Annotated in this window: 51 protein-coding genes, 1 tRNA gene and 1 rRNA gene (1 of these 53 running past the window's edge); 51 read left to right on the forward strand and 2 right to left on the reverse strand. The window is 48.0% G+C overall.

Features of this window, described 5'->3' with window-relative positions; translation table 11 throughout:
- Positions 1-199 precede the first annotated feature (199 nt).
- The 26 genes from OQJ98_00930 (at position 200) to OQJ98_01055 (ending at position 29270) form a co-directional block, all read left to right on the forward strand.
- Positions 200-415, forward strand: a complete 216-nt coding sequence (locus tag OQJ98_00930) for a DUF397 domain-containing protein (GenBank protein MCW9054530.1) — start codon at positions 200-202, stop codon at positions 413-415.
- A 213-nt stretch (positions 416-628) separates the two neighbouring features.
- Positions 629-1954: a protein translocase subunit SecD gene (gene secD / locus OQJ98_00935; GenBank protein ID MCW9054531.1), complete on the forward strand. Its 1326-nt coding sequence runs from the start codon at positions 629-631 to the stop codon at positions 1952-1954.
- 30 nt (positions 1955-1984) lie between these two features.
- Positions 1985-2887: a protein translocase subunit SecF gene (secF, locus tag OQJ98_00940; GenBank protein ID MCW9054532.1), complete on the forward strand. Its 903-nt coding sequence runs from the start codon at positions 1985-1987 to the stop codon at positions 2885-2887.
- A 412-nt stretch (positions 2888-3299) separates the two neighbouring features.
- Positions 3300-4759: ribosomal RNA gene (locus tag OQJ98_00945) — 16S ribosomal RNA — on the forward strand.
- 282 nt (positions 4760-5041) lie between these two features.
- Entirely contained in the window at positions 5042-5242 is a 201-nt protein-coding gene (locus OQJ98_00950; protein MCW9054533.1) for a hypothetical protein, read from the forward strand.
- 485 nt (positions 5243-5727) lie between these two features.
- A tRNA-Ile gene (locus tag OQJ98_00955) sits at positions 5728-5801 on the forward strand.
- A 736-nt stretch (positions 5802-6537) separates the two neighbouring features.
- Positions 6538-7212: a 16S rRNA (cytidine(1402)-2'-O)-methyltransferase gene (gene rsmI / locus OQJ98_00960; GenBank protein MCW9054534.1), complete on the forward strand. Its 675-nt coding sequence runs from the start codon at positions 6538-6540 to the stop codon at positions 7210-7212.
- A gap of 48 nt (positions 7213-7260) precedes the next feature.
- Positions 7261-7542: a tetraspanin family protein gene (locus OQJ98_00965; protein ID MCW9054535.1), complete on the forward strand. Its 282-nt coding sequence runs from the start codon at positions 7261-7263 to the stop codon at positions 7540-7542.
- Entirely contained in the window at positions 7511-8827 is a 1317-nt protein-coding gene (locus OQJ98_00970) for a putative glycoside hydrolase (GenBank protein ID MCW9054536.1), read from the forward strand. The genes OQJ98_00965 and OQJ98_00970 overlap by 32 nt, the downstream gene beginning before the upstream one ends.
- A 263-nt stretch (positions 8828-9090) precedes the next feature.
- Positions 9091-11004: a type IV secretion system DNA-binding domain-containing protein gene (locus OQJ98_00975; protein ID MCW9054537.1), complete on the forward strand. Its 1914-nt coding sequence runs from the start codon at positions 9091-9093 to the stop codon at positions 11002-11004.
- 38 nt (positions 11005-11042) lie between these two features.
- Positions 11043-12431: a lamin tail domain-containing protein gene (locus tag OQJ98_00980; GenBank protein MCW9054538.1), complete on the forward strand. Its 1389-nt coding sequence runs from the start codon at positions 11043-11045 to the stop codon at positions 12429-12431.
- 30 nt (positions 12432-12461) lie between these two features.
- Positions 12462-13757: a glycosyltransferase gene (locus tag OQJ98_00985; protein ID MCW9054539.1), complete on the forward strand. Its 1296-nt coding sequence runs from the start codon at positions 12462-12464 to the stop codon at positions 13755-13757.
- Between the two features lies 1 nt (position 13758).
- On the forward strand, positions 13759-14904 hold the full coding sequence (locus OQJ98_00990; protein MCW9054540.1) for a glycosyltransferase family 4 protein: 1146 nt from the start codon (positions 13759-13761) through the stop codon (positions 14902-14904).
- Positions 14888-15808: a glycosyltransferase gene (locus OQJ98_00995; GenBank protein MCW9054541.1), complete on the forward strand. Its 921-nt coding sequence runs from the start codon at positions 14888-14890 to the stop codon at positions 15806-15808. The genes OQJ98_00990 and OQJ98_00995 overlap by 17 nt, the downstream gene beginning before the upstream one ends.
- Positions 15808-16845, forward strand: a complete 1038-nt coding sequence (locus OQJ98_01000; GenBank protein ID MCW9054542.1) for a glycosyltransferase family 4 protein — start codon at positions 15808-15810, stop codon at positions 16843-16845. Before OQJ98_00995 ends, OQJ98_01000 begins: the two co-directional genes overlap by 1 nt.
- Before the next feature lie 74 nt (positions 16846-16919).
- Positions 16920-17960, forward strand: a complete 1041-nt coding sequence (locus OQJ98_01005) for a glycosyltransferase family 4 protein (protein MCW9054543.1) — start codon at positions 16920-16922, stop codon at positions 17958-17960.
- A gap of 3 nt (positions 17961-17963) precedes the next feature.
- Entirely contained in the window at positions 17964-19793 is a 1830-nt protein-coding gene (gene asnB, locus OQJ98_01010; GenBank protein MCW9054544.1) for an asparagine synthase (glutamine-hydrolyzing), read from the forward strand.
- The gene (locus tag OQJ98_01015) at positions 19790-20743 is read left to right on the forward strand and encodes an FkbM family methyltransferase (protein ID MCW9054545.1); all 954 of its coding nucleotides are present in this window, start codon (positions 19790-19792) and stop codon (positions 20741-20743) included. Before asnB ends, OQJ98_01015 begins: the two co-directional genes overlap by 4 nt.
- A gap of 4 nt (positions 20744-20747) precedes the next feature.
- A complete protein-coding gene (locus tag OQJ98_01020) occupies positions 20748-21851 on the forward strand; it encodes a glycosyltransferase (GenBank protein MCW9054546.1) in 1104 nt (367 codons plus the stop codon).
- Between the two features lie 3 nt (positions 21852-21854).
- Positions 21855-22541, forward strand: a complete 687-nt coding sequence (locus OQJ98_01025) for a class I SAM-dependent methyltransferase (GenBank protein MCW9054547.1) — start codon at positions 21855-21857, stop codon at positions 22539-22541.
- The gene (locus OQJ98_01030) at positions 22538-23686 is read left to right on the forward strand and encodes a glycosyltransferase family 9 protein (protein ID MCW9054548.1); all 1149 of its coding nucleotides are present in this window, start codon (positions 22538-22540) and stop codon (positions 23684-23686) included. Before OQJ98_01025 ends, OQJ98_01030 begins: the two co-directional genes overlap by 4 nt.
- The gene (locus OQJ98_01035) at positions 23667-24836 is read left to right on the forward strand and encodes a polysaccharide pyruvyl transferase family protein (GenBank protein MCW9054549.1); all 1170 of its coding nucleotides are present in this window, start codon (positions 23667-23669) and stop codon (positions 24834-24836) included. Before OQJ98_01030 ends, OQJ98_01035 begins: the two co-directional genes overlap by 20 nt.
- Positions 24837-24839: 3 nt before the next feature.
- Entirely contained in the window at positions 24840-25586 is a 747-nt protein-coding gene (locus tag OQJ98_01040; protein ID MCW9054550.1) for a polysaccharide deacetylase family protein, read from the forward strand.
- Positions 25587-25632: 46 nt separating this feature from the next.
- Positions 25633-26232 (forward strand): class I SAM-dependent methyltransferase, encoded by a 600-nt coding sequence (locus OQJ98_01045; GenBank protein MCW9054551.1) that lies wholly within the window; start codon positions 25633-25635, stop codon positions 26230-26232.
- A complete protein-coding gene (locus tag OQJ98_01050; protein ID MCW9054552.1) occupies positions 26229-27482 on the forward strand; it encodes a glycosyltransferase family 4 protein in 1254 nt (417 codons plus the stop codon). Before OQJ98_01045 ends, OQJ98_01050 begins: the two co-directional genes overlap by 4 nt.
- Positions 27483-28049: 567 nt before the next feature.
- The gene (locus tag OQJ98_01055) at positions 28050-29270 is read left to right on the forward strand and encodes a hypothetical protein (GenBank protein MCW9054553.1); all 1221 of its coding nucleotides are present in this window, start codon (positions 28050-28052) and stop codon (positions 29268-29270) included.
- Here the strand turns inward: OQJ98_01055 and OQJ98_01060 are convergent.
- Positions 29267-30532, reverse strand: a complete 1266-nt coding sequence (locus OQJ98_01060) for an oligosaccharide flippase family protein (protein MCW9054554.1) — start codon at positions 30530-30532, stop codon at positions 29267-29269. The genes OQJ98_01055 and OQJ98_01060 overlap by 4 nt on opposite strands.
- A gap of 69 nt (positions 30533-30601) precedes the next feature.
- On the opposite strand from OQJ98_01060, the gene OQJ98_01065 reads away from it, so the two are divergent.
- The 23 genes from OQJ98_01065 to cfa all read left to right on the forward strand — a co-directional run bounded on the left by OQJ98_01065 (position 30602) and on the right by cfa (position 55376).
- Complete coding sequence (locus OQJ98_01065) at positions 30602-32788, forward strand: O-antigen ligase family protein (protein ID MCW9054555.1); 2187 nt, start codon at positions 30602-30604, stop codon at positions 32786-32788.
- A 607-nt stretch (positions 32789-33395) separates the two neighbouring features.
- Entirely contained in the window at positions 33396-33638 is a 243-nt protein-coding gene (locus OQJ98_01070) for a hypothetical protein (protein ID MCW9054556.1), read from the forward strand.
- An 87-nt stretch (positions 33639-33725) separates the two neighbouring features.
- Positions 33726-36212, forward strand: coding sequence for a preprotein translocase subunit SecA (gene secA, locus OQJ98_01075; protein MCW9054557.1), 2487 nt, complete (start codon positions 33726-33728; stop codon positions 36210-36212).
- Entirely contained in the window at positions 36202-36420 is a 219-nt protein-coding gene (locus OQJ98_01080; GenBank protein MCW9054558.1) for a DUF1653 domain-containing protein, read from the forward strand. Before secA ends, OQJ98_01080 begins: the two co-directional genes overlap by 11 nt.
- A 67-nt stretch (positions 36421-36487) precedes the next feature.
- Positions 36488-36823 (forward strand): phage holin family protein, encoded by a 336-nt coding sequence (locus OQJ98_01085; protein MCW9054559.1) that lies wholly within the window; start codon positions 36488-36490, stop codon positions 36821-36823.
- A gap of 67 nt (positions 36824-36890) precedes the next feature.
- Positions 36891-37865, forward strand: a complete 975-nt coding sequence (obgE, locus tag OQJ98_01090; GenBank protein MCW9054560.1) for a GTPase ObgE — start codon at positions 36891-36893, stop codon at positions 37863-37865.
- 145 nt (positions 37866-38010) lie between these two features.
- Complete coding sequence (gene gatB, locus OQJ98_01095) at positions 38011-39426, forward strand: Asp-tRNA(Asn)/Glu-tRNA(Gln) amidotransferase subunit GatB (protein MCW9054561.1); 1416 nt, start codon at positions 38011-38013, stop codon at positions 39424-39426.
- A gap of 92 nt (positions 39427-39518) precedes the next feature.
- Complete coding sequence (locus OQJ98_01100; protein MCW9054562.1) at positions 39519-40568, forward strand: helix-turn-helix domain-containing protein; 1050 nt, start codon at positions 39519-39521, stop codon at positions 40566-40568.
- A 306-nt stretch (positions 40569-40874) separates the two neighbouring features.
- Positions 40875-44507: a hypothetical protein gene (locus tag OQJ98_01105; protein MCW9054563.1), complete on the forward strand. Its 3633-nt coding sequence runs from the start codon at positions 40875-40877 to the stop codon at positions 44505-44507.
- A gap of 5 nt (positions 44508-44512) precedes the next feature.
- Entirely contained in the window at positions 44513-45310 is a 798-nt protein-coding gene (locus tag OQJ98_01110; GenBank protein MCW9054564.1) for a twin-arginine translocase subunit TatC, read from the forward strand.
- Positions 45311-45377: 67 nt separating this feature from the next.
- Entirely contained in the window at positions 45378-45650 is a 273-nt protein-coding gene (locus tag OQJ98_01115) for a twin-arginine translocase TatA/TatE family subunit (protein ID MCW9054565.1), read from the forward strand.
- Between the two features lie 33 nt (positions 45651-45683).
- A complete protein-coding gene (locus OQJ98_01120) occupies positions 45684-45944 on the forward strand; it encodes a hypothetical protein (GenBank protein MCW9054566.1) in 261 nt (86 codons plus the stop codon).
- A gap of 73 nt (positions 45945-46017) precedes the next feature.
- On the forward strand, positions 46018-46362 hold the full coding sequence (locus tag OQJ98_01125) for a four helix bundle protein (protein MCW9054567.1): 345 nt from the start codon (positions 46018-46020) through the stop codon (positions 46360-46362).
- 67 nt (positions 46363-46429) lie between these two features.
- Positions 46430-46792 (forward strand): hypothetical protein, encoded by a 363-nt coding sequence (locus OQJ98_01130; protein ID MCW9054568.1) that lies wholly within the window; start codon positions 46430-46432, stop codon positions 46790-46792.
- A 51-nt stretch (positions 46793-46843) separates the two neighbouring features.
- Complete coding sequence (locus OQJ98_01135; protein MCW9054569.1) at positions 46844-47698, forward strand: hypothetical protein; 855 nt, start codon at positions 46844-46846, stop codon at positions 47696-47698.
- Positions 47699-47700: 2 nt separating this feature from the next.
- Entirely contained in the window at positions 47701-48576 is an 876-nt protein-coding gene (locus OQJ98_01140; GenBank protein ID MCW9054570.1) for a sulfotransferase domain-containing protein, read from the forward strand.
- A gap of 174 nt (positions 48577-48750) precedes the next feature.
- Positions 48751-50169, forward strand: coding sequence for a DUF5011 domain-containing protein (locus OQJ98_01145; protein ID MCW9054571.1), 1419 nt, complete (start codon positions 48751-48753; stop codon positions 50167-50169).
- A 51-nt stretch (positions 50170-50220) separates the two neighbouring features.
- Positions 50221-51249, forward strand: coding sequence for a type I glyceraldehyde-3-phosphate dehydrogenase (gap, locus tag OQJ98_01150; GenBank protein ID MCW9054572.1), 1029 nt, complete (start codon positions 50221-50223; stop codon positions 51247-51249).
- Between the two features lie 12 nt (positions 51250-51261).
- The gene (locus OQJ98_01155; GenBank protein MCW9054573.1) at positions 51262-51705 is read left to right on the forward strand and encodes an RpiB/LacA/LacB family sugar-phosphate isomerase; all 444 of its coding nucleotides are present in this window, start codon (positions 51262-51264) and stop codon (positions 51703-51705) included.
- The gene (locus OQJ98_01160; GenBank protein MCW9054574.1) at positions 51702-52385 is read left to right on the forward strand and encodes a hypothetical protein; all 684 of its coding nucleotides are present in this window, start codon (positions 51702-51704) and stop codon (positions 52383-52385) included. The genes OQJ98_01155 and OQJ98_01160 overlap by 4 nt, the downstream gene beginning before the upstream one ends.
- Positions 52386-52394: 9 nt before the next feature.
- Positions 52395-53255: a transketolase gene (locus OQJ98_01165; protein MCW9054575.1), complete on the forward strand. Its 861-nt coding sequence runs from the start codon at positions 52395-52397 to the stop codon at positions 53253-53255.
- A gap of 6 nt (positions 53256-53261) precedes the next feature.
- A complete protein-coding gene (locus tag OQJ98_01170) occupies positions 53262-54257 on the forward strand; it encodes a transketolase family protein (GenBank protein MCW9054576.1) in 996 nt (331 codons plus the stop codon).
- Positions 54258-54266: 9 nt separating this feature from the next.
- Positions 54267-55376: a cyclopropane fatty acyl phospholipid synthase gene (cfa, locus tag OQJ98_01175; GenBank protein MCW9054577.1), complete on the forward strand. Its 1110-nt coding sequence runs from the start codon at positions 54267-54269 to the stop codon at positions 55374-55376.
- 76 nt (positions 55377-55452) lie between these two features.
- On the opposite strand, the gene OQJ98_01180 is transcribed toward cfa, so the two are convergent.
- On the reverse strand, positions 55453-56454 hold the full coding sequence (locus tag OQJ98_01180) for a carbohydrate kinase family protein (protein ID MCW9054578.1): 1002 nt from the start codon (positions 56452-56454) through the stop codon (positions 55453-55455).
- 51 nt (positions 56455-56505) lie between these two features.
- Between OQJ98_01180 and OQJ98_01185 the strand changes: the two genes are divergently transcribed.
- Together OQJ98_01185 and OQJ98_01190 are read left to right on the forward strand one after the other, a co-directional pair.
- The gene (locus OQJ98_01185; GenBank protein MCW9054579.1) at positions 56506-57369 is read left to right on the forward strand and encodes a class II fructose-bisphosphate aldolase; all 864 of its coding nucleotides are present in this window, start codon (positions 56506-56508) and stop codon (positions 57367-57369) included.
- A gap of 277 nt (positions 57370-57646) precedes the next feature.
- On the forward strand, positions 57647-57671 hold the 5' portion of the coding sequence (locus OQJ98_01190; protein MCW9054580.1) for a helix-turn-helix domain-containing protein. 377 nt of this gene lie beyond the right edge of the window; the window shows 25 of its 402 coding nt (coding positions 1-25); it begins with the start codon at positions 57647-57649; its stop codon lies beyond the right edge, outside the window.

Below are 57671 nucleotides of genomic sequence, written 5' to 3' on the forward strand. Positions count from 1 at the left end.
ATCGTATGCCGTCATTTGAGGCGTTCACCTCAACTAAAGGAAGATATGAATCTGTTGTCCCTGAGTTAGATCGGCGGTAATACCTAGATTTAATTTTTAATAAAAAATTATAACGCCACACTTGACAATGCTTGTTAGTAATGCAACTATCAAAATATAGTCACTATAACGTGACCACAATAGAGCAAAGGAGCTGAAGATGACCACACATTTTAAGGATGAGGATTTTCGTACTCCTCAAAATGTCGGCATGTGTGACCCTCACGGCATGTTGGTTTGCGTCTCAGTTGCAATCGGTGACGATAGCGTTGCTGTTCGTGACACAAAAGACCCTAAAAGTGGTACGCAAGAATATAGCCATGAAGAATGGCGGCGCTTCATAGAAGCTGTGAAGCAAGGACAATTTGATGTATAAGGCATGCTCACCTTACACCAATGAGCGAAGCTGAATAAGCTTCGCTCATTTTTTATCATACTAAAAGACGCTACGAAGAATACTTCACCTATAATGTCGATTCTCGTGACGCATTCTATCACACCGCAGGTCGCTATGAGACACAAGTGCCAGAAGAGTCGCGGCGGTAGCGAGCGTTTGCATTCTTTCTGAAACTCCCTATACTACTCTGATATGTGGAAGGCACGACTCATCGCCCTCATACTCTTTATCTGCGGACTTGGCGTCGGTTTTTTTGTCTATTCATCTGAGACCTCAGTATCACGATTCCCATTCAAGCTCGGACTTGACCTTGCGGGCGGCACGCATCTTGTCTATAGCGTTGATACGACCGAGGTCGCCCCTGGAGAAGTTGCTGACTCAATGAGCGCACTTCGGGACGTGGTCGAGCGCAGAGTAAACCTCTTTGGGGTTGCAGAGCCAATCGTGCAGACTGAAAAGAGTGGTGTGTTCTCCGGAGTTGAAGAAGAGCGGCTCATTGTCGAGCTTCCCGGAGTGACGAACACCGAAGAGGCGATCGCGCTCATCGGCAAAACGCCGACACTTGAGTTCAAACTCCTCAAGACTGAACAAGGGGAGATATCCGAAGACGGCAGTTTGGATATTAATACTTCATACGAAGACCTCGGGCTGACTGGTCGTTACCTTAAACGTGCAGCGCTTGAGTTCGGGCAAGGAGGTGGCGGTCTCTCAAATGAACCGGTAGTGGTTGTTACCTTTAACGATGAGGGCAAGGATCTTTTTGCCAGCATCACTCGTGAGCATGTTGGTGAGATCGTCGGGATCTTCCTTGATGGACAATTGATGTCCTCTCCGGTTGTACGCGAGGAGATCCCCGACGGGACCGCGGTCATCTCGGGAAATTTCACGCCAGATGAGGCGCGCGAGCTGGTTAAGAATCTCAACTACGGTGCACTTCCGATGCCGATTGCACTTCAGAGTACACAGACCATCGGCGCGTCTCTTGGGAGTACTGCGCTTGAGCACGGTGTACTCGCCGGCATCCTCGGACTCCTCTTGGTCGCGGCATTTCTCATTGTGTGGTACCGGATCCCAGGTATTCTCGGGGTTATCTCACTCGGCATATATGTTGCGGTGATGCTCTCGCTCTTCAAACTCATTCCGATAACTCTGACTGCGGCAGGTGTTGCCGGATTCATTCTCTCGATTGGCATGGCGGTTGATGCTAACATCTTGATTTTTGAGCGCATGCGGGAGAGCCTCAAAGAAGGGAAAGAGTTTCATAGCGCGGTCAAAGAAGGTTTTGACCGGGCATGGCGCGCGATTCGGGACGGCAACATCTCAAGCATCATCACTGCGACCATCCTTTTCTGGTTTGGGACTTCGCTTGTACAGGGCTTCGCGCTCACTTTTGGTATCGGTGTTATGGTTTCAATGCTTACCGCAATCATGGTATCGCGTTCTTTCTTGAGTGCCCTTGGTAATTACTCGAATCGGCGGCTCACACGATTGTTCTTTGGTAGCGGCACTATGATGTAGCTTCACTTTCGATATCTAACACTCTAGAACATGCTTATTGTAAAATACAGAAAAATATTCTACGCACTCACCACGCTTTTGATTCTTGCCTCAATCGGGAGTATCGCTATCTTCGGACTCAATTTTGGTATTGATTTTACCGGCGGTACAATTGTTGAGTTCTCTTACGAGGGTGATGTGCCAACGAAGGAGCGGATTGACACACAGCTTGGAGGACTTGGTATGGGTGAGCACTCTCTCCGCGCTTCGGGAGAAAGTGGCTTTATTCTCCGCACCCCGGAACTTTCTGAAGAGGCGCGACAAGATATGATTGAAGCACTTGCGTTCGACGGGGAGTTTGAGGTGCTCCAAGAGCGAGTGAACACCATCGGGCCGGTGATTGGCAATGAGCTCAAGAACAAAGCACTTGTCGCAATTGTAATTGTTGTTTTCGCAATTATTCTGTTTGTCGCATTTGCATTCCGTAAGGTGTCCGAGCCAGTCTCGTCATGGAAGTATGGACTCATCGCGATTTTTGCCCTACTTCACGATATTCTTATTCCAGTTGGCGTGTTTGCCTTACTCGGGCACTACGTCGGCTCTGAGGTGAATGTTCTTTTTGTAACTGCGCTTCTCGCCATTCTTGGGTATTCGGTGAATGACACAATTGTGGTCTTCGATCGGGTGCGTGAGAATCTCAAGCAGAATCGCGACCTGCATCGCAAAGAAGATTTCGAGCTTACCGTGGGGAAGAGTTTGACGCAGACCTACACACGTTCAGTGAACACATCACTCACCACCGCATTCGCACTCCTCACCCTTTTCTTTATTGGCGCACCGGCCACGCAGGATTTTGCACTCGTGCTTCTTGTGGGCATCATCGCCGGTACCTACTCATCGATTGCGCTTGCGACACCACTCCTCGTTACTTGGGCAGGGAAGGAGGTAAAATAGTGTCTTCGTAACTCCGCTAAACCCGGCGGCTCGCACGCGAGCCGCCGGGTTTCTTTTGTCTTTTAGGACGCTTGACTCTCAAGGTCCCCTCCTATATACTTCTCTGGTGACTGCGCTGAGCAGTTTTTGTTTGCCCCGCACGGGTGCGGGGTTCGGCCACTGTACAAGGCGGCCGACTTTGAAAACTGAATACCGAGCGTGTCTTGGAGGCACGCTCACAATTGTGCGAACCTTTACGTGTAGTTTTTGACGACTACACGGTTCGTCTTGGACAAAGCTTCCACAGCTTTGTCCGAATAGTAAATCCAAAAAAATTAGGAAACCCCCTGCAACAAGCAGGGGACCAGAAAGAAAGAAAGTCTAGTACATTTTCTTTTGTTTCGTTCATCTTGGATCTGTCGTAAGGCAAATCATTAATTAGAGTTTGATCCTAGCTCAGGGTGAACGCTGGCGGCGTGGATAAGGCATGCAAGTCGAACGCATTTAGTTGCGTGGCAGACGAGGTAGTAACACGTAGGTACATACCCTCAAGTCGGGCATAACCCGGAGAAATCCGGAATAATTCCCGATAGTCTCTTCGGAGTAAAGTTTTTCGCTTGAGGAATGGCCTGCGGCGTATCAGCTTGTTGGTGAGGTAAAGGCTCACCAAGGCAACGACGCGTAGGGGAGGTGAGAGCCTGACCCCCACCGATGGAACTGAGACACGGTCCATACTCCTACGGGAGGCCGCAGTCGAGAATCTTCCGCAATGGGCGAAAGCCTGACGGAGCGACGCCGCGTGGTGGATGAAGCCCTTAGGGGCGTAAACACCTTTTCTGAGGGAGGAAGTTTATTGACGTTACCTCAGGAATAAGGGGCTCCTAAACTCGTGCCAGCAGGAGCGGTAATACGAGTGCCCCAAGCGTTACCCGGATTTACTGGGCGTAAAGGGTGTGTAGGTGGTTATGTTAGTCTTCTGTTAAAGCCTCGGGCTCAACCCGAGAGATGCGGAGGAAACGGCATAACTAGAGGAAGCGAGGGGTCTATGGAACTCATGGAGTAGGGGTGAAATCCGTTGATATCATGGGGAACACCGAAAGCGAAGGCAGTAGGCTGGCGCTTTCCTGACACTGAGACACGAAAGCCAGGGTAGCGAATGGGATTAGATACCCCAGTAGTCCTGGCCCTAAACGTTGTCTGTTGGTTTTTTGGAGTATCGACCCTCTGAGAGACGAAGCTAACGCGTTAAACAGACCGCCTGGGTAGTACGGCCGCAAGGCTAAAACTCAAAGGAATAGACGGGGGCTCGCACAAGCGGTGGATCATGTGGTTTAATTCGTAGCTAAGCGAAGAACCTTACCAAGACTTGAAACTGTGACGAAAGTCCTCAGAAACGAGGACCCTCTTCGGACGGCACAGCAGGTGATGCATGGCCGTCGTCAGTTCGTGATTTGAATTGTTCCCTTAAGTGGGGTAACGAACGCAACCCTCGTTGCCTGTTATATTTGTCAGGCGAGACTGCTCCCTCACGGGAGAGGAAGGTGAGGATGACGCCAGGTCAGCATGTCCCTTTGATGTCTTGGGCTACACACGTGATACAATGGGTGGTACAACAGGACGCGACGCCGAGAGGCTGAGCAAATCCTTAGAAAGCCATCCTCAGTTCGGATTGAGGTCTGCAACTCGACCTCATGAAGTTGGAATCGCTAGTAATCGCAGGTCAGCAACACTGTGGTGAATACGTTCTCGAGCCTTGTACTCACCGCCCGTCAACTCAAGGAAGCTGGGAGTACCCGACGTCCGTCTTTATGGCGGCCTAAGGTAAATTCAGTGACAGGGAGTAAGTCGTAACAAGGCACGGGTAGCGGAAGCTGTTCGTGGATCAATTCCAAATGGAACCGTCTCACTTTTTTATAAAGTGGACTTATACGGCCGATTTTCTATGCCTCGTACGAGCGTAGAAAGAGCAATAGTGGTGTACTCCGATCACCCACTCGTTTCCCAGGATGTGCGTTACCTGGAGATGAACGAAACAAAAGAGAGTGTGCTATTTGATACGAAAAACGCCCCACATACATGTGGGGCGTTTTTCTGCATGTCTTAGTGATATTGACAAATACGTATATTATGCTATTATTTCTGCAGATTTAGAGATAAGCAGAGAGAGGGTATCTCATGCAAAATACACAAAACGATCTTTTCTTCACCGAAACCAGGATGCTCCGAATTCGTTGGTGGTTGCCAGTCGCACTTGCCGCATATCTTGCGATATGCACATTTTACTCGACATTGGCTTTCTGGTCCCTCACAATGGGGGATACCAACATCGAATACTGGGCGCCACTTCATTGGCCACTCAAGCTCGTCTTTGGATGACGCAGTGAGCAACAAAAAACCGATTCCTATGGGAGTCGGTTTTCTTTTTGTAATAAAAACGCGCGGAGAATCCTCCGCGCGTTGGTGAGTCAGCTTACTTGCCGTTTTTGAGACCTGCGTCGTCGAGCATTTCGATCGGCTGTTTTCTTCGCCGCGTGCGCTGGTCGCAGCACGCGGACCGGTTTTGGGTTTGTGCCTGGAGAGCGAGAGGGTCCAGCATCCTGCCGGATACTCGCACCTTGAGGGTCTTTTTTGAAGCCGTCACACAAGATCGTTCTCCTTGAAGATAGTCTCTTTGGGGTGATTCTTCCTTTTCAAATATAACAGACCATGTGGAGCTACTCAAGCGTTGAGGTTTAGGTCATATTCTGGTAATATGGTTCGTACTTTGCGGGTGTAGCTCAGGTGGTTAGAGTGGAGAAACAATGCATAGGCACTGTTTCTCCTGATAACGACGAGGTCTGCCCAAAGATACTTTCCAGAGTGCGGGTGTAGCTCAGGTGGTTAGAGCGCATCACTGATAATGATGAGGTCCCAAGTTCGAGTCTTGGCATCCGCACTCTGGAAAGTATCTGATACAAGTTCGAGTCTTGGCATCCGCACAATGCTTGTCAATCAAATCCTTTTGTAAACGATAGAGCGGAAAAACAGTGCTCAGGCACTGTTTTTCCTGATATGCAAAGCATATAATTCCATCGCTCGGACGTCGTGAGAACCAATTCTCACACGCTCCTCGCTCGAAATTATAATGACGAGGTCGTAGGTTTTGCGCAAGAGCACTTCTTATTTACTAACTCACTAGCTCGTAAGTAAATAAAGTCGAAGACGTCAGGCCCAATCACTCACTTGGAGGTCCGACCCCCAAGCACACAATCATACGATATATCGTATGATTGTAATTTGAGAAATACATCTTTTAAAGATACATAAAAATACAAGGACTAAAAACACAAGGACCGCCCTTGTATAGACAAAACAAAGTCGAAGCCGTTTAAAACCCACTCACACCCCAAGCGACCGCGGCCTATTCTACACCCCCACAAATCAATAAATTCTTGACTTTTCTTCGTTAGAGGAGTTTACTGGGTGTAGTCAGAAACAGGAGGGACTAATGAAAGAGCAGCCGTCTGCCCTTGGCTACATCCTCGATGTCATGTTGGGTTTTTTCTTCGAGATTCCGCCGGAAATGTTGAAGCCCAAGAAGAAGTACCTTAGACGCCAGGAGGGCCTCTAAGGCACACGCCGACCGCACCAATTTGGTAGCGGTCGGCATTTTGTTTCTGTATGATGATGCTATGCCAAAACTCTATGTCGTTGGAACCCCAATCGGGAACCTGAAAGATATCTCCCAGCGAGCGCTCGAAGCACTTGGGTCTGTTGATTTGATCTTGTGCGAGGACACACGAGTGACAAAGAAGCTACTCGCGCATTACGGGATCGAGAAGCCGATGAAGCGCATGGACGCACATATCGAGGCTTCATCGGCGGGGAAGGTTACTGACCTCTTTGAATCTTACGAAAGAATTGCACTTGTATCTGACGCCGGCACCCCAACACTCTCCGACCCGGGCGATCGGCTCGTGCGCGCTGCGCGTAGTGCTGGTGTTGCTATTGAGGTAGTGCCCGGACCTGCTGCTCTCACTGCGGCACTCTCAGTGTCTGGATTACCCGCGTCCGAGTTCACTTTCCTCGGTTTTGTGCCACATAAAAAAGGAAGAGAGAAGCTTTTTGCTGAGGTGGCAGAATCCACTCGCACTATAGTGATGTACGAATCTCCACATCGAATCATGAAGACCCTCAGCTCGCTTGTGACACACCTCTCGTCGGAGCGCACAGTTGTGGTGGCGCGTGAACTCACGAAGCTGTATGAGTCAACTATCTCCGGTACGCCGCAGGAGGTCTTCGACCATTTCACTGCGTACGAAGAGGAGCAGCGCGGAGAGTTCGTGGTGATCGTCTCTGGCGTATAGACGAATATTTGATTTAGGATGCCTGCGCGCGGTATACTAGGGGTATATATGCAGAGCATGACCAAAAATTCAACCCTCATCTTCCTCGGTGTCCTTGTTGTTTTCTCTTCATTTCTTGGTATTCCCGGTTCATGGAAGATGGTAATTTTCAACTTTCTTGGTTTACTCATAATCATTACCGCGGCACTCCTCCGTCGTGATATCACCTCAGGTTCCCTTTGTGCGCATTTAACCGAAGAGAAGCATACCGATAGTTACCGTCAGACTGGGGTGTTGCGTCCGGATGACACACATGAGCATGGAGAGAGCACTACAGGAAATCAAGAATAATACTCGAGCCTACCTCTTCGGTGCTCTTTTTGTCGGGCTTCTTTCCGGAGCGTATTTCGGGGTGCCTGTGATATTGCCGGTTTCTTATTCATCACCCGAGGTGGCGGATTCGGCGGCTGTTGCCTCAGTAGAAGAGGAAAGAAAAGAAAGTATATCGCACGCCTCTCATATTCCGACACCTGAAGCAGTGAAAGCGATCTACATGTCGCAGTGCGTCGTGGGCACACCTTCTTTCCGAGACTCCCTCATCACACTTATTGAGGAGACCGAGCTCAATTCTGTGGTCATCGACATCAAGGACTACACCGGCAAGATTGCGTTTGAGACTGAACACCCACTCCTCAAGAGTTTTGTCTCTGACGAGTGTGGTGCCCGTGATATGCGTGGTTTTATAGAGACACTCCACGAGAAGGAGATTTACGTTATTGGGCGCATCACTGTTTTCCAAGATCCATTTTACGCGGAGATACACCCCGAATTGGCAGTGCAGAGCGTAAGCGGTTCCGGGACCCCGTGGGTCGACTACAAAGGGCTCTCGTTTATCGACGTGAGCTCAAAGCCATTCTGGGAATATATCGTTGCGCTCTCAAAAGAATCATACGAAATCGGTTTTGATGAGCTTAACTACGATTATATTCGCTATCCGTCTGATGGACCGATGAAGGATGCAAAATTCGTAAACGATAACAAATCAGAAGCGCTTGAGATCTTCTTTAAGTACCTCTACGAAGAGGTGCACCCGATTGGTGTGAAGATGTCTGCAGACCTCTTCGGGTATACCGCGATCTTCACCAATGACCTCGGCATTGGTCAGCAGCTTGAGCGCGCGTTGCCATATTTCGATTACATTGCACCAATGGTCTACCCATCGCACTACAACAAAGGTTTTGCCGGACTCGAAAACCCGAACACTGATCCATACAAAGTCGTATTCACCTCAATGGAAGAAGCAGTGCGACGTACTCTTGCAAAAGAGACCGTTGTAGAGACTTTGGATGGGGAAGAAGTGTTCACGAGTGAAGTAATCCCCGCGCATTATGCTGAGGACGTGGGTTTTGTCGCAACCAGTACGCGTCAGGTAGTGACCGGGTACTACACAAAACCCGTCTATGATATACAGAAGCTTCGCCCCTGGCTTCAGGACTTCGACTACGGCGGTGACTATGACATTGAGGAGGTTCGCGCGCAGATCCAGGCAACGTACGACACCAGCCTCACCAGTTGGATGTTGTGGAGTCCGAGCAACCGCTATACACGCGGAGCGCTTGAACCCGCCCAAGAATAGGAGTACGATAAAAGTGGTATGGAGGTTATCTCCATGTCTTTCTCGAAAGGAGGTGAGTCCGTTATCTCCCAGAGAGCCAGCATAGCTGGGGTTACCGCTCTCACACGTGCGGTTTCAATAGGCGAAGGAGGTTTTCATCAAAGGCGCGCCCACAGGGCGCGCCTCTTCATATCCCAAAGAGACACTCATTCTCATTGTATAAATAGGTATTTCTTTGTTTTACTCTTTCAACTTTCAACTTTTTACTTTACACTTGTTGATATATGGATGATCTCCAAAAAGTAACCTATATCGGCGCCACAGACGCGCGTGGCAAACGACAGCCTTTCGGTATCAAAGCGCTTGATCGCGCCAAGCACATGTATGTGATCGGCAAGACCGGTATGGGCAAGTCGACCTTGCTTGAGAATATGGCGATCCAGGACATCCAACATGGGAATGGCTTGGGCTTCATTGACCCACACGGCTCGACCGCTGAGAAACTCCTTGACTACGTGCCCGAGAATCGCATCAAGGACGTGATCTACTTCGCGCCGTTTGATATGGATTACCCGATCGCCTTTAACGTCATGGAGGATGTTGGCTACGACAAGCGACACCTCGTTGTCTCGGGACTCATGTCGACCTTTAAGAAGATCTGGGTTGATGCGTGGTCGGCGCGTATGGAATACATTCTTACCAACGTGCTCCTTGCGCTCCTTGAGTATCCTGATTCGACACTCCTTGATGTGAATAAGATGCTCACCAACAAAGCCTTCCGCAAGAAAGTGGTTGAGAATATAACCGACCCCATCGTAAAGGATTTCTGGACGGTTGAGTTCGCAGGCTATACCGACCGGTACACCCAAGAGGCAACCCCGGCAATTCAGAATAAGATCGGGCAATTTACCAGCAATCCGCTCATCCGCAACATCGTTGGGCAGCCAAAGTCGAGTTTTGATATGCGTGAAATCTTGGACTCCAAGAAGATATTCATTGCAAACCTCTCCAAAGGGCGCATGGGGGAGACTAACGCCGCACTTCTTGGAAGTATGCTTACCACCAAGATCTATCTCTCAGCCATGAGCCGCGCCGACGAGCCAGCTTCAGTTCAAGCGAAGCTCCCGCCTTTTTATTTCTATGTGGATGAGTTCCAATCAATCGCGAACGAGTCGTTCGCCGACATTCTCTCTGAGGCCAGGAAGTACAAGCTCGCGCTCACAATCGCACACCAGTACGTCGAGCAGATGGAGGAGAATGTGCGCAACGCCGTCTTTGGCAACGTGGGTAGCACGATCGCGTTTCGTGTCGGGCCGTTTGATGCTGAAGTGCTTGAAACCATCTTCCAACCCAAGTTCATGGCGGAAGACCTGGTCGGGCTCGGCTTTGCACAGATCTATCTCACACTTATGATCGATGGGGTTGGGTCAGCCCCTTTTTCCGCAACCACCCTGCCGCCAATTGAAGAGCCGGAGATTACCTTTAAGGATGAGGCTATCAAAACATCGCGCAGTGCATATGGTCGGTCGCGCGCCGAGGTTGAGCAAGTTATCTCTGACCGCAACAAGGAGGAGCTACCTGAGCCGCCGATGGGTGGCATGAAGAAGAAAGGAGGACAAGGAACTCCACAGAAAAACAGTACTCAACCAAAAGGGCCGATAGTCCACAGCACAAGCGGAGCACGGAAGGAGAAGACAACTATCCCACTTGCTGCGCTTAAAATGCATCAAAAACCGAATGACAAAGGTCCGAGTCCCGAACAACGATCAGCACTCAAGGAGGCCCTAATGTCGGCTCAAAAAAAGGGAATCACGGGTGCACCCTCTGCTCCAAAGGAGCCTAAGTCACAAGAGAATCATTCACAACCGCAGCGAAGAGGCGCTCCTGAGGGGGCAGTTTTACACACTATGGAACGCGATTCACAACAGCCGGAACCAGCTTCAGAAAAAAAGGAACAAAGACCTACTCCACCTGAAATAAAGAGAGGACAATCTTCAGCACCCCAGAAGGAAGAGCAAAAGGCGGTTCAACATAAAGAAACCGCCGCACAGAAACCGCCGCAAGGACCTCCCCAAAAAGAGACACCAGAAGAGGTCTCGACACAAACTCTTTCTCCCGAGCAGAAGATTCAAGCAGAAGGCTCGCCCGGAGAGGTGCCACTTGATGTGCTCGAAGATATATTAAAGGACGACAAATAAATGTGACACAGCGATACGTCAGAGGAATACTCCTAATATTGTTTTTTTGGAGTCTTCCTGTGGGTACGCATGCATCGGTGGTGTTCTCTGAGGTCATGTATGATCTTGAAGGGTCCGATGAAAAGAGAGAATGGGTTGAGATATTTAATACTGGAGTTGTAGCAGTTGATCTAGCCGAGTGGCGTTTTTTTGACGGGTCAAACCATATCTTAAACGAGCCACCCAAGAACGGCAGCTCCGGGTCGCTGATACTTGCTCCTGGCGAATACATGATACTCGCAAGTGACGCGGGCACTTTTTTGTCGGAGTATCAGGTGTCTGTGTCGGTGATTGATACGGTCATGAGTCTTGGTCAGAAGAATGATCGAGAGTATACAATTCAACTAATTGATGGCGACGGGGTGGTTGTTGATAGCATGACGTATACGACCGACCAAGGAAGTGAGGGGAACTCGCTCTCTTATGAAGGTTCTTCTTGGAAGGCGGGTTTTCCAAACCCCGGAGAGGGGGACCTTGCAGCAGATGACGCTTCTTCTGCTGAAGACAATCAGGAGACCACTTCAGGGTCGGAGAACCTCAGGGACTTCCCAACAGAACCGCAGATAACTGCCTTCGCGGGCGATAATCGAGTGGTAACCGTTGGTGCTGATGCTGAGTTTAAAGGAACAGCGGCCGGTCTTCTGGGTGAGCCACTTGCGGGTGCACGCTATTTGTGGAACCTGGGCGACGGGAGCACAAGAGAAGGAGAGTCGGTTCTCTATCATTACCAGTACCCCGGAGAATACATTGTCGTGCTCAACGTCTCCTCAGGGGAGTTCAGCGCGACAGATCACATTGTTGTCTCAGCGCTTCCTGCGCTCGTCTATATCACTGAGGCGACACCTGCGTATGTTGCGCTTACCAATAAGAGTGACCGCACGCTTGATCTCTCATGGTGGATCCTTAAATCAGGAAGTGACACATTTATGCTTCCCGAATACACGAGCATACTGCCTGGGCACACATTGAGGTTTGCCGCGTCAGTCACTGGATTGCGTCCACAGGGCGCCTCGGATACTGAGCTACAGTACCCAAACGGGCGCGCGGTAACCTTAGATGAATCAGTCGTCTCAGAGAACACCCAGGCATATGGTCGGGTGGGTGCACTGGAGGCAGAGACTGTGCGCTCGGGCCGCTCGATTGTCGGCATGACCGTCTCACCGGGAGCTGAACCGGCAGTGAGGGAGACGGTCGAGGTTGTCCAAAGTGACGCCAGAGAACCAAAGACACAAGAGCGTGAGGTGCTCACCGCTTCTGTGAGGAGCACTTCTGGGAAAACTAGTTCGTTTTGGTATATTCTCGCCTTGCTTGGCGTTATCGCGTTCGGTATTTTAAGCACACTCTTTGTCAGGAGGGCATCACAAGACGAAATTACCATACTAGAGTAGGCACCCTTTCTATTGTATAGTTGAGATATTATGGCTACCGTACGGAAGATAAAGACAGGCACAACCACACCAAAACGAGACAAGACAACGGCTTCGCGCCCCAAGAAGCGCGCGCTCATATTCTCCATGACCTACCAACCGTTTGTTGGTGGAGCCGAGGTTGCGGTACGTGAGATCACCGACCGGGTCTCGAAAGACGAGATCGAATTTCATATGATAACGCTCAGGTTCGACAGTGCACTCCCAGAGGTTGAGCAAATTGGGAATGTGCTCGTGCATCGTATTGGGTTTGCTCGTCCACACCCCTCTCCTGAGGGTCTCAAGCAATTTCCACTTCACCTCAACAAGCTCTACTACCAGGTAGCTGCGGCGCTTCGTGCAAGCCTGCTTCACCGGAAATATCACTATGATGCGACCTGGGCGATCATGGCGCATAGTGCAGGGGTCCCCGCAGCACTCTTTAAGATGAGCCACCCGCAGGTCCCGTATCTCCTCACACTCCAAGAAGGTGATCCGGTTGAGCACATTAAACGGGTGATGCTCCCGCTCTACCCGCTCTTTGTTCGTGCATTTAAGCGCGCCGATCAACTCCAGGCAATCTCGACCCACCTCGCTTCGTGGGGGACAGCGATGGGTTTCCATGGGAAGCCGGTGGTTATCCCAAACGGCGTTGATATCAATCGCTTCAGCAAGGAGTATCCGCGGCGCGAGCTTGAAGAGCTAAAACAGAAGCTCGACAAGAAGGTGAACTCAATCTTTTTAGTGACCACCTCACGGCTCGTTGAGAAGAACGGAATTGATACCGTGATACACGCACTTGTGAAGCTGCCGCCACAGGTATCATTCCTGGTACTCGGCGAGGGGCCCGAAGAAGAGAGGCTCAAAGCGCTCGCGCGCAATCTCGGGGTCATGAGTCGAGTGCGCTTTCTTGGGCACGTCCCACAAAAGGAGATCCCCAAGTATCTCAAGGTGTCAGAGATATTCATCAGACCTTCGCGTTCAGAGGGTATGGGCAACTCGTTCATCGAAGCAATGGCGTCAGGGACACCGGTTATTGCGACACAGGTTGGAGGCATAACCGATTTTATTTTTGACCCTGACCGGAACCCCGACGTAAAGCCGACCGGACTTGCAGTCGACGTTGACGACTCGGCGGCAGTAGCCGAGCAGGTGCTTCGCTACAGCTCCGATGTGCTTTTGCGGCGGGAGATCACAGACAACGCCCACGCACTCGTAGAAGCGCGGTATGATTGGAAGCTCATTGTGCGCGCAATGCACGAGAAGGTGTTTACACCGCTTTTCTCGAAAACAACAGCGAGAAAATAATATGAATACCCAACGTACAATAAACCTCCTCATCGCTACCGGGGCATACCCGCCGGATATTGGTGGCCCGGCGACCTATGTGAAAATTCTCGAAGAAGAGCTTCCTCAAGAGGGGTTTGTGGTTTCTGCTCTGCCATTCGGGCGTGTACGCCGACTCCCGCGCTTCATTCGTCACGTTGCGTATGGATTCCTACTCTTTAGAGAAGGTCGCCACGCTGACATAATCTACGCGCTTGACCCGGTGAGTGTTGGGCTTCCCGCGGTGCTCATAGCACGCGCGCTGAGGAAGCGATTTATTGTACGCATCGCAGGTGATTATGCATGGGAGCAGGGGGTGCAGCGCTTTAAGGTGAAAGATCATCTCGACGTGTTCTCAAAGAAGAATGATGAGTATCTACTTCCGATACTTATACTCAAGTGGATACAGAAGTGGGTCGCGGAGAGTGCTGAGCGCGTCATTGTGCCGAGCGCGTACTTCAAAGGAGTCGTGAGTAATTGGGGGGTTGATGAGGATCATATTGTTGTCATCTACACAGTTGTTGATGACATTGCGTCTCAAGGGAGGCGTGACTGGCTCCGCGAGATGGTGAAGTTCGACGGGAAGATGCTCGTGAGCGCAGGGCGTCTCGTTCCATGGAAAGGGTTTGAGGCACTAATCGAGCTTGTACCCAAACTCGTCTCTCGCTACCCAGATTTTAAACTTCTTATCGCTGGCGATGGCCCCGATTTTCACAAGCTCGATACAATGGTGTCACGGAAGAAACTCGACGAGTATGTAGCGCTCACTGGTTCACTCGAGAAAGCCGTGCTCTTTAAGTACATTCGCATGGCGGATGTCTTTGTACTAAATACCAATTACGAAGGTCTCTCGCATCAGCTTCTTGAGACCATGGCGATCGGCACACCTGTTGTCACCACGCGTGTCGGTGGCAACCCGGAGCTTATCAAGCATGAGAAGAACGGCCTTTTAGTTAAGTATAATAATAAGAATCAGCTGTTTGAGGCTATTGTACGTTTGCTCGACAATGAAGGGGAGTCACAGCGCTTTGTGCGCAATGCACGCGAGACACTCAAGAAGTTCTCAGTTGAGCAGATGATCCCGAAGCTAGTAACTATTTTACGAGAAGACCATGGAAAGCAAACCTAAGGTACTCATGATAACCGCCGACGGGAATCTTGGCGTTCCCGGCACCGAGGCGAATCAACGACTTCTGCTCCAAGAGAAGTATGCCGACATCACGCCGGTGTTTTGGGGACGTGGTGCACTCATACTTCCGTTTAGGGTCGGCGGCGCATTCGACGTGGTCTCGGTCCAGGATCCGTTCTGGCGCGGATTGGTTGGACTTCTTTTGGCGCGGCGGAAGCAGGCACGACTCAACGTGCAGGTACACACCGATCTTGAGGCGCAAGGTCCTCTGCGCCACTCGCTCGCGCGTTTTGTGCTCCGCCACGCTGATTCAGTGCGTGTCGTCTCAGAGAAGTTGCGCGAGCAAGCTGAAGAGATGGGAGTTACCGCACCTATTTCGGTGCTCCCTATCTATATTGACATTGAGCGTTTCTGCTCAATTGAACGCGCGCCAAGAGGAGGAGAACACAAAACAATACTTTGGGTTGGACGCTTTGAAGAAGAGAAAGACCCGCTGCGCGCGATTGACGTTCTTAACGAAGTTCGTGAAGGAGGGGTTGATGCAAAGCTTGTGATGCTCGGCACAGGGAGTCTCGAGAACGAACTCAAAAAGCGCGCAGAGGAACTCCCGGTCACATTCGCGGGTTGGCAAGACCCAGCACCGTTTTACGCTTCCGCAGACGTACTCCTCAACACCTCGCGCTACGAGGGGTATGGCGTCGCAATGGTCGAGGCGCTTGCCGCAGGGGTGCCGGTTATCGCACCCGACGTTGGTATTGCGCGAGAGGCCGGCGCCATAGTCGTGGATCGCGACAAGCTCGCAGAAGCGATCACCAACACGCTCCGCTCAGGCACACGTGGCGAACTTCAGTTGCCGCTTCTCTCACAAGAGGAGTGGGGCAGGCAGTGGTCAAAGACTCTATAATGAAACTCTTAATTTGTACTCAGAAGATTGATAGGAACGACCCCATACTTGGGTTCTTTCATCGTTGGGTCAAAGAGTTTGCAAAGCATTCTGGGCAAGTGACGGTCATCTGTCTTGAGAAAGGCGAGTACGATCTTCCACAAAACGTTCGCGTGCTCTCTCTTGGCAAAGAAGAGGGAAAGGGGCGCCTCACATACCTCTCGCGCTTCTACCGCTACATCTGGCACGAGCGCACAAACTACGACGCGATCTTCGTGCATATGAATCAGGAATACGTTTTGCTCGGCTGGTTACCGTGGAGGCTTTTGGGTAAAAGGATATTTATGTGGAGAAACCACGCCAAGGGGAGTTGGCTTACTCGGCTTGCTGTTCTCTTATCCGACAAAGTATTTTGTACCTCACCACAGTCATTCACAGCGAATTTTAAAAAGACAGAGCTCATGTCTGTGGGTGTCGACACAGATTTCTTCAAACCCGACTCATCAGTTCACAAAAGACCGCACTCAATCCTTTTCTTGGGGCGTATAGCACCGGTTAAACGCGTCGACATGTTCATTGAAGCCCTACGAATACTTAAAGATAAAGGGATTGATTTTACAGCGACCATAGCAGGAAATTCATTACCACGGGACGCAGAATACGAAACAATGATTCGCAATAAAGTTCTTACGCACGGTCTCTCGTCCCAAGTAGTGTTCACGGGTTCTGCGTCGCGCACTCAAGCTCGAGATCTCTATCGAGAGCACGAGCTGTATGTGAACCTTACTCCGTCGGGTAGCTTGGACAAGACCATTTTTGAAGCTCTTGCCTCTGGCCTCAAGGTGGTCATCTCAAACAATTTTTTTGAAGGAAAATTGCCGAAAAGATGGGTTATCACCGATGATTCCGACGCCCATGTTATAGCAGCCACCCTTGAAGATGTTCTTAGTGAGGGTTCAGAGATAGTAAATGATATTGCATCATTCACTAAGAAACACAGTCTCAAGAGTCTAATGGATGTATTGGTGACAGCCATGAATGCATCAAGCGCGAAATAAGTAATATGAAATTGATCTACGTTACCTCTAAGAAATTTCCTTCTGGGAAAGTCGATCCTTTTTACGTACGGTCGATGGCAGAGGCATTCACCGCGCTCCTCGGTCGGGACTTCTTGTTTCTTGTGAGAGGAAGCGTGCCCGACCAACTGAAACACACGAATGCCACAGCAGTGAGAATACCAAACCGTCTGAGGGTGGTCTACTACTTCTTTTTGATGCCGGTTCTTACAATGTTGCGCAAATGGAATGATTCAGAAACAATATTTATTTCTTATGACCCATACCTTCTCTCGATACTTATATTCTGGCGAAAGGTATTCGGATCTAGATACTTCATCTGCTCTGATTGGCATCAGCTCTTTGATGATTGGAAAGATAAATATGTGTCAACAAATAGTGATTACCTGACATGCACATCGAAAAGGTTAAAGAGACTTTTGTCATCTGCCTGCGACATTGACCCAAGTAAGATATTGGTTGCGTACGGTGGCGTAGACCCGGATATCTTTATCAAGAAATCGGAGATAGGTAAGATGGAATACCGAAAGAGGCTAGGGCTGCCAAGAGGCTCGTTTCTAGTGGGTTATGTGGGCGGCTTTAGGAGTGTCGGTATGGAAAAAGGTCTTGATACCATGATCAAGGCTCTCCCGTATCTGGATGAAAAGATACTCATGGTGTTTGTTGGCGGGTCTGTGGAACACATCAATGAATACAAGGCGCTCGCGGAGGAGATTGGCGTTGAAGAGAAATGCATATTCGTAGAGAAACAACCGTTTGAGAAAGTTGTCGAGTACGAATTGGCACTAGATATTCTTACCATACCGTATCCGGACAAACATCACTTCAGAGACTACGGCTTTCCGATGAAAGTGTGGGAGTGCATGGCCGCCGGTCGCCCGATAGTATACTCGGATCTCGATATCATAGGAGAGGTACTTGAGGGTAGGGCGACCTCTTTTCAACCGGACGATGCGCGAAGTCTCGCAGATACCGTGTTGTCTATCTATCAAGATACGGAATCTGCAGAGAAGATTGCAAAACAAAACCCCGTGGATATACAAGCGTATACTTGGAAGGCTCGAGCAAAGAATATTTTAGATTTTATACAAATATAGCGTATGTGCGGAATTTCAGGATTTAATTGGAAAGATGAACAGAGAGTAGCTTCAATGGTGACGACGCTTACTCATCGTGGCCCGGACGCACAGGGCGTTTTTGTTGATGCGGGTATATCACTCGGACACAATCGACTGAGTGTCATTGACTTGTCCTCGGACGCAAATCAACCGATGCACAATAATGATAAGACACTAACCATCGTTTTTAATGGAGAGATCTACAATTTTCGAGAATTACGAAAGGAGCTTGAAGGGATGTATGCGTTTCGGACAAAGAGTGACACCGAGGTGATCCTTGCTGGCTATAAGATGTGGGGGGAGGGTGTGGTCGACAGACTCAATGGTATGTTTGCTTTTGCCATTTGGGATAGACAAAAACAGAAACTCTTTTGTGCACGAGATCGTGCGGGCATTAAACCATTCTATTACTTTTGGGATGGGAAACGTTTTATATTTGCTTCAGAGATAAAAGGTATTTTGAAACACGATGTACCACGAACGCTCAACATAGAAGCATTCAATCACTATATGAGAGTCTTGTATGTACCAGAGCCAATGACCATGATGCGAGACATATACAAGTTACCGCCTAAACACACACTGACTCTTAAAGATGGAGACCTCTCTGTTGCGGAGTATTGCGACGAACCAAGTGAAGTACAGCCGCGTTCGTATAAAGAGGCGGTGAGTATGTTGCGTGAGAAGGTTATCAGTGCCGTAGGCAGACAGCTTGTATCTGATGTACCTGTCGGGGTATACCTCTCTGGAGGTATAGACTCGAGTGCGGTGTTGTTCTCTATGACCCAATTTAATAAGAACGCGGAGACATTTTCTGTAGGTTTTGATCTTGGGACAGGAGAAGAAAGCGAAAAATTCAACAGCGACCTTCGGCTTGCAAAACAAACCGCAGAGTTCTTTGGGGTAAAACACAACCAGATACTCATTTCTGCAAAAGATGCGCGTAACCATCTGGAGGAAGTAATTGGAGCATGTGACGATCCAATATCGAATCCGACATCTGTTGCGATGATGCTTTTGGCACGGTTTGCAAAAGATAAGGTGAGCGTGGTCCTGACCGGAAGTGGAGGGGACGAGCTTTTTGGCGGTTATGACCGATATCGCGCAGCACTTGCTGCATATTATTACAAAAAATTGCCCGGAGCTCTGCGTTCTCTCGGGGATATCCATCCAAAGGTAGCTAAGCTAGACTACCAAAGTGGCAGCGACTTCCTTGCGCGGGTCATGTTCGAGAAGGACCCGAGACTCTCCAAAGTATTGTCACCGTCTGTGTTTAAAGATGACTCATTCAGCAAGCAATATTTTGAGGAGCGGTATATCTCACAATGTTCTGGAGACTTAGCGGATTGCCTCATGGAGACCGATCAGAAGAGTTGGCTACCGGACCATTTCTTCATGCTTTCTGATAAGATGTCTATGTCGAGTGCTCTCGAAGAACGAGTGCCGTTGACAGACAACGAGCTCATCGCTTTCTCACAGTCACTGCCACGATCATATAAGCTAGATCTATTTAGGACGAAGAAGATACTCAAAGATGCCTTCCGAGATGACCTGCCAGGATTCCTCTTTGATCAACCGAAGCGAGGTTGGTTTTCACCGGGAGCAAAATGGCTACGAAACAAGGAGTTTGCAGGTTTTGCGAAAGAAGTATTGTCAAAGGATTACTATAAGGGCACCAAAGATCTTTTTAATTGGATGGAAGTAGAAGATATGCTTGAAAAACATGTCAGCAAAGATGCCTACAACCTGACTATTCTTTGGGCGATACTTACTTTCCAGGTATGGGCACGTACGTATGAGATAGAAATATGAGCACAAATAATACACAACACGATTTGATCGAACGGTTTGCAACCTATGTTTCAGCATACAAACATTCAATGCAGTACGCGAGAGAAGAAAGAAGTGCAATTAAAAGAGTCCTCTACGGATTGCAGACATTTGGTTGTTCGTACATTTTTTACAATCTTGCGCGGTTCAAGATACTGCCTCCTTGGGGTAGTGTGCGCAACAGATTCTTTTTTGGTAAGAATATGGTCTTACCGATGAGGGACCTCGGCACACATGTATTCTCCATGTACCAAATCGCACAAGACAAGAGCGAGATACGGTTAACATTGTGGATGCTCAAAAACCTTAGGGACACAGATATCGTATACGATGTTGGTGTTCATTTGGGGTACTATACGGCACTTGCAGAGAAGGTTGCCACCGGTGGGGAGGTGCATGCGTTTGAAGCAAATAAGCGACTCTGTCATTATTTACATAAGAATTTCTCTAATTCAGGGAGGGTCTTTATCACATGCAAAGCTGTCGCGGGATCTTCAGGAAAGGTCGAGTTTTATGATGCAACTGATGCCGAAGACAGTTCTACGAGCTCACGTTTTAATCTGTCAAAATCAGACACAAAGCCGTCGAGTATTCCTAGTGTTAGTCTTGATGCATACACACGAGCAGGGCATAAGATCCCAACAGTGATAAAATTAGACATAGAAGGCGGAGAGTACGATGCAATTGTAGGCGCGTCGAAATTGCTAGAGGATCATCGTCCGCGCGTTGTTATGGAAGTGTGGGGTGGAGAAATGGGAAAGCAGTACTCTCAAAAGGCAGTCGAGAAACTTCAGAGTCTTGGATATCGCGCTTTCGCCATAGAAAGCGACGGGTCTATTTCTCAAGATCATATAGTTGACCCGGTTGCACATATCTCAGGACATTCTCAAAATAATCCCCGAGATAATTTTTTGTTTATAAAAGGTTCATAAAAGGATGAAGAAAATTACCTATATAGCAAATATCCGCATTCCAACTGAGAAAGCTCACGGTGTGCAGATCATGAAGATGTGCGAGGCATTTGGAAAGGAAGGGCACAATGTAACACTTGTCGCACCATGGCGATTTAATCCAGTGAAGGCGGATCCATTTGAATACTACGGAGTTGAGCGCAATTTCTCGATTACCAAACTCCCGTCGCTTGATCTGGTGCGATTTGGCCGGATTGGGTTTTTGATACAGCTCGCAACATTTAGCTTCTCGGCCTTCATCTACACCCTTATCAAAGATGTGGGAGTTATATACTCACGAGACGACCTTGTATTGTGGCCAATAAGTTTTTTTAAGAAAAATGTCGTGTGGGAGGCGCATATGCCGCGCGATAATTACATCGCAAAGTCGCTTACAAAAAAGTTAAAGAAACTGATTGTCATATCACAGGGTCTGAAGGACTTCTTTGTGAATACTGGGATCTCTCCAGAAAATATTCTCGTTGCGCATGATGCTGTTGACCTCGAAGACTTCTCTGTACAGGCTGACAAGAAGGAGACGCGAGAAAGGCTGGGTTTGCCACAAGACAAATCAATCGTGATGTATCTCGGGCGGCTTGACCCGTGGAAGGGGGTTGAGACTCTTCTTGAGACTTCACATATGCTTCCCGAAGACGCTCAGGTTGTTATAGTAGGAGAGGGAAGCGAGCTTGAGCGATATAAGCAAGAATATCCAAGCGTCATTTTCACAGGCCCGCTTCCGTATCGCGATCTGCCACAAAATCAGCAGGCGGCGGACGTTCTCGTGATTCCAAACTCAGGAAAGAGCGATGTCTCGCGTCTCTATACATCACCACTTAAGGTGTTTGCACATATGGCATCCGGTGTTCCTATTGTTGCGTCAGACCTGCCGAGTATGCGCGAAGTGCTCTCAGAGGAGACCGCGACGTTTGCTACCCCGGACGACTCTGACTCGTTTGCAGATGTGATCACTGGGGTGCTCGAGCAGCACGACGAATCTGTAAGCAAGGCGCGTCGAGCAGTTGGGGTAGTGCGGTCGCATACATGGCACAATAGAGCAAAAGATATTGTTGAATTTATAAAAACATAATAAATGAGTAATCATTTACAAAATTTATTAAGCCATACACCTGATCTTCTCAGCAGGAAGGTTTTGGACATTGGATCTGGAAAAGGTGATTTTCTGGTTGAGGTTGCTATTGAGGGAGGAGAGGCGCAAGGAATAGAGAAACATAGAGAATACATAAAGGAAACTCTAAAGAACGCAAAGAGAAACAATGTGTCTGTGAAAGTTACGGAGGGTGTTGCTGAGAAGCTGCCGTTTCAGGATAAAGAATTTGGATTCATAAACATCTCAGAAGTTATAGAACATGTAAAAGATCCGAATCTGCTTATAAAAGAAGCTTACCGTGTTCTAGGGGATGACGGTACTGTGTACATAAGCATTCCAAGCAGGTTTAGTCTTAAGGATCCGCATTTTCATTTGTATTTCGTGAACTGGTTGCCAAGATTCGTGTCGGACTCATTTATCTCTATATTTGGAAAACATAAAGACTACAGTGGCGATGCGGGGAAACAAAGGTTGGGGGAGATGCACTACTACAGATTTTATGACATAAAAAGGGATTTGGTTGAAGAAGGTTTCGAGGTTGTTGATATTAGGGAGGACAAGATTCGAAAGAAGTTTCGAGGTTTGCTAGGGGTAGTCATTCTGATTCTGTATAGACTATTTCTACGTCCATTTTATCTTGATACTTTTCATATCCTTTTAAGAAAATGAAATTAAAATTGAAAACATTATTTCTTTTGTTTTTGTGCCTATGCCGATATGTGGTTTTCGGCAAAGCACAAAAGAAGCAGAAGACTTTTAAAAAGATCGCGATATTCCAAGGAGCAAAGTTGGGGGATATGGTGTGCACCACGCCAATGTTTAGAGCTGTTAAAGAAAAATATCCACAATCTCAACTTGTTGTTATCGGTGACGGTGTGAACAAGCGTCTTCTAGAGCACAATCCTGATGTAGACAGTTATCGTGTGTACAAGGAAGAGGATATTTTCTCGACCATTAAAGAAATAAAGAAAGAAGGTGTGGATTTTGGCTGCATCACCGGACCCAGCTTCCTGAATCTTGCTGTTCTTTATCTGGCTGGCATCCCACTGATTGTTGCTCCTGTAATCAAGAGTGGTTGGAGTCCTTGGGAGACCATGAGTTATAAGATTCTTCGGAGGTTTGTTGAGACCCAACCGCATCACATGGGACAGTATGCCCCCAGAGAATATTTACGTTTGCTTGAGACCATCCACATTTTCACAGATGATACAACAAAACACTTAGTGTTTTCTTCACAAGCTCAGCAAGAGACCAGAGCTTTGCTTGAGCAATACGCCGGTCGATTATTGATTGGCATTTCACCTTCAGCGGGCAATAAGATAAAAGAGTGGCCAACCGAGCGTTTTGCTGAGGTTGCTAATTACATCGCGTCTCGATACGATGCAGTTGTGGTGATTATTGGTGGTCCCGGTGACGGCGAATATGCCAAGAGGATGAAAGCGGGTCTTGATAGAGATGTCGAATATGTTGATACAACGGGGATACTCTCCATTGATGAATTAAAGGCATTGATAAGCAAACTCAATCTTTTTATAAGCGTAGATACTGGACCCATCTATATTGCAGAGGCATTCGGTGTTCCTACGATTGATATAGTCGGACCAGTGGATGAAAATGAACAGCCACCTGTTGGTGAGAGACACAAGATAGTAGTGTTTGGACGAGATAAGCCAGAACTACATATTATGAACTCCAGGATATATAATGAAAAGAAGGCTCGGATGCAAGTCGAGTCAATTAATGTCAAAGATGTTATTTATGAGATTGCAAAATTGGCTGTATTCTTGAAAGAAAATGAAACCAAAAAATCATAAAAAGATTGTCATCGGTGCCGGCTACGGCATGGGGAATCTGGGCGATGAGGCAATCTGCGAGACCATTATTAACGATATTCATTCTGTGGACGGATCTGCGTCCATCACAGTTCTCGTCTTTGAGAAGAACCTCTTTCTTGAGTCACATCCTGACCTTATTGACAACAGACGCATTCGCGTCCTGTCTATGGATTTTCGACGAGGAACTCTGCGTAGACCGAGGAAACTGTTTGATTTATTATTGGGAATAGTTGCTGTGATATATTGCGATATATTTATCTGGGGTGGTGGTAACCTAATCAGGGATAGAAAATACTGGCTTAACATTTATATAAAACCGTTACTGTTAGCTCAAGCTCTAAGAAAGAAGATTATTATATGGTCAATAGGCATTGATAACATCTCTAAGCCTGAGGTTATAAAACTCGCAAATAAGATAAGAAAGGTTGATGCATTTTCGGTAAGAGACAGAGCGAGTAAGGATAATTTTTTGAACATATCAAGACACTTCAATACTGGAGAGATTGATGTTATACGCGATCCAGTATTTCATTTCTCTAGCTTGGTCAAAAGGGTGCCTGCGAAGGATTATTGCACAATCGGGTTTAATATAACTTTTTGGAAGGCAGATTTTTCTAATGAAGACAAGACGGAAGATTTCGCGACTTCGTTTGCAAAGATCTTAAACAGTTTACACGAGAAGATAAAGTTAAGGTTGGTTTACCTTCCGAGTGCGCCAGAAAGAGATTCCTTAATGTATGAGCTTTTGTTAAAGAAAATGGACCCGTATATAAATCTAGAGTACCCAAAGATATCAACCCCATTGCAGTATGTAGAACATACCTCTGAACTCGATTTATTTATCGGTATGAGGATGCATTCCATCATTATGTCTTCAAATGTGACTCGTCTGCCTACCCTTGGAATTATCTATGACGAAAAAGTTCAAGCTTTGAGTGAAGAGGAAGGGTTGGGGGACAACTTCTTTTCTATTGAGGATGTTATAGAGTATCCAGACAAAGTAGAAAGGAAAATATATGATTCCATAGATGATAAGTTACCGGCAATTGATTTTAATAATGTAAGACAGGATTCATTAAAAATGATAGACGTAATAAAACCTATTATTTTCCACAAAGATACTGAATAAATTATGAACAAAATATTGTTTACAACTAGTTGGGATGATGGTTCTGTACTGGACTTGAAGATCGCCGATTTATTATCGCATTATGGTATGAAAGGTACATTCTATATTCCAAAGAGCTTTGATGGAAAAAATGATAAGCATTCTGCTTATAACCGCCGACTCACAGAGAACGAGATTTGTTCTATTGCTACCTCTCATGAGGTGGGAGGACACTCGCTTACTCATCGCAGGCTTACCAACATCTCCTTGGAGGAGGCGAGAGGCGAGATCTTCGCATGTAAGGATTTTTTGGATAAAGTTACCGGTTCTCCAACCAAAGCGTTTGCTTACCCCGGTGGCGAGTTTGACAGGCAGATTACAGGAATAGTTAAAGAGGCAGGGTTTAAAGTTGCCCGAACGACCCAGAAGCTCACCATCCAGATGACTAAAGGACAGTTTCTAATGAGTCCGACTATTATATGTCAGCCATTTCCCTTCCGTAAATTAGACGCAAATCGATACTATTTTGGGAGGATTCTCGACCCTGTGAATGCTTATACACCAAAGCAATTTGTGCCCTCGTGGCAGTCGCTAGCAAGGAAGTGGTTTAAGAAATCTCTTGTTGAAGGCAGCTATTTTCATCTATATGGCCATTCTTGGGAGCTTGAGAAATATGGTATGTGGCAAGAACTTGAATCCTTCTTGAAATTTGTTAAAGAGTATGGCGACGTTATTTATTTGTCCAACAGCGAAGTTATGGAACAGGTATAGAGTCCGACTTTCTTGATGATACATTTCATATTAAACTTAAGATAAGATGAAGCCACAGATGACACCAAAAGAAATTGAGATGATGGAAGAAATACTGTCATCGTATGGTCCACACATCGATGTCTTAGAGTGGGGTAGTGGCGGTAGTACAGTGTACTTCACGCGGTTCCTCCATAGTAAAGATATCTCGTACACATGGACAAGTATTGAATATAACAAGCTCTGGTATGACAAAATATCGGAGGCGGTGAGTAATGACGAAGATGTTGCGCTGAAACTTTTTGATGTTGGAAATACTGAATTAAAACAACCTTATACACAAATGGATGAGTATGTCGCGTACCCTAGGACGCTCGGAAAGAAATACGACGTTATTCTTGTTGACGGAAGGAAGCGACACAGATGCTTGCTTGAAGCAAGTAAGTTATTAAGACCTGGTGGCACCGCGATTCTTCACGATGCGCGAAGGACGTATTACCACGGCGCTTTTTCTGCGTACCCAAACAGTCGCATGCTTTTATGGACGGGTCTCTGGCAAGGAAAGCTGGAAGACCCAGGTTTGATTTGTAGAGCTATAAACTTTATGAGATATTGGTGTTTCCGTGCGTATACATTTTCGTTTCGCTTACGTCCAAGATCCTCATGAAGATAATACTTTTACATGACAGTTTCCCCCCATATAGTTTTGGGGGCGGTGGGATTTCTGTCCAAGGAATTGCCGCTGTTTTGAAAAAAATCGGTCACGATGTCTCCGTTATTACCACGTGCAGGAAAGAAAGCGAGGAAGGAGTTTTCGACTGCGAGGGCATTAGGGTATTTAGGATAGCAAGTGACTACAGTGAAAGATGGCGTGCGTATCGAAGTCTGTATAACAATAAGGTTGTCCATAAGGTAGAGGAGATATTTAAGAAGATAGGTCCAGATGTTGTACATATCAATAGCATACATCACCACCTTTCATATCACTGCCTAAAGCTTGCTAGACAACAATCAGAAGTCGTTATATTTACCGCTCGTGATGTCATGCTATTTAATTTTGGTAAATTGCAGACGAGTAAGTATCTAAGAAATTTTGATTATCGCACAACTTGGCATGACCATATTAAACAAGCAAGGAAGCGATGGAACCCTTTTCGTAATTTTATTATTAAGAGATACCTTAGGTATGCGGATAAGGTCTTTGCGATAAGTAAGTCATTAAGGGATGCTCTTAACCAGAATGATATAGAACACGTTGAGGTTATATACAATGGGATTGATGTTAGTGAGTGGCTTGTTGACCAAAGGATAGTTGTCGATTTTCAGACTAAGTATAGTCTGCAGGGTAGAAGAGTGATTTTATTCGGAGGAAGGTTGAGTGCAGCAAAGGGGGCAGAGAAAACACTTGAAGCACTTGTTAAAATAGTTAAGGAGATACCGAATGCAACACTGCTGGTCATGGGTAAGATTGATTGGTATGCGCAGGTAATGAAAGGGTACGCTCGAGACCTAGATATAGAGGAACATCTTGTTTTTACTGGGTGGATTAAGGGAGATGAAATAAGGGCTGCATATGCGGCCTCTAATGTGGTATTAATGCCATCAATTTGTTTTGATTCTTTTGGCAGGATTAATATAGAAGCGATGGCTTCCAAGAAGCCCGTTATTGGAACTTGTTACGGAGGAACCCCGGAGATTGTAGATGATGGAGTGACGGGTTATATAGTAAACCCCATGTATCCAGAAGAGATTGCCGAAAAGACCTTAGATTTACTCAAAAATCCAGAAAGAGCGGATAGGTTTGGTAAAGCTGGTTACGAGAGAGTAAAGAGTCATTTTAACCTGGAAGACAAGGTAAAAGAATACATTGCTGTATACGAAGCATTGTTAGAGGAAAAGAAAAGTGGGCCAATGTAATCTATTAAAACCATGACCACATTAAAACCCAAAGAGAGAATACTTGTTGTTTGCGGCAAGGATTTTCCTACCACACGCAGAATTAAACACAAGTTTAATATAATCGTAGCAGATAAGATATTTCAAAAGGATGTAGAGACTCTAGGTTGCAGATTTATAGAACTCGGAATGTTTGTTGATCCAGGAAGCGTTTACAAAGCGGGCTCTTTCCTTGAAGAACTCTCTATATTGACCCTCCCGGATGGTTCCCGTCTTTCAAGGCGCTTTATATATAAAGGTTATGAATTATGGTGGATACATTACAATAGTCTTTTTACTTATTTCTCTTTACCATACACTCAATATAAGAGGCTGCTTGAATATCTGAGGGATTTTCAGAGAGTGTCCTTTTATCAGCCTTCATTCAAGAGCCTTTTCTCTTGTTATCTACGTGCGTATGGGTGTGAAGTAAGTACTCTCCATGGGAGACATTTAAAATTTCCATCATTCCTTCCATTTGGTGTCTTATTTCAGATAATCCTTACCCTATTAAGTCTGCCTATTCTCACCATAAAGAAGTCGCCTGCGATGCTATTCACCGGAGACAAGTTTGAAGAAGACAAAGACTATGATTTTAGGATGAAATTTATTTATGAGGAGCTACGACAAAGAAATATCCGTTTTGTTGAATTTATCCGTAGTTTGGAATCGTGGAAGACTGTACTAAAGCATGCACTTAAACGAAGGAGACCTGTGATTTATTCAGACAGTATAGTTTTTATTGGACGGTTTATAAGCATAATATCAGGTGGGCGACGTCGCGCTGAGCAGAAATTTGGCACTCATAAACTTATTTCTGAGACGGATCCTGAGAACCGGTTCAAATATCTGGTGGCTACCCAATACCTCCTTACGGTGTACGATGACGTTTGGGCAATACGGATTATGGAATGGATTTTACACGCGATTGGTATCAGGGTAGCGCTGGTTATAAGTGCATCAGAACGCAGTTTTCACACTGTCTTAGGGTGTAAATTGAATTCCATACCAACAGTTGGAATCATGCACGGTGTTGCATCACGCTACGGAACTCCTTGTGACTTTATGATTGGCTTTGATGGCAAGAAGATGCTTTCGGTTGACAATTATGGTGTTTGGAGTGATTGGTGGAAGGTGCACTATATGAGGAATAGTCAATCGTACAAACCTGAACAGATTCATGTGTCTGGTCCCATGCGTCCGCTTATGTTGGTGGAGGAACAGAATACAACCTCGACATCACAAGATGAACGAATGAGGGTGCTTTTTATCGCCGAGCAAACAGCTGATCCTAGTGAAGTGATGCTATATCTCCATAAGCTTTTACATTGCACGGATATAAGGTTGACGATAAAGTTCCGTCCATATCGCGACGGTTTTGAAATATGGCTTTTAGAGAACGAACCCCAGATCTTAAAACTCCCGCATATAAAGGTTGTTAAGGGAGGTATGCAAGAAGCAATTCAAAATGTCGATGTTGTCGTTGGTTGTCATAGCACCGCTGTACTTGAAGCACTACTTCAGTTAAAAGTTCCCATCTTCCTTCGCACACAAAAGTGGGGTGACTACTACAGCATGACTCAATCAGATAAAACCCGACACCTAATCGCCGAGAATCCAGGAGAGCTCATTGAGCAGATTCAGCACGCAGGCACCATCACCCCAAGTCTTTTAACAGAGTTGCGCGAGCAATACTTTGGTGATCCGCATAAAAACGGGAGCAAGTGGGTGGTGGATCAGGTAGAAGAGATCCTGCAGAAGACAAACTAAGTATTTGTGTTTCTTCTCCACATACCAATACCAATCAATAGTGCTATCAGAGAATTGGATACATTTGCTATCACAAGTCCAAGTACTCCTCCCCAGATTCCTAGAATCACATAAAGTGTGACGAGTATGACACTTTGAATTATGCTTCTGATGAAAATGAGACGAGATAATTTCTGTGATTCAAAAAGGAGGCTGACATAGCGGTTGGGCATTGCAAAGATAAAACCTAACGCTAATATCTGCGAGTAGACAACCCCCTCTATATACTGAGGTAGTAGGTATTTGAATAAATATGGCGAGATAAGTATATATGTGACCGCTATAAGCGTACCGATGAACATTCCCTGGAAGATTCTTTTGTAGAAAACAGTATTTATTTCTTCAGGTGTCTTTGTTGCGAACTTGGGGAATCCTAAGCCGACCCAGTTTTTCATGAATGAGGTTGCTCTGTCTGGTACAGCAAGGGCAAGCCAATACACAGCAAGCTGTGCCGGACCCCAGAAGTGCGTGAGAATGATCTTGTCTATCTGTCCAGTGATTGGTCCAATGAGTCGTATAAAACTTAGCTTGCGACCATACTTGAGTACGTCTCCAACATCGCCCTCTAGAGACGGCTTGAACTTTCGCAGGATGACAATATAAAAGAAGAGTGTTGTGGCAAACGTCGTAATAGCATAAGCGGCTATGAGCCACACTATTTCTCCGCTTAACAGGATTGCAGCTAGAATACCGCCCACATATACGAGAGTGGATATGATGTTCGATATGCTAGCGAATTGGAACTTTCTTTTCCCTTCAAGATAAGCGCCGTATGTATTTAAGGCGAGAGTTGAAGGAACAAAGATACCTAAAATAAGAAAGGATATCGCAAGAAGAGTATTGTCATTTATGAAATAGTATCCGCTGAAGGTAAAGAACGCAGTAAGCATCAACAAGTTCCACTTGAGTTGGTATTTGACAGAAACCCTGAGCGCTCCGTCGTGCCCCGCGGCAACAGCTCTTGCAACTGCGCTGTTCATGCCGGTGAGCGTGAATATATTCAACACGCCTGCTAAGGCAAGGATGTAGCGGTAGAGACCATAAACATCTTTTGGTAGCAAGTTAGCAAAAGCCACTATGAGCCCCAACGAGAGAATGCTCGTGATGGTTTGTCCAAATGTCACCCAAAAGCCGCCTTTGGCGAGGTAGAGCATGTCGGTTTTTGTGTACTTTTCGCTCCAACGGAGGAGGCGATAGAGCTTGTTTCTGGCTTTGGGTATCATGGTATGTATCTTAATCTATTGCGTGCGGTCGAGCTAGCACCACAGGGCGCAGGGTGGTATAGTTTTTCTATGAAAGTTGAGAATATTCTGAGAAAAGTGGTCCTTGCGGGGATCTTTTTGATTCCATTTATTCCGTTCATCGTTTCCTCAAGTCTCTTTTTCCCGTTCATTACCGGGAAAAACTTTGCATTCCGTATCATAGTTGAGATCATCTTTGGCGGCTGGCTCGGGCTTATGCTCTACAATCCGGCGTATCGGCCGCGTTTCTCGTGGCTTCTTGCGGCAATCGCCTCGTTCGTCGGCATCATTGCCCTTGCTGACATTTTTGGCGAGAACCCGCTTAAGAGCATCTGGAGCAACTTTGAGCGCATGGAAGGTCTGGTGACGCTCGTGCATCTCTTTATGTACTTCCTCGTAGTTGGAACTGTCCTTAATACGGAAAAGTTGTGGACACGATTCTTGAATACATCTGTTGCGGTCTCCGGCTTGCTCGGCATCTACGGTCTCTTCCAGCTTTGGGGATTCATCACCATCAACCAAGGTGGTGTGCGACTTGATGCAACATTCGGCAACGCGACGTATCTCGCAATCTACATGCTTTTCCATGTATTCATCACTGCACTGCTTTTGATGCGTTTTAAAGGGGATCGAATCGTGCGACACCTCTATATAGGAATCATGGCGCTACAGGTGATGATGATCTACTTCACTGCGACACGTGGTGCGATTCTCGGTCTTCTCGGCGGAGTGATTTTCGCCGGATTGCTCGTTGCTATTTTTGAACGAGAACAAAAGACACTTCGCAAGACCGCAATCGGTGCGGTAGTCGCGGTGCTTCTTGTTGTTGGCGGGTTCTTCGCTATCAAGAACACTGAGTTTGCAAAGGGGAGCCCGGTGCTTGGTCGTTTCACCAACCTCTCACTCTCAAGCGGTACGGTTGACGCGCGCTTCCAGATTTGGGGCCTAGCTATTGAAGGGGTCAAAGAACGACCACTTCTCGGTTGGGGGCAGGAGAATTTTAACTTTGTCTTTAATAAGTACTACAAGCCGGAGCTCTACAAGCAGGAGCAGTGGTTTGACCGCACGCACAACATTGTCTTCGACTGGCTGATTGCCGGTGGCATCCTCGGTTTCCTCGCGTACCTTGCTATAGCACTCGCGACACTCTTCTACCTGTGGCGGCCGCGTAATACCTTCTTGTCTATTCCTGAGAAGAGTGTCATCACCGGTTTGCTCGCGGGTTACGGCTTCCACAACCTCTTTGTATTCGACAATATCATAAGCTACATTCTCTACTTCACGGTGATGGCGTTCGTGTGCTTCTCGTATCGGGAGAGCATCAAGCCTGAAGTGGGTGAGGTAGAAACAAAGACTCTCGGTACCGACATAACCTCCCGTGTGTATGTGCCAATTATTGTTGTGATTACCATTATGGCGCTGTATCTAGTGAACGGGAAGCCGATACTCACCGCGCACGCGCTCCTTCGCGCAATTGCGACACAGCCGGGGAGCGCAGAGCAGATTGAGTCGTTCAAGAAAGCGTTTTCGTACGACACATTTGGCAACCAGGAAGCAGCAGAGCAGCTTGCGCAGATCTCGACACGCATCGCAGCGAATCGTTTTGATATTGAGGTAAAGCAGCAATACCTCTCGCTTACCGAGACGGAGATGCAGAAGGTTGTCGACCGGGTACCAAACGACGCACGCACACAGCTTTTCTTCGGGACAGTATTTGACTCGTTCAGTCAGTACGCAAAGGCGCAGCCGCACCTTGTGCGCGCGAACGAGCTCTCACCCAAAAAACCAACCATCCTCTATCAGCTTGGTTTTAATGCATTCAATCGAGGTGATACAGCGGGCGGACTTGGGATCTTTAAGGAAGCATATGAACTTGCTCCAGAATCGAAGGACGGAGCGATTTACTACGCGGTTGGTGCGGTGAATTCAGGCGACCGAGCTCTCCTTGAGGATATCCTTATCCCAACGTTTGGTTCCATCATTGTCGATAGCGACCACTTGGTGCAGGCGTACTTTAATAATGGGATGCTCCATGAGGTGCTTGCGGTATGGAGATTGCGCGTCGAAGAAGACCCAAACAATCCACAGAAACGCCTTGGGCTCGCCGCTGCGTATCTTGAGCTTGGTCAACGCCAGAATACGATAGCTGAGCTTGAGAAGATGATCGAGCTTGATCCAAACTATAAAGCGCAAGGAGAGTACCTTATCCGTGAGATTCGTGCCGGAAGGAATCCGTAATTAGAGTAGAGGTTGCATTTTTTTGAGAATGTGCTATATTATATTCGTGAGTGTCACATTCGTGTGGCTCTAACGAAAATCTGCGTAAGTCCCGCCCTCGTGGCGGGTTTTACGTTTCTGAAGAAATACCCATTTAAATATACATTTAAATGGGTATTTCTTTTAGGTTGCACAGTGCATTGTGAAGCGCGTATACTAAGTGGGTGCGGCGATCCTCCCAAGGTACGGGGGACGGCGGCACTCACATTAGATCTTCGTTTTGGAGCTCGCACCCGTTCCCCATATCTCGGTGGGATCGCTTGCAGAAAAAACAAAACCGATACACATGTATCGGTTTTGTTTTTTTAAAAAGTACATGAACACAACAACAGTATTAATAACGTCATTAATGCTGTCGGTGATAAACATTTAACTAAAAAGATCTAACGTTACAGATTTTTTATTTTTTGAATTATTTTTTGTTATCCACAAAAACTTTTTAACTTTTTATTGTGTTTGCACGTTGTACGTTCGATAATATAAGTAACTTCTCTAACGCGTTACAACGTTTTCTTTTGTACAAAAGAGGAGGGGTCGACATTACTAAGAAGATCATTCATTAGACATCATGCCAGCACGAAAACGAAAAGCAGCTAAGAAGACAACACGTCGCAAGGTTGCTAAGAAAGCAGCTAAGAAGACGACGCGTCGCAAGACAACTCGTCGTAAGGTTGCTAAGAAAGCAGCTAAGAAGACGACGCGTCGCAAGACAACTCGTCGTAAGGTTGCTAAGAAAGCAGCTAAGAAGACAACTCGTCGTAAGGTTGCTAAGAAAGCAGCAAAAAAGACTACCCGTCGACGAAAGCGATAGTAGCCTCTTTGCAGGACTATTTCTAACAAAATCCCCCGGAGAGGTCAATGACCACCTCCGGGGGATTTTGTGCTACTATAGGTGCGTATGATTACTGCTTTTAAGAAGCTATTTGGTGACGAGCATGCCACGGCACTCAAGAAACTGAACCCCATCGTCGCGAAGATAAACGAGCTTGAGCAGGCTACTGCGCCACTCTCTGATGATGACCTTCGTGCGCGGACGGCTGAATTCCGCACTCGACTCAAAGAGGGGGAGACTCTCGACGATCTTCTACCAGAGGCGTTTGCTGTCGTGCGTGAAGCGGCGAAGCGAACACTCGATCAGCGCCACTACGACGAGCAGCTTCTCGGCGGCATCGCGCTTCACCAAGGCGACATCGCAGAGATGCGCACTGGAGAAGGGAAGACTTTAGTTGCAACACTTCCGGTGTACCTCAATGCGCTTCCCGGGAAGGGTGCGCATGTGGTGACAGTAAACGACTACCTCTCACGGCGTGATGGTGTGTGGATGGGGCAAGTCTACGCATTCCTCGGTCTCTCAGTCGGTGTCATAAATCAAGGACAATCATTCCTCTATGACCAGTCTCATACAAATAAAGGAGAAGACGAGGAGCGTGATGAGCTTGGTTCGTTTAAGGTAATCCACGAATTCTTACGCCCATGTAGCCGAAAAGAGGCATACGAGGCAGACATTACGTACGGGACAAACAACGAGTTTGGGTTTGATTACCTTCGCGACAATATTGAATACGAGAAAGAGAAGCTCCGCCAACGTGAGTATTATTTCGCTATTGTTGATGAGGTAGACTCGATTCTTATTGATGAGTCGCGCACACCGCTTATCATCTCGGCGCCGACAGTCGAGTCGGAAGATCTCTACACAACATTTGCGGACATTGCGCGGCGATTTGTGAAAGATACCGATTTCTCTGTCGATGAAAAGCAGAAAGCAATCACACTAAGCGATGAGGGTATCGAGAAAGCGGAGAAAATTCTCGGTGTCGAGAATATCTATACTGAAGGTGGTATTAAGTATGTGCATCATCTCGAGACCGCCGTGCGCGCAAAGGCACTTTTTGAAAAGGACAAAGAATATGTTGTGAAGGATGGGGAGGTGGTTGTTGTTGATGAATTCACCGGACGTCTCCAGCCAGGGCGACGGTGGTCGGAAGGACTCCATCAGGCAATTGAGGCAAAGGAGGGTGTCGAGATCCAACGTGAGTCGCGCACCTTTGCGTCAATCACATTTCAAAACTATTTCAGGCTCTACGATAAGCTCGCGGGTATGACGGGAACCGCAGAGACATCCTCGGAAGAGTTCTATAAAGTGTATGGACTCAATGTACTCCCTATCCCGACCCATGTGCAACCGCAGCGTATTGACCGCGACGACCTCATCTACCAGAGCGAACTCGGCAAGTTTAAAGCTGTTGCGCGAAAGGTGGGTGAGCTTCACGAGAAGGGACAACCAGTTTTGATTGGCACGGTTTCTATTGAGAAAAACGAGCTCTTAAGTGCCTACCTCAAGCAAGCAGGTGTTCCACACCAAGTGCTTAATGCCAAGAACCACGAGCACGAGGGCGAGATCATTGCACAGGCCGGAAAGCGCGGAAATGTGACTATTGCGACTAACATGGCTGGTCGCGGTGTCGACATTAAGCTCGGTGGTAACCCCGGGACTGAAGGTGAGTATGAAGCGGTTAAAGCACTCGGCGGACTCTTTGTTTTGGGTACCGAGCGACACGAAGCACGCCGTATCGACAACCAGCTCCGTGGACGCTCGGGTCGCCAAGGGGATCCAGGTGAGACACAGTTCTTTGTCTCTCTTGAGGACTCGCTTATGCGTGTCTTTGCATCCGACATGATTAAAAACATGATGGGGCGTTTTGGTATTCCTGAGGATCAGCCTATTGAAAACAAGATGATCACACGTTCACTTGAGTCGGCACAGACCAAGATAGAAGGATTCCATTTTGATGCCCGCAAACACGTGCTTCAGTACGACGATGTGCTCAATCAACAGCGTTCGTCGGTGTATCGAGACCGTCACGCAATACTTGTTGGTCAAGATGATGACGTTCTGCAGCGACTCGATGGGATCATCTCCGGTGATGCGAGATTGATCAAGGTTATTACCGAGAAAAAAGAAGAGCTTGGCAAAGATGCGTTTGTAACCACGGTACGCAGGATGTTGCTCCAAATTATTGACATGTTGTGGGTGGAGCATCTCGAGATGATGGATTATCTACGCGGCAGTGTGAACCTGCGAGCATACGGTCAGCGCGATCCACTCGTTGAGTATAAGAAAGAAGGTTTGCGTATGTTCAAGGATATGGAGGGTTCATTTGCACATCATGTGCGTGAAGCACTCCCAAAGATAGGTGCCACTGCATTCTCACAGGAAGAACAAAAGATGAAAGAAGTGCACGAGAGTGCACGGCTCATTGGTGGTGATGTTGCACCGGGAAGCGTAGCGAAACAGGTGCCCGTCTCGGGAGTAAAAAAAGTCGGACGTAACGACCCATGTCCGTGCGGATCAGGGAAGAAGTATAAACATTGCCATGGAAAGTAATATCAAAACAGGGAAGTATCGGCATTATAAAGGCGGCGAGTACGAGGTCATCGGTGTTGGGAAGCACTCCGAGACACTTGAAGACTTTGTTATTTATCGGCATCGAGACAATGAACTCTCCGAGCTCTGGGTGCGGCCGCTCGGAATGTTTCTTGAGACCGTCGAAGTGGACGGCAGAGAAGTGCCACGGTTTGCATATATTGGTTAGTAATTCAACGCCCAATCATATAATGTGGCGTTGATTTTGATAATGGAAAAGGTATCATAAGGAGTGTATGGGACTCATCACAAAACTCCTTCTTACCGTCCTCACGCTTCTTTTGGTGTCGCGCTACATTCCCGGAATCGAGGTGTCCGGGTTCTACATCGCGCTTATTGTTGCGGTGGTGCTTGGCCTCATCAACCTCATTATCAAGCCGATTCTGGTGCTTCTCACACTTCCAATTAACCTCCTCACACTTGGCCTCTTCACATTTGTTATAAACGCCGGCCTCTTCTGGTTTGTATCCACTTTCGTTGAAGGATTCACTGTCGATGGGTTCATCCCGGCGTTCATTGGTGCGCTTTCGATTGTGGTAGTGCACTGGCTCGCCGAGAAGATTGTTGACTAAGGTTGCGTATGTTGTACTCCTTAAGACTTCATTGCGTATCAGTACGGGTTTGTTATAGTTCTCAGGCATGAAATTCATAGACGAAATAACTTTGTTTGCAACGGCGGGCACCGGTGGCGATGGTGTGGTTCGCTGGATCCAAGCGCGCGGTATGCCGCGCGGTGGTCCTGGCGGTGGCGATGGCGGCAGAGGTGGTGACGTATACGCGCGCGCGATACGTGACATTGCGAAGCTTGCACAGTATCGGAGTGATCCGAAGTTTCGTGCAGAGGACGGCGAGCCAGGTCAGAATCATCGCAAACACGGCAAAGATGGTGAGTCAATCTACATCGAGCTTCCTATCGGTTCGCGTGTGACAAATAAGACAACTGAAGAATCCTTCGAGCTTCTTCATGAGGGAGAAGAGGTGTTGGTCTTGCGCGGTGGTCCTGGAGGGTTTGGTAACGAGCACTTCAAGAGTTCACGCAACGTAAAGCCAACAAAAGCAACAAAAGGAAAGGAGGGCGAAGAAGCAGAGTTGTATGTAGAGCTTTCTCTGATAGCTGATGCGGGACTCATCGGGCTCCCAAATGCTGGTAAATCGAGTTTGCTCAACGAGCTCACCAGCGCCAAGGCAAAAGTGGGGAGCTACCAATTCACCACACTCGACCCCAACCTCGGTGATTTTTATGGATTCATACTTGCTGATATACCCGGTCTCATTGAGGGTGCCTCTGAAGGGAAGGGGCTTGGTCACAAATTTCTCAAGCATATTACTCGCACAAAACTCCTCCTCCATTGTGTCTCGCTTGAGAGCAGTGATCCACTTGCTGACTATCGCACGATCAGGAAAGAGTTAACCGCGTACAACGAAGCACTCGGCGAGCTTCCTGAGATTGTTGTGCTTACCAAGACCGATCTGGTCCCAGAAGAAGAACAAAGTCGTCTGAAAGATCTCTTTAGAGAGGAGATAGGGGAGGACGTATTTACCGTGTCGATACTCGATAACGAATCAATCAAGAGTTTCTCCGACTCACTCGCGAGTATCCTCGCGTCTGCTTAGTGGTTGCCGAAGTTATTTGAACACAGCCTTGAGGGCAAACACAAAGACAAACCTAGCGATATGTCGCCAAGTCTGCGTGGTTGATATTATATGATCCCCCTTCTCTTTCAGTGGGGGAGGAGATTTGCTATAGTAACGAGTACTTATGGAATACACGCCTACAATTGGTCTAGAGATTCACGCAGAATTAAAGACCAAGACAAAGATGTTCTGCGACTCCAAGAACGACCCAAACGAACGTGAACCCAACGTGAACATATGCTCTGTGTGTATGGCGCACCCGGGGGCGCTTCCGGTCATCAATAGGGAGGCGGTGAAGCATGTACTTCGAGTCGGACTCGCGCTTGGTGGAGAGCTTGCCGACTTCACTGAGTTTGATCGCAAGAATTATTTTTATCCCGACATCCCCAAAGGTTATCAGATCAGCCAATACAAACACCCGCTTATCTCCGGTGGAAGCCTTAACGGAATTGAATTAACTCGAATTCACCTGGAAGAAGATACCGCACGCTCTACTCATGACAAAGGCGAGAGAAGTCTAGTTGATTTTAATCGTGCGGGGATTCCACTCATGGAACTCGTAACAGAACCGGTTATTAGTAACGCAATTGATGCAGGTAACTTTGCGCGTGAACTACAACTACTCCTTCGTTATCTTAAAGCGAGTGATGCAAACATGGAGAAAGGTGAGATGCGTGTTGAAGCAAATATCTCAGTGAGTAAGACAGGCGAGAAAGGAACCAAGGTAGAGGTGAAGAACCTCAATTCGTTCCGTTCTGTCGAGCGAGCTATTGCATACGAGACCAGGCGACAGATTGAAGTGCTTGAGAGTGGCGGGACAGTCGTTCAAGAGACACGTGGATGGGATGAGAATAAACAAGAGACATTCTCTCAGCGTATGAAAGAAGAATCGCACGATTATCGCTATATGCCTGACCCTGACCTCCCAAAACTACGCATCTCGGAGATTCGAGATTTTGAGAAGAGTGAACTTACAAAAGAACTTCCCGAACTCCCATGGGAGAACCGAAGACGCTACGTTGAGGAATATGGAATGAAGCCCGAGGATGCAGAACTCTTTGTTCATGACATGGGCGTGCTAAAGAGGCTCCTTGAAGAGCACGTGATCCCTGCATTCAAAGATGATAAGAAGAGATTTGGCTTAGCGGTTAACTATATCGCCTCGGATATTGTTGGCACGCTATCTCGGATGGGCGAGAGCGCACGCGAACTGGGGGAGAATTTTGTAGAACTCATCACCATGGTAGATGAGGGTCTCTTGTCATCTCGAGGTGCAAAAGACACCCTCGCAACTCTCCTTGTAGAGGGTGGAAGCGCCAAGGAGGTGGCAGAGGATAAAGGGTTACTACAAGAAAGTAACGAAGGAAAGATCGCCCTGCTTGTCGATGAAATCATTGAAGAGAACCCAGAAGCAGTAAAAGAGTATAAAGAAGGCAAAGAAGCGTCTCTGAAGTTCCTTGTCGGGCAAGGTATGAAGAAGAGCAGTGGGTCGGCAAACCCTCAGATTCTTTCAAAACTTTTGATAGAAAAGATGTCCTAGAAAATAAAGCTAGTCTGTCTAAACGACATACCTGTTTTCCAATCCACATGCGTGGATTTTTTTATTGCAAAAGGAGCGTATAATTAAAGTATATGGACAGTCTTACTATCGGAGGGAAAAACCACATCTCGTCAAAACGAGCAGCCGAGCTCATGGGCTACACCCAAGACTACATCGGGCAGCTTGCGCGTGCTGGAAAGATTGACGCAAAGCGCGTCAGTGGTGTGTGGTACATCTCCGAAGATGAATTCTCTGGCAACGATACTGATCAGAGCAACAATACAGATATTGGCGAGACTAATACTGCTGATCGGGTAGCAGGCGGAAAGACTAATAGTGGCAACGTAAAAGATGAAAGCGAGACAATCATTCTTGAAGGTGATAAATATATCTCGTCAAAACGAGCAGCCGAGCTCATGGGCTACACCCAAGACTACATCGGGCAACTTTGTCGCGCCGGAAAGATTGAAGCACGACAAGTCGGCAGAAGTTGGTATGTACCAATGACACGTATTGAAGGGGAGCAGGAGATACTGCAGACGCCAACTAGAGAAGTTAACAACGAAGAAGAAGCTCCTTTCAGGGAACCTACTCTAGAACACACACCTGTTACTAATAAAGGTGCTGATATTTTGATTCAATCCGCGTATACCTATACAAATGACGAAAAGCCGCTTATTCCGACACCGCAGCGTGTATCGCGGCCACTTCTCCACGAGATACTTGCTGAAGAGCGTGATTCCGGGGTCTTGCAGACGGTAGATCGTGATACATATCACACAGAAGACTCTCTTGAACCAACTCCGAGTCGGGTACACGGAGTGATTCCGGCGCAAGAGACTAAGATCAAGAAGACAGAGAGCAATCCAGTAGCGACTCCTTCTAGACTAAGCACAATACTCCGTGTGGGCACAGTTGCTGCCATGATTGTATTTTCTTCTCTCTCTTTCTCATATGCCCCATATAAGACGGCATACAGCACACGCGGCGTTGTTGAGGGGGATCAAGTAGAGGTTGCTATTCAAGCAGATGTATTGCAAGCGGGTGTGGGCAGAGTGGGCGTCAGATCGTCTTTCCTTGAGAAAGGTATAGATTTCCTCTTGAAGACGTTTGGATCAGAGCTAGAATACAAGGCAAAATAAACCAATAAGTCGTCATCATACACCATCTCGGCAATACGAGATGGTGTTTTTGCTTCTTTAACTCATTTATATATCGAAAGAAGATCTTTTCTGGAGATCTTCGTATCATATTATATGTCCGGACAGCCGACCTGTCTCTTCATTGCGGTGTATTTTCATTATCAATAACAATCGTCACAGAGATATTCTTCCAAGGAGTTTGAATGTTTTTTAAAAAGACATCTTAAAGGGCGTTTATCCCCACACTAAAGGACAATGTCTTTTAGAAAGTGTTGTAATATATAGATAATTCGTGTTAGCGACCATATGCCAGAAGGTATTTTCTTAAATAACAAAAAATATTTCTCTTCTCGAGATGCGGCGAGTTATGCCGGCTATACCAACGACTACGTCTCCCGGCTCTGTCGCGAGGGAAAGGTGCCTGGGCAGATGATGGGTCGGGTGTGGCATGTCGAGGCGGAGCCGTTTCTTGAATTCATTCTTGGGCAGGAGCAGAAGAAGGTCGAGCAGTCACAAGCGCTCTCAGAAGGACGAAAGAAGACATACCAAAAGAGTGTTGAAGAAGATGAGATTGAGAAGCTCACGAGTCTCAGTATTCCGCGTGTCGCACTCCCAGTGCCCGCCATCTCCCGAGAGTTGATCGAGAAGTCTGTCGCACTCAGCTTTGCGGTCTTTCTTGTGTTTGGTTCGTACTTGGCAAAAGATTCTGAATTTGTTCGTGCGACACCTGCGGCGATTGTGTCGTACGCGACAGAGGTGCGCAACAACACACTCGGCATGGTCGAGGGTGTTCGTGAGGGTGTAGAACTTTCTTCAGTACAAACACGATCCCTTATCTCGAGTGTCGCAAGCGGTGCTTACACAGATGAAATAAAAGAACAGTTCTCTCTTAAAAATATCTCTCTTGCGGCTTCCAACTTCGGGGGGCGCATTCTTGATGTAATCGAGCGTGGTATGAAAGGATACCTTTCATTAGTTGTCCTAGCTGGCGAAGGTGTTGTTTCGGTAAGTGATGCAATCGCTAAACTCCCTGTTGTTGCACGCGAGGCATCAGTCGCAGACATTGTCGCGTACAGCACGCAAAAGGTACAAGATGTTGCGGCTAGCACTTCAGGCGGACTGGGCAACGCACGCGAATATTTTTTGGTCTCGATTGCTCGTGGTGTAGATGGGGCGAAGCAGATTTTCCAGAATTCTCACACAACACTCGCCGCGGTGAATGTTCCTGATTTCTTTGGGAGTCTTTCAAGCAGTATTCGTTTTGGCATCATCGACTGGCTCGACATCCAATCAGAAGGAGTGGTCACTACTCCTTCCTTTGTAGAGGAGCCACAGGCAGTTATTGAACATCCAGTGATTGAGCGGGTCGTGGAGACGAGGGAGACGATCGTGCGTAGCGGTATCACCGAAGAGTATGTGCTTGCCAAACTCGAGGAACTTAACAATAAACTATCTTCAAAGATATACGATCTCACTGCTAGCAATGCATCAAGTATCGCTAGTAACTTCAATACAATCGCAAAGACGAATATCATTAACAAACTCAAGTCAGTAACGATCACAAGCTCAACGATCACTGATTCGACGATCAATGGCAATTCAACATTCTCCGGAACGACTGGTTCATTCAGCGGAGCGGTCGATGTCGGGTCGCTCACAGTGGGTGGTGAGGTAATCACTGGCGGGCTTACTGTCGGTACCGACGGGATTGTCTTTGTGAGTAGTTCCGGCAATGTAGGTATTGGTACCACCTCACCATACGCAAAACTCTCTGTGGTAGGAGAGGTGGTTGCCGCTAACTTCACCGCCACCTCAACGAGCGCGACCTCAACTTTCAATGGCGCACTTCTCGCAACACGCGCACCAACGCTTCCACATACATTTTCAGTTTGGTCACCTGGCGCCAGTGGCTCCAATTATGCTGACGCTTCTCTCGTGATTAATCCAGCTTCATCCGTTGCCGATGGAAACCTGATCACCGCCTCTGTAGGTGGGTCGGTTAAATTCATTGTTGACGCCGAGGGAGGTGTGTTTACTAACTCACTTACCTCAGTTGGTGGCGTGACGCTCTCGACCACTACTGCGGCAACGTTCACAGTTGAAGGCAACACTACGTTGGGTGACTCTGTCTCTGATGTAACCACAATCAACGGTACACTCACTGTAACTGGACAGACGTCTGTCTCAACAGTTGATGGTAACTTCGGCGTGGGCACCACGTCTCCATGGGCACGTCTCTCGGTTGCGGGGGTGTCGAATGGTACCGACCCACTCTTTACAATCTCCACCTCAACCGCATCAGCAACCTCAACTGCGGTGTTAGTTGATGCAAACGGCAACTTTGGTATCGGTACTACATCACCATCTGCAACTTTTGCGGTTGAAGGTGACGCGTATATTAACGGGGTGATCACCACCGACCTCACTACTTCAGGGATCGTCGACTTCAGTGGTACGGGTACCACAACCTTTGGAGGTGACATAGAAGTACAGGGTCTTTCTGCAATCAATTACCTTGAGACACCATTCATCTATGCGACCTCTACCACTGCCACGTCGACATTCGCCGGCGGTCTTGCAATAGAGACCACCGGACTGGTGTATGACTATTCGACGAATAGAGTGGGAATTGGGACGGCATCACCAAGTCAGTCGCTTGATGTGTACGGAAAGATAGCACAAAACGGATTGCAGATGTTGTACAACGCTAACGCAGGCGGCTACACAGGGTCGCTATTCTTTGGTAGTGGTGGAGGAAGCCTTTCCCATACATCAGGAAGTGAAGGATATTATAATACAGCGGTTGGATATGATACCCTGCTTTCAAATACAACCGGAAGTTATAACTCAGCACTTGGATACAAAGCGCTCTACTCAAATACCACGGGAGACAGCAACACTGCTGTAGGGAAGGACGCGCTTCGGTATAATACGACCGGGTTTCAGAATACCGCCATAGGACTCGACGCGCTTCAAGCTAATACCGAGGGGTATAACAACTCCGCCCTAGGATTCGATGCTCTTTACTCAAATACCACAGGATACACCAACATTGCTGTAGGGATGAGCGCGCTCTACCGCAATACCGAGGGGTTCGATAACGTCGCAGTGGGATACGAGGCACTCCATGATAACACCATCGGAGATGGAAGTGTTGCTTTAGGTCTCGGTGCCCTCTACAACAACACTACCGGGGGTTGGAATGTCGCTTTGGGGCCTCACGCCGGCAGGTACGTCACTGGTAGTGTCGCGAATGAGTCTTCTGAGTACTCAGTGTACATTGGTGCGAACACAAAAGGGTTTGCAGACGGTGATTCAAACGAGATTGTTATCGGCTACAACGCCACCGGTATAGGATCCAATACGGTAACTCTCGGAAACGACTCTATTGTTACCACAGCACTTAAGGGAAATGTCGGCATCGGTACCACAACCCCGTGGGGCAAGCTCTCCATTGAGATGGATACAACCGATCCGTCCTTTGTCGTCTCCAACCAGGGCTCATCAACCCCTGCACTCTATGTCTCGGGTGTAAACCAGGACGGCGTCGTGGGTATTGGTACGACCGGTGGCACCGGTCGCAGACTCGATGTCTTTGACGCGGGCAATCCGCAGTTGCGTCTCTCGCAGACGAGCAGTATCTACACGAACTTCCAAGTTGCAGCAAGCACTGGAGACCTCACGATCGACCTCAACCCGAACACAAGCGCGACAAACATTTACCTTACACAAACAGGCGGTTCGACCGGTGCAAACCTGCGTGTGTGTGAAGGTTCGGCCTGCCCGAGTGTGACGATCTCAAGCGGTGGTAATGTGCTCGCCGAGAACGGTTTCTACTTCGGCAACGGCTACAAGCTCGACCAGGTCGCTGGCACCACGACCGAGATTGCGGTGTATGACACCAGTGCGACTGCGATCATCATCTTCGATGAGTTCTAATATATATGAGCAACTTTCTTTCAACATATTTTGATGAAGCAAGATTATTTTTCCGCAATTTCACGGAGTGGTTTTTGCTTTTACTTATTTTCACGATTTTCTTCTTTCTGTTTGGTCTCAAAGAGGTCGTGTTCTTTGAGCGCGTCTTCATGCTTCCACTTCCAACAAACCCATCGTTTGCTGCAGATTTCTTTAATCAGATGGTCGTGGATCTTGTGCCGCATGAGGTGTTGCTCGTGGTGACGGGTCCACTCGCGGCATTCATTGCACAGATCAAGATCGCGCTTCTCCTGGCGTTTGTCTTTACGCTTCCGGTCTTCTTGTATCGCTTTGTGCACTACCTCTCACCCGCGCTTCGTGGGCGCGAGAAGCGAACAATCTTTGCTGTTGCGTTCCTGTCGGCGCTCCTCTTTGCTCTCGGCGGACTCTTCTCGTACCTCGTCTTAATTCCACCAACGTTTGACATTCTTTACGTATACACCGGTGCAATTGATGCGGCTCCGTTCTTCACTGTAAATGAGTTTGTCGGGCTTGTACTCTCATTTGTACTCGCGACCGGTATTCTCTTCCTACTGCCGGTTGTGCAAGTGCTTCTCACGCGTCTCGGAATCGTTTCTCCACAATTTTGGCGTCAGCAATGGCGCTATGCATTGGTAGTTTTCCTTGTGGTCTCTGCTATAATTACACCAGATGGCAGTGGGGTGACGATGGTGTTTCTCTCACTCCCTATGACAGGTCTCTACCTCATCGGTAGCGCTGTGGCGCAACCGATGAGGAGTGGAAAGTGGAAAGTGGAAAGTTGAAAGTATGAAAATAACTTTTAACCTTACAAACCTAATACCTAATTACTAAAACCTAACACCTAATAATATGTTTGGACTCGGAATATCAGAAATAATAATTATCTTGCTTGCCGTGGGGATTCTTCTCTTTGGAAGCAATAAGATCGTTGATCTTGCGCGCTCAATGGGCCGCTTCACTGGAGAATTCAAAAAAGGAAAGCGCGACATTGAGAACGAGATCACCAAAGCAGAGCAGGAGAACATGGGAGGTGCGCCAGTATCAGAGAATGATCAGGCGTTGACTCAAGAAGATTCATCAACTGAAGAGGTGGGTGATACCCAAGATAAGAGTCGCTCATAATCCTTGACGCGTAACTTGCAAACATCCATGCCTATGTCTGAGAAAGAGGAAAATACATTTGAGAAATTCAACAAGAACCGCCGACAATTCCTTGTCGTTGGCGGTGCGAGTGTAGCTTCGTTTTTCTTGGGAAAGATCTTTGGTCCGAGCATCAATCTCTTCTCGCAAGATATCCCGATTAGCGAGAGAGATTTTAAGGATTTTCGCATCGTGGAGACCAACAAGGAGATGAAGCTCTACGATCGTAAGGGCAACGAGCTCTTCATCGTTGACAAGGAAAGCTTCCGCGAATAAAGGCAAAGCCTTTATTCGCGAAAACTTTCCAGTTGAAAGTTATAAAGTTCATAAAGTTAGAAAGTGTGCGACGATGAAGATAGAAAAATTTGAAGATATCCTCGCGTGGCAGAAAGCTCAAAAACTGACTCTTTTTGTCTACAAAACATTTCGTAACAATAAGGATTTTGGCTTTAAAAATCAGATAGAGAGAGCGGCGGTCTCAGTGATGAATAATATAGCCGAAGGATTTGAGCGCCAGACAAACAAGGAGCTGACAAACTTCCTGTTTATCGCAAAAGGTTCTTGTGGAGAGGTTAGGTCTATGCTCTATGTTGCTCTTGAGTTAAAATGTATTACAAAAGCAGACTTTGACGAAATGTATAAAATGTCGGTGGAGATATCAAAGATGCTTTCGGGATTGATCAAGACTTTATAACTTTACAAACTTTTAACTTTCAACTCGTTTCTCTATGACAATGCGCATCTCAGCAACCCGAATAGACATGGACGACAAGACGCTCCAGAAGCCGGTCCTCAAGGACTATGGCGAGACAGTGAACGCGCTTGGCTCCGGAGGCGGCACGCGAGATGTCGACCTCACACTCGGCAACGTGGTGACCTGCACAGTCTCTACAAGCACCAACACATTCACATTCTCGAATCCGTCTGCATCAGGCACCGCCTGCAGCTTCACGCTCATCCTCACCAACGGCGGTTCACAGACCGTCAATTGGCCCGCGTCTGTTGGCTGGGCAGGCGGTACCGGACCGACCTTGACCAGCTCAGGTGTCGACGTCATCACCTTTGTCACAATCGACGCCGGCACGACATGGTATGGTTTTGCTGCCGGTCTGGCTATGGCGTAGTCTATTGTGCTGTGCTCTGTAGGATTTTTGTCTTAGATTCTTATTTCTCTTATGCCCTTCGGAACTTCATTCAGAACACTTCTTGCGAGCGCGAGTAACGGAAGTGGCGGCGGTTTTAATCTGACAGTTTCTTCCACGACTAACAAGTTCAACCTGTACAATGCGCTTATCGCAGACGGGTGGAACGGGACTGATGTCGTCGAAGCCACGGTCACCGTGGACACCGGGGTAGTTGTCTATTCGGATACCACGGCGACCGCAGCATTTGATGCGACAGGGCTTCCGGCTGGGTCCACCTTATCGCTGATCAACCTTGGCTATCTGTACGGTAAGGGGGGAAACGGCGGCGCTGGCGGCTGGAGAGGTGGAGATAATTATCCGACCAATGGTGCCGCAGGTTCGGCAGGCGGAACCTCCTTCAAGACAGACAGTAATTGCACTGTCGAAATAACCAACGCCAATGGCTACATTTATGGTGGAGGCGGAGGCGGTGGCGGAGGCGGTGGCGGGTACTTAATCGGAGGTCACGATTGCGGCATAACCGGTGGTGGCGGCGGAGGCGGTGGTGCAGGGTATTCTGGCGGTGGCGGCGGAAGCGGCGGAAATATGTCAGGCTCCGGCTGTACTATCGGAAAATGTAGTGGCACTGCCGGATCAACAGGATCATCCTCTTCCGGAGGTGGTCCGGGTAGTGGCTGTACGGTTAACATCTGCGTTAGCGGCAACGGCGGCGGGGGTGGCGGTCTAGGTGCTGGCGGAAGTTCTGGTAGCAATGCGTCGTCCTGTAATTCTATGAACAAATCTGGTGGAGGTGGCGGCGCAGCCGGTAAATCCGTCGAAGGCAACACCTACGTCACTTTCTTGTCTGGTGACGATTCGACACACGTAAAAGGACCAAAAGTATAATTATGACAAAAAAGTACGACTTCAAAATTATGAGACTGGATCGTGATAACAAAACCATCGAAATTGAGTGGGATAACAAGCTCGTTCTTTCATATGACATACCATTTGATGATAATGGGATACCACTAAAGGACCAGTATTTTTTGGATTGGGTTGCCCGCAATGTCCCTGAGGATGATTTGAGAAAGAAAGAGAGAGTGAATCTGCTCACAGATGCTGATGTCAATATTTTGAATGGACTCAGCGGTACCGTTGAACCTCTCTCAGGTAAGAATTCTTGTGGGCTTCCTGGAGAATGTAGTGTCGAAAGTGCGATGAAGGAGCTTGTGTGGATTGCGAGTTTCCCAAAGTCCGGTAATACGTGGTTTCGGGTCATGTTATACGAGACTCTTTTTGGAAAGTTGGTAAACAAAGATTTAGATGATTTATTACCTAACAGTCTGGGGGATCTTCGCGTACATCGAAATACACAGTTCATAAGGACCCACGACCTGCCACTTATGCACAAGTGTCCAGCAAAGGCGATATACCTAAAACGCGATTGGTCGGGAGTGATGCAATCCGCCGACAACCATCAAGAGTTTGCAGGATACAACGTCCTCAAGACCGTGGGTGCCTCTCATGGCGAGCATATTGCCGCATGGGAGAGCCGGAGCGATTGTCCGGTTCATGTGATTCGCTACGAAGAGATGTGCAAAGACCCGGTTGGTATATTTGTCAAAGCCGCAGAGTTTCTCGGCTTGGATGCTGTTGTGGCTGCGCAAGTGGCAGCACGAGTGAACAAGGCTTACATGCGGAAGCTCGAGGACGCAGGGCTTCTTGGCATGCACGTTAATTCAGCCCCGGGATTCGGGGGAAAGACCCGGTTCATTAGATAAACACTGTTACGTATCGCATTCGGGGGAACACCCGCCTAAGGCTAAAGGTGTAATATAAAATGATTACGGACACCGTGACATATACCCTAATTTGTTGAGAGCTGTGTGTTTTTGTGTACAAATGGGCTGTTTGGAGGGTAGAAATACTGATACAATGATTAGAATCGGAACCATATGTTTCAAAGACTCGTACACTTCATTAAGTATCATAACGCGCTCCCTATAGCGATATCTATTGTTGTTGCGGGATCCGGTGCTGCATTTGCCGCTACGAATGATGCGGTGCGCGATCAGGTTGTCTCAAAGGAGGTGGTCATGCAATCGGTTGATAATAGCTACGTTCTCTCAGTTGATCTTGCGGCGTTTAACCCAGGACTCCAGGTGACGGCTGTTGAAGAAGACGAAGAGTTTTATTATGTCACCTATGCATACCGTACGATTGCGATTGATGATTATGCATGGAAGGACAGATATATTGAAGAGACACTTGCGGTCTCCAAAGAGGTGCTTGGCGAGCGCGACCTCGGTAGCTACGTAGCTGAAGAACTCGGACAGACTGTTGAGGCGAGGATGGCATATCTTAAAGATGTGCAGTCTATTGAGAAGAGAAACGGGGTGACCAAGAAGGTTGCGACTGTGACGTACTCAGGGCTTGTCGGCAAATTCCTTGAGCCAAAACAAGAATTCTTTGAGGGATATACCCCAGTCAAAGAGGAACCAAAACCGTACGTTGCATCGGTTGAAGAGTCGAAAGCAAGTGCGGCGATTGCGGCCGCAAACGCGGTTTCAAACCAGATTGCGGCGGCTATCCCAAGCAAAGAGGAGGTCGAGCGTATTATCGAACGAAAAGTTGCCGAGCTTCTTAAAGAAGGCAAACTCACAGCGTCAGCTGCCGGGGCTGACACCACAAATGAGACAGGCGCAACAAGTCCGACAGACACTTCTGGCGGTGTCTCAGGAGATACGGAAGCACCAGTTATCACTGTTCTTGGTAACAACCCCGCGGAGATTGAAGTTGGCGCAAGTTACGTGGATCTTGGCGCGACTGTAGAGGACAACGTTGACAATAACCTCGGTATTCATTACGCAGTTGATGGTGCTGAGGTTGGTGCTATAGCGATCGACACTTCAACGGACCGCACGTATACCATAACCTACAGCGCGACAGACCAAGCGGGTAACACCGGTACCGCGGAGCGTGTGGTGATCGTTGGTACCGGAGAGTACACGGAGCCAGAAAGTGAAGAACCTGTTGAGGAAGAAACACCCGTTGAGGAGCCTGCTCAACCTGAAGACATCACCGCGCCAATCATTACTCTCATCGGAGATTCGGAGATTACACTCACAGAAGGCGACACATACACTGAAGCGGGCGCGACAGCAACAGATGAGATCGATGGCGACATTACAGACAGTATTGTGATTGAAGGTACTGTTGACACAGCGACTCCCGGAGAATACACACTCAGCTATAATGTCTCCGATGCTGCAGGTAATGGGGCGGTGGAGGTTGTGAGGGTGGTGATCATTGAGGCTGCACCCGAGCAAACCCCAGAAGACAATGAGACCGCGACGAGTACCCCAAGTGAATAGTATGGGCGCACTTGGTGGTCGTCTGCAACTTTTTAATACCCCTAATATAGAATGAGAAAGAAACGAGTAGCAATCAACGGGTTTGGACGTATCGGACGGGCGTTCTTTAAGCTTGCTGAGGCGGACGAATCGTTTGAGGTGGCAGCCATCAACGATCTTGGTGATCTTGAGAACCTCGCGTACCTTCTTAAATATGATTCCGCGTATGGGATCAGTGATTTGAATATTGACACCAAGGACGGCGCGCTTGTGGTGGATGGTCGCAAGATTACTTTCATGAGCGAACGTGATCCACTCAACCTCCCGTGGGGCAAGATGGAGATCGACCTGGTCCTTGAGTCAACCGGGGTGTTTACGAGCTATGAGAAGTCGCGTGTACACCTAGAGACCGGCGCAAAACGTGTAGTCATCTCAGCTCCGGTAAAAGACGAGCCGCCAGCGGGTGTTGCTGGTGCCACTGTGCTTATTGGTGTCAACGAAGAGAAGCTCAGGGTGTGTGACATAAGCTCAAACGCATCGTGCACCACGAACGCATCGAGCCCGGTGATACAGATTCTTGATGAGGTTGTGGGCATTGAGAAAGCACTCCTTAATACGGTTCACGGGTACACTGCCTCACAGAGCCTTGTTGACGGACCAAACAAGAAAGATTTCCGCAAAGGTCGCGCAGCAGCAGAGAATATTATTCCCTCAACCACTGGCGCGGCGATCGCGGTCACAAAAGCCATACCGTCGCTTGAAGGGAAGTTTGACGGTATCGCGATGCGTGTACCGATTATTACCGGCTCTCTTGTCGACATCACTTTTGTCGCAAAACGGGAGGTGACGACTGAGGAGATTAACGGTGCACTCGCGCGTGCGGCGGGAGATGACCAGTGGAAACGCGTATTTTCCGTTACGAAAGAGCCGATTGTCTCAAGTGATATTGTCGGGAGCCCGTTTGCATCAATTGCCGACCTTTCTTTCACGCGAGTGGTTGGCGGCAACCTCGTGAAGGTGCTCGCGTGGTATGACAACGAGGCGGGGTATACGCACGCACTCCTTGAGCATGTTAAGCGTTCACTTAGACATATATCATAAGGACGTACGATTATGAAAATATACATCGCGACAGATCATGCCGGTTTTGAGCTTAAAGGGAGACTCATGCCGCTTTTGCGTGAACTCGGACACGAGGTTGTTGACTGTGGTGCCGAGACATATGACGAAAGCGATGACTACCCGGACTTTATCGCAAAAGCGGCAGAAGCGGTCTCTGAGAACCCCGAGTGTCGAGGGGTTATCCTTGGCGGGTCAGGGCAAGGTGAAGCGATCGTCGCAAACCGTTATCCTCGTGTGCGCACGGCTGTGTACTATGGCGGTCCAATCGACATTGTATCGCTTGCGCGCGAACACAATGACGCAAACATACTCTCGCTTGGCGCACGCTTTCTTTCTGATGAAGAAGCACAAGAGGCTGTGCGAGTATTTCTTGCGACACCTTTTAGTGATGACGAGCGGCATGTACGCCGCATCGCAAAGATAGACAAGTCATGAGTGAACGCGCGATTGAGGTCATCCCGGCAATCATGCCAGAGAGCGTTGCTGACCTTACGGAGAAGGTGCGCAAGATAGTGGGTTTAGTGAGAACCGTCCAGATCGATATCATGGACGGTGTTTTCGTTCCTGAGAAGACGTGGCCGTATATTGACGATGAAACACGTCCCGAAGAACTTCCATATTGGGATGAGGTAGCATACGAGGTTGATCTTATGGTCAAAGAGCCGGAGGAGATCATTGACACGTGGCTTGGATTTGAGGTTGCGCGAATTATTATTCATATTGAGAGCACAGAGAAGTTGCAGAGTATTATGCGGCATATAGAAGCGTATGACGAGCGTACGCTCGTCACCTCACCGACTGAGATAGGGATCTCGCTTAATGTAGAAACACCGAATGACGCTATTGCACCGTATGAGTATGATGTCGATTTCGTCCAGTGTATGGGTATCGCGAGGATCGGATACCAGGGAGAGCCTTTTGATGAGCGTGTGATTGAGAAGATCCGTGATTTGCGACGTAAGTACCCGCACCTTATAATAAGTGTTGACGGGGGTGTCTCACTTGAGAGCGCACCGAAACTTATTGAAGCGGGGGCAGAGCGGCTCGTTTCCGGCTCATCGGTGTTTGAGAGCCCCGACATACAAGCGACCATAGAAAAGCTTAAGCAGAAATAATCAGAGACCATGACAAGCATTCGAGACACACGAGTACAAGAACTTGAAATTCGGGCGAATCAGATTCGGCAGACAACCATTGAGATGTTGGTAGCGGCCGGCTCAGGGCACACCGCAGGCCCCTTGGGCATGGCGGATATCTTTACTGCATTTTATTTTCATATTCTTAACCACAAACCGAGCGATCCTCTGTGGGAAGAGCGTGATCGACTCGTCCTCTCAAATGGACACATCACTCCGGTACGCTACGCGGCGATGGCGCACGCGGGGTATTTCTCGATTGATGAAGTGATGACACTACGCAAGTTCGGTTCATCTATGCAGGGACACCCAGAGCGCACACGCCTTCCGGAGCTTGAAACTACTTCGGGGCCACTCGGCTCAGGGCTTGGCGAGGCGGCGGGTATCGCGTATGGCGCGCGTATGGACGGTAGAAAATTCCGCGTGTATTGCCTTATGTCAGACGGCGAGCACCAGGCGGGAAATCTGTGGGAGTCAATCATGTTTGCGGGGAAAAACAAACTCGCAAACCTCACTGGTGTGATTGACCGTAATAATATTCAGATCAATGGGGCAACCGAGGATGTGATGCCACTTGAGCCGCTTCGTGAAAAATATGAGGCATTCGGTTGGCACGTTATAGAGGTCGATGGACACAATATTGAAGCGTTTGTGGATGTGATTGAAGAGGCAAAAGCAATCCAAGAGAAACCGACTGTTATTATTGCGAACACGATTGCCGGCAAGGGAGTCTCTTCAATCGAGGGTGATTACATGTGGCATGGCAAGCCGCCGACCCCTGAAGAGGGAGAACAATTTTTAGCAGAGCTTCGTAAGTGTGGTGATGAACTCGCAGGTAACGCAGCATAAAGGGATATGATCAATAAAAACGCACATCTGGTAGAAAATATTTTCGATCTTGAGTCGCTTGAGCAGGGTTCAACGCGCGATGGATACGGCAAAGGAGTTGTTGAAGCTGGTGAGCAAGATGAGCGCGTCATGGTGCTGTGTGCTGACCTTGCTGAATCAACACGTTCGCACTGGTTTCAGGAAAAGTTCCCGGAGCGCTATGTTGAGATGGGAGTCGCTGAGCAGAACCTCGCAACGATTGCCTCGGGTCTTGCAAACTATGGAAAGATACCGTTCATTGCGAGTTACGCCGCATTCTCTCCCGGCCGTAACAACGAGCAGATCCGTACCACAATCTCGCTGAGTGAGCTTCCGGTAAAGGTGTGTGGTATGCACGCAGGTGTCTCGGTAGGGCCGGACGGCGCAACACACCAGATGCTCGAGGACATAGCGCTTATGCGCGCACAACCAAACATGACTGTTGTATATCCGTGTGACGTTGAGGAGGCGCGTAAGGCAACACTTGCCGCAGCACAAACAAACACGCCAATCTACCTGCGCTTTGCACGCTCAAACACGCCAATATTTACCACCAAAGATACGCCGTTTGAGATTGGTAAGAGCTACGAACTCTGGCGCTCTGATAAACCACAGGTTGCTATTGTTGCGACCGGTGCACTTACTCACAAAGCACTTCTTGCCGCACATGAGTTGGATGCTGAAGGTGTGCAAACAGTAGTGCTTAACCTGCACACGATCAAGCCGCTGGATAAAGATGCACTTCTTGCAATCGCGAAAGAGTGTGGTGCTCTGGTGACCGTGGAGGAGCATCAGGTTGCGTGTGGTATGGGAAGCGCTGTGGCAGAATTTCTTGCACAGAATCACCCGACCCCGATCGAGTTCATTGGAGTTCATGACCAATTTGGACAATCAGGAGAACCTGACGAGCTTGTTGAGTATTACGGTATGGGGGTTGAATCGATCAAAGAAGCAGCGAAGAGGGTATTTGATAGAAAAAGTTAAGGTGGTTTTATGAAAAGTGAAGAGAAAGGGAAGGAGCTGCTTGCGCATGCGGGCATTGAGGTGGGTGGCAATAAGCCGTGGGACATTCAGGTTAAAGACCCTCGGTTCTTTCGTCGTGTGCTCGCTGAGGGGCCGCTCGCGCTTGGCGAGAGCTACATGGACGGTTGGTGGGATGCTGAGTCACTTGATATGTTCTTTGATAAGGTGCTCTCCGCTGAACTTGAGAAAAAGATCATTACACCATCCCTAATGCTACACATATTGCGCGCCAAGTTTGTGAACTTACAGAGTCCGAAACGCGCCTTTAAGGTGGGGGAGGAGCATTACGACGTTGGGAATGATTTATATCGACGCATGCTTGATTCACGCATGGTCTATACGTGTGGATACTGGAGAGATGCGAACACCCTTGATGAAGCGCAGGAAGCAAAGCTTGACCTTGTGTGTCGTAAATTAGGCCTTATGAAAGGGCAGCGTATTTTGGATATTGGTTGTGGATGGGGAAGTTTTGCGAAGTTTGCCGCCGAGCGTTACGGTGTCGAGGTGGTCGGGATCACTATCTCTAAAGAACAGAAGAACCTTGCTGAGGAGAGTGTGAAGGGTCTCCCGGTCGAGATCCGGCTTCAGGATTACCGAGAGATGAATGAGCAATTTGACCACATTGTTTCGATCGGTATGTTTGAACACGTAGGGCGTAAGAATTATCGCGAGTACATGGAGGTTGCACACCGAAACCTTAAAGATGGTGGCATGTTCTTGCTCCACACTATCGGCGGGAACAGGTCGGCGCACACAACCGATCCATGGATCGAGAAGTATATCTTTCCTGGTGGCATGTTGCCGTCCATTACGCAGATCGGGGAGTCGATTGAGGGACTTTTTGTTATGGAAGATTGGCATAATTTTGGTACAGATTATGACACAACTCTCATGCATTGGTTCAAAAATTTTGACGCGCATTGGAGTGATATTAAAGACCACTATGGCGAACGTTTTTATCGTATGTGGAAATATTACCTTATGATGTCAGCCGGATCGTTTCGTTCGCGCAAGAACCAGCTTTGGCAGATCACGCTCTCCAAAGGAGGAGTTCGTGGTGGGTATCAGTCGGTACGCTAACGAGGAGGAAGAATTAAACAGGAAACATTAAACGCCAACCTCTGGTTGGCGTTTAATACGGCTCTACAGAGCCGTATTAGAGCTTAGTGACCACATAATCAACCGGTGCATTGGCGAGGTGGCGCTCAATCTCATCTCGTGAGAGGAGCCCCGCCTGCGCGCCGATCTGCTGGACGACTGACATGGAGTTGATTGGACCGCGCGCGAGCGCCTCAGGGAGCGACATCCCCGCAGCAAGCATCGCAGTGACCGTTGAAGAGAATGAGTCACCAGCGCCGGTGCGGTCAACCGGCGGGGCCGGGTCAGGGTACATTGGCATCTTCCAGCTCTCCGTGCCATCAGAAGCAAACGCTCCTTTAGGACCGTCAGTGACAACGGCGATCTTTGGGCCAAGTGTGCGAATACCTTCGAGGAGCTCCTCTATATCTTCAGAATCCGTCTGAAGTATCTTTTGTGCTTCTTGTTTGTTGCAGAAGAAGAGCGCAGATACTTCGTAGATGTCCTTGAGTGTATCGGCACCGAGCTTAATCTGGAAAGTGCCTGGCTGGAAGGCGAGATTCACTTCGGGGTGGTCTTTCACATACTTTGCGATCTCATGATGGTAGGGGATAGAGTTTTCACCGAGCGAGGAGAGGTAGATCCATCGTGGTGGAGTCTTGAACTCAGGGAGTTTGTATTGATACTCATGGTGCTTTACCAGGATCGTACGTTCTGCATCGTACAGAAGAACATAGTGGTAGTTTGATTCCACACCTTTCTCGACGGTTATAAATTCATCGCTCACCCCTTCTTTTTTGAGTTGTGCGAGCATCTCCTCGCCATTTCTGTCATCTCCGAGAGAGGTGATGAGAGCAGAGCGGAGACCGAGTCTATGCGCGCTGACGGCTGCATTTGGGGAGTTTCCAACGGCGGGCACTATTGTTGCTGATTCGTACGGGATCTTTGAACCAAAGTCCATACAGAGCTGACACGCATCTTCATCTATTGTGCAATTCACGCGCGCGTCCTCTAGGCGTATAAAGGCGTCGGTGGTGATGTCTCCAAGACCGACGAAGTCGAGTTGCTCAGTATTTTCCATATGCACACATAGTATCATACGCGACTTCCCCTGTGTGGTACCATGGTGTGTATGAAAACACTACGAGAGTGCATAGCAGACGCTGAGACGAAGAAGGTCGCTCTCGGGCATTTCAACGTTTCTGACACCGAACAACTCCACGCAATCGTCAGGGCAGCGCGTGAGCTCGATGTGCCGGTCATTATTGGGACATCTGAGGGCGAGCGTGATTTTGTTGGGGTGCGCCAGGCGGCAGTACTTGTTAAGAGTATGCGGGAAGAATTTGACCACCCTATTTTTCTCAATGCTGACCACACCTACTCATTTGAACGATGTAAGGAAGCGATCGACGCGGGGTATGACGCGGTCATATTTGACGGGGTGAAGCTCTCTCTTGAGGAGAATATTGCTGAGACCAGGAGGGTGGTCGAATACGCGCGAAGCGTGAACCCTGAGATAATAGTCGAGGGTGAGATCGGTTATATCGGCACTTCGTCAAAGATGCTCGACGAGCTCCCCGAGGGAGTTGATCCGGAGGGCGCGGTGACAACAGAAGAAGAGATCGGGCGATACGTTGCAGAGACAGGGGTTGATCTTGTGGCACCGGCTGTTGGCAATCTTCACGGTATGCTCAAGAGCGGGAAAAATCCGGAACTCAACATCGAGCAGATCACAAAGCTGCACGAAGCGGGTGGTGTACCGTTGGTGCTTCATGGTGGCTCAGGTATCTCGGACGAAGACTTTGTCGCGGCAATCGAAGCGGGTATCTCGACCGTACACATCAACACTGAGATCCGCGTTGCATATCGAAAGGGAATCGAGGCGGGCCTTAAAGAAAATCCTGGTGAGATCGCGCCATATCGCTTTATGAAGCAGGGTGTTGAAGGTGTTCGAGAGGTGGTTGAGCAACGCCTCAAACTCTTTAACCGAATGTAGGTTCCTTCCGCAACAATGCAGTGTTTCCAATAACACAGCATCACCACTTCACTTTCCACCCGCACTTTCCACCCTCATTCCCTCATTCATACGATATATCGTATGACCCCACCTTCACTCCACCCCCACTCCCTCATTCATACGATATATCGTATGACCCCATCTTCACTCCACCCCCACTTCTTCATTCATACGATATATCGTATGAGAATTGTTATACACATTACGCATTGATTGCCCACTGAAGATTTCATACGATATATCGTATACTTTGTGTATGCCGCATGTGTCAAAGAAAGACA

Source organism: Candidatus Paceibacterota bacterium (assembly GCA_026195275.1).
Taxonomy (GTDB): Bacteria; Patescibacteriota; Minisyncoccia; order Phycocordibacterales; family JABMNX01; genus JABMNX01.

Excerpts from the sequence above, each read along its gene's own strand:
- OQJ98_01165 (MCW9054575.1), top strand. The coding sequence starts at position 52,395 with ATGACAAGCATTCGAGACACACGAGTACAAGAACTTGAAATTCGGGCG.
- OQJ98_01060 (MCW9054554.1), bottom strand. The coding sequence starts at position 30,532 with ATGATACCCAAAGCCAGAAACAAGCTCTATCGCCTCCTCCGTTGGAGC.
- OQJ98_01055 (MCW9054553.1), top strand. The coding sequence starts at position 28,050 with ATGCTATTCACCGGAGACAAGTTTGAAGAAGACAAAGACTATGATTTT.
- OQJ98_01115 (MCW9054565.1), top strand. The coding sequence starts at position 45,378 with ATGTTTGGACTCGGAATATCAGAAATAATAATTATCTTGCTTGCCGTG.
- OQJ98_00995 (MCW9054541.1), top strand. The coding sequence starts at position 14,888 with ATGGAAAGCAAACCTAAGGTACTCATGATAACCGCCGACGGGAATCTT.
- secF (MCW9054532.1), top strand. The coding sequence starts at position 1,985 with ATGCTTATTGTAAAATACAGAAAAATATTCTACGCACTCACCACGCTT.
- OQJ98_01130 (MCW9054568.1), top strand. The coding sequence starts at position 46,430 with ATGGACGACAAGACGCTCCAGAAGCCGGTCCTCAAGGACTATGGCGAG.
- OQJ98_00985 (MCW9054539.1), top strand. The coding sequence starts at position 12,462 with ATGGCTACCGTACGGAAGATAAAGACAGGCACAACCACACCAAAACGA.
- OQJ98_00930 (MCW9054530.1), top strand. The coding sequence starts at position 200 with ATGACCACACATTTTAAGGATGAGGATTTTCGTACTCCTCAAAATGTC.
- gatB (MCW9054561.1), top strand. The coding sequence starts at position 38,011 with ATGGAATACACGCCTACAATTGGTCTAGAGATTCACGCAGAATTAAAG.
- gap (MCW9054572.1), top strand. The coding sequence starts at position 50,221 with ATGAGAAAGAAACGAGTAGCAATCAACGGGTTTGGACGTATCGGACGG.
- OQJ98_01100 (MCW9054562.1), top strand. The coding sequence starts at position 39,519 with ATGGACAGTCTTACTATCGGAGGGAAAAACCACATCTCGTCAAAACGA.
- OQJ98_01015 (MCW9054545.1), top strand. The coding sequence starts at position 19,790 with ATGAGCACAAATAATACACAACACGATTTGATCGAACGGTTTGCAACC.
- OQJ98_01160 (MCW9054574.1), top strand. The coding sequence starts at position 51,702 with ATGAGTGAACGCGCGATTGAGGTCATCCCGGCAATCATGCCAGAGAGC.
- cfa (MCW9054577.1), top strand. The coding sequence starts at position 54,267 with ATGAAAAGTGAAGAGAAAGGGAAGGAGCTGCTTGCGCATGCGGGCATT.
- OQJ98_00970 (MCW9054536.1), top strand. The coding sequence starts at position 7,511 with ATGGAGAGAGCACTACAGGAAATCAAGAATAATACTCGAGCCTACCTC.
- asnB (MCW9054544.1), top strand. The coding sequence starts at position 17,964 with ATGTGCGGAATTTCAGGATTTAATTGGAAAGATGAACAGAGAGTAGCT.
- OQJ98_01065 (MCW9054555.1), top strand. The coding sequence starts at position 30,602 with ATGAAAGTTGAGAATATTCTGAGAAAAGTGGTCCTTGCGGGGATCTTT.
- OQJ98_01185 (MCW9054579.1), top strand. The coding sequence starts at position 56,506 with ATGAAAACACTACGAGAGTGCATAGCAGACGCTGAGACGAAGAAGGTC.
- OQJ98_01080 (MCW9054558.1), top strand. The coding sequence starts at position 36,202 with ATGGAAAGTAATATCAAAACAGGGAAGTATCGGCATTATAAAGGCGGC.
- OQJ98_01110 (MCW9054564.1), top strand. The coding sequence starts at position 44,513 with ATGAGCAACTTTCTTTCAACATATTTTGATGAAGCAAGATTATTTTTC.
- OQJ98_01085 (MCW9054559.1), top strand. The coding sequence starts at position 36,488 with ATGGGACTCATCACAAAACTCCTTCTTACCGTCCTCACGCTTCTTTTG.
- OQJ98_00990 (MCW9054540.1), top strand. The coding sequence starts at position 13,759 with ATGAATACCCAACGTACAATAAACCTCCTCATCGCTACCGGGGCATAC.
- OQJ98_01030 (MCW9054548.1), top strand. The coding sequence starts at position 22,538 with ATGAAATTAAAATTGAAAACATTATTTCTTTTGTTTTTGTGCCTATGC.
- OQJ98_01145 (MCW9054571.1), top strand. The coding sequence starts at position 48,751 with ATGTTTCAAAGACTCGTACACTTCATTAAGTATCATAACGCGCTCCCT.
- OQJ98_01050 (MCW9054552.1), top strand. The coding sequence starts at position 26,229 with ATGAAGATAATACTTTTACATGACAGTTTCCCCCCATATAGTTTTGGG.
- OQJ98_01045 (MCW9054551.1), top strand. The coding sequence starts at position 25,633 with ATGAAGCCACAGATGACACCAAAAGAAATTGAGATGATGGAAGAAATA.
- OQJ98_00975 (MCW9054537.1), top strand. The coding sequence starts at position 9,091 with ATGGATGATCTCCAAAAAGTAACCTATATCGGCGCCACAGACGCGCGT.
- secA (MCW9054557.1), top strand. The coding sequence starts at position 33,726 with ATGATTACTGCTTTTAAGAAGCTATTTGGTGACGAGCATGCCACGGCA.
- OQJ98_01120 (MCW9054566.1), top strand. The coding sequence starts at position 45,684 with ATGTCTGAGAAAGAGGAAAATACATTTGAGAAATTCAACAAGAACCGC.
- rsmI (MCW9054534.1), top strand. The coding sequence starts at position 6,538 with ATGCCAAAACTCTATGTCGTTGGAACCCCAATCGGGAACCTGAAAGAT.
- OQJ98_01005 (MCW9054543.1), top strand. The coding sequence starts at position 16,920 with ATGGCAGAGGCATTCACCGCGCTCCTCGGTCGGGACTTCTTGTTTCTT.
- OQJ98_01020 (MCW9054546.1), top strand. The coding sequence starts at position 20,748 with ATGAAGAAAATTACCTATATAGCAAATATCCGCATTCCAACTGAGAAA.
- OQJ98_01035 (MCW9054549.1), top strand. The coding sequence starts at position 23,667 with ATGAAACCAAAAAATCATAAAAAGATTGTCATCGGTGCCGGCTACGGC.
- OQJ98_01070 (MCW9054556.1), top strand. The coding sequence starts at position 33,396 with ATGCCAGCACGAAAACGAAAAGCAGCTAAGAAGACAACACGTCGCAAG.
- OQJ98_01000 (MCW9054542.1), top strand. The coding sequence starts at position 15,808 with ATGAAACTCTTAATTTGTACTCAGAAGATTGATAGGAACGACCCCATA.
- OQJ98_01155 (MCW9054573.1), top strand. The coding sequence starts at position 51,262 with ATGAAAATATACATCGCGACAGATCATGCCGGTTTTGAGCTTAAAGGG.
- OQJ98_01180 (MCW9054578.1), bottom strand. The coding sequence starts at position 56,454 with ATGGAAAATACTGAGCAACTCGACTTCGTCGGTCTTGGAGACATCACC.
- OQJ98_01025 (MCW9054547.1), top strand. The coding sequence starts at position 21,855 with ATGAGTAATCATTTACAAAATTTATTAAGCCATACACCTGATCTTCTC.
- obgE (MCW9054560.1), top strand. The coding sequence starts at position 36,891 with ATGAAATTCATAGACGAAATAACTTTGTTTGCAACGGCGGGCACCGGT.
- OQJ98_01170 (MCW9054576.1), top strand. The coding sequence starts at position 53,262 with ATGATCAATAAAAACGCACATCTGGTAGAAAATATTTTCGATCTTGAG.
- OQJ98_01105 (MCW9054563.1), top strand. The coding sequence starts at position 40,875 with ATGCCAGAAGGTATTTTCTTAAATAACAAAAAATATTTCTCTTCTCGA.
- OQJ98_01040 (MCW9054550.1), top strand. The coding sequence starts at position 24,840 with ATGAACAAAATATTGTTTACAACTAGTTGGGATGATGGTTCTGTACTG.
- OQJ98_01140 (MCW9054570.1), top strand. The coding sequence starts at position 47,701 with ATGACAAAAAAGTACGACTTCAAAATTATGAGACTGGATCGTGATAAC.
- OQJ98_01135 (MCW9054569.1), top strand. The coding sequence starts at position 46,844 with ATGCCCTTCGGAACTTCATTCAGAACACTTCTTGCGAGCGCGAGTAAC.
- OQJ98_01125 (MCW9054567.1), top strand. The coding sequence starts at position 46,018 with ATGAAGATAGAAAAATTTGAAGATATCCTCGCGTGGCAGAAAGCTCAA.
- OQJ98_00950 (MCW9054533.1), top strand. The coding sequence starts at position 5,042 with ATGCAAAATACACAAAACGATCTTTTCTTCACCGAAACCAGGATGCTC.
- secD (MCW9054531.1), top strand. The coding sequence starts at position 629 with ATGTGGAAGGCACGACTCATCGCCCTCATACTCTTTATCTGCGGACTT.
- OQJ98_00965 (MCW9054535.1), top strand. The coding sequence starts at position 7,261 with ATGCAGAGCATGACCAAAAATTCAACCCTCATCTTCCTCGGTGTCCTT.